This window comes from Francisella marina, from assembly GCF_008369785.1.
In the GTDB taxonomy this organism is placed as follows: domain Bacteria; phylum Pseudomonadota; class Gammaproteobacteria; order Francisellales; family Francisellaceae; genus Francisella; species Francisella salimarina.
The window spans coordinates 285,825-343,495 of record NZ_CP043552.1 but is presented as its reverse complement, the minus strand read 5'-3'; the positions used below and the strand labels follow the sequence as shown (position 1 = coordinate 343,495).

Here is a 57,671-nt window from a genome sequence, read left to right as displayed (position 1 = left end):
TAGGAGAGTACACTGCCCTTCTAGCAGCTGAATGTATCTCATATAAAGATGCCCTGCAGCTAGTATCAACTCGCGGAAAATTAATGCAAAATGCAGTAACTGATAAAGAATGTGCGATGAGTGCAGTCCTAGGGCTATCAAATGAAGATGTTATAAGTAGCTGTGAAGAAGCTGCTGATGCTGGAGTTGTTGAAGCAGCTAATTTCAACTCAACTGGTCAGGTCGTAATATCTGGTGAAAAAGCTGCTGTTGAAAAAGCGAATATAATTGCAAAAGAAAAAGGTGCTAAAAGAGCACAAATTCTTGCTGTAAGCGTACCATCACACTGCTCACTTATGAAAAATGCTGCTGATAAGTTTGAGTCAGAGCTTGACAATGTAGAATTTAAAGAACCCACTACTGCTATAGTACAAAACTATGATGCAAAATCACATGCAACTCCAACAGAGATAAAATCAGCCGTTGTTAAACAACTCTACAAGCCTGTACTTTGGACTCAATCAATAGAAGAGTTAGTTAAACTTGGCGTTACTGAAGTTATTGAATGCGGACCTAATAAAGTCTTGTCAGGACTAATAAAAAGAATCGATAAGTCATTAACTATCAAAGACACTAATAATGTTGATAGTTTAGAAAATATTTAAAAGGAGATTAACAATGTCTTTAAATGGTAAGATTGCTCTAGTTACAGGAGCTAGTAGAGGTATTGGTTTTGAAGTTGCTCAAGCACTAGCGACTAGAGGAGCTATGGTAATAGGCACAGCCACTAGCCAAGGCTCTGCAGAAAAGTTTGAAAATGAAATGAAAAACAAGGGTTTTCAAGCTAGAGGCCTAGTTTTAAATATCTCTGATATTGAGAGCATCAAAAACTTCTTTGCTGAAGTAAAAGCTGAAAAACTAGTTATAGATATACTAGTTAATAATGCAGGTATAACTAGAGATAATCTAATGATGAGAATGTCAGAGGATGAGTGGGAAGCAGTAATCAACACAAATTTAAGCTCAATTTTCCGCATGTCAAAAGAATGCGTCCGAGGCATGATGAAAAAAAGATGGGGTAGAATCATCTCAATTGGCTCTGTAGTAGGCTCAGCTGGTAACCCCGGACAAACAAACTATTGTGCTGCTAAAGCAGGTGTTATTGGTTTTTCAAAGTCATTAGCTTATGAAGTTGCTACACGCAATATCACAGTAAACGTTGTTGCACCTGGCTTTATCGCAACTGATATGACAGATAAGCTAACAGATGAACAAAAATCATTCATTTCAACTAAAATACCATCAGGTCAAATGGGTGAACCAAAAGATATCGCAACAACTGTTGCTTTCTTAGCTTCTGATGATGCAAAATACATAACAGGACAAACTATCCACGTAAATGGTGGAATGTATATGGCTTAAATTTTGCAAAGTTATTGCAAAACTGATTAAAAAATAATATCATTGGATTTGAATAGTAATTTTAATTTTTTCAAAACAAAAATAAGAAGGAAAAAAACATGAGCGCAAATGAAGTATATGCTAAAGTAAACTCTATTATCGTTGAGCAACTAGGTGTTAAAGAAGAAGATCTTAAACCAGAAGCTTCTTTCATCGATGACTTAGGTGCTGACTCTTTAGATACAGTTGAACTTGTAATGGCTCTAGAAGAAGAATTCGATACTGAAATTCCAGATGAAGATGCTGAGAAAATCAGAACTGTTAAAGATGTTTACGATTATATCGATTCTAAAGTAAACTAATCAAAATTAATCTCCAAGTCCGTACGATATATTCGTACTTTTTTCTAAATGAATATAAACAGGTTAATTTAAATTATGAAATCTAATCGTAGAGTAGTTGTTACTGGCCTTGGTATGGTAACACCTTTAGGAAATGATGTCCCTACAACTTGGGCTAATATTTTGGCTGGTAAGAGTGGTGTAGAAACATTAACTGGTTTCGATACACCTGCTCCAGATATTAGCGAATTTAAAGTTAGGTTTGCAGCAAGGATTAAGAACTTTGATGTAAATGCACTTGTAGGCAAGAAAGATGCCAAAAGAGTAGATCCTTTCTGCTACTATGGTATTGCTGCTGCTAATGAAGCTTTAAAAGATGCTGGTATTGATAAGGTATCTGAAGAAGATTCATATAAGTTTGGTGTTTGTGTCAGTTCTGGTATTGGTGGTATCGAAACATTAGAGACTACTAAATCTGTAATAGATACAAAAGGACCTTCTAAAATATCACCATTCTGTATTCCATCGTCTATTGTTAATATGCTATCTGGTATTATTTCAATAAACCATGGTTTACGTGGACCTAATGTTCCTATAGTTACAGCTTGTACAACTGGTACTCATAACATCGGTATGGCTGCAAGATTAATTGCTAGCGGTGATGCAGATGCTATGCTTGCTGGTGGTTCTGAGAAGGCTAGTAACGCTATAGGCATGGGTGGATTCGCTGCAGCTAGAGCATTATCAACTCGTAATGATGACCCTCAAGGTGCTTCTAGACCTTGGGATAGAGATAGAGATGGTTTTGTTCTAGGTGATGGTGCTGGTGTTGTTGTACTCGAAGAGTATGAAAAGGCTAAAGCACGTGGAGCTAAGATATATGCTGAAGTACTTGGCTTTGGTATGTCTGCTGATGGCTATCACATGACTATGCCATATGCTCCAGGACAAGAGAGATGTATACAAAACGCTTTGGCAGATGCTGGTCTTGAAAATGATCCTGATGCTATTGACTATGTAAATGCTCATGGCACCTCTACTCCTCTAGGAGACGTACAAGAATCTCAAGTTGCAGAAAAAATAATTGGTCAGTATAGAAAAGATCTTGTAATGAGCTCTACGAAGTCTATGACTGGGCACTTGTTAGGTGCTGCTGGTGCAATTGAATCGATATTCAGTGTACTATCGATAAAAGATCAAGTAGCTCCTCCTACAATTAACCTTCAGAACCTAGACGATGGTTGTAATTTAGATTATGCTGCTAATGCTGCTAAGAAAATGAAGATTGATTATGTACTTAATAACTCTTTTGGGTTCGGTGGTACAAATGGATCAGTCATTTTCAAAAAAGTTTAATTTAGAAGTCTCTGATTTCATATTATCATAAAGCCACATTTGTGGCTTTTTTTATTTATAAGGAAAATATCATGCAAATCCATATTATAGATTTGAAATATATCGTTAACGAAGATCAGGTAGCAAATATTAGGCCTCAACATAGAGAGTTTTTAGATATTGGATATGACAAAGGCATCTTTCTAGCTTCAGGACCCAAATCAGATAAGACTGGAGGTGTTATACTAGCTAAAGACAGTATTGAGGAAATTAAAAAATTTATCAGAAATGATCCTTTTTATGTTAATAAAATCGCCGAGTATAACTTTAGTACTTTTGATGCTGTCAAGCATATAAAAGAATTAGCTAAGCAATAAAAGTACCATACATCATTTCCCTCTTTTTACCGAACCCTGTATCTTTCTTAACTTCAAAACCATATTTCTGAAGTAATTTTCTAATTTTTGATGCTGATGTAAAAGTTGCAAAGCTAGTTTGTTTTTTAGAGACTTTTGCCATATCTACAAAAAATGATTCATCCCAAATACTACTATTTTTTGCAGGTGAAAATCCATCAAGAAACCAGGCATCTATTGTATCTAAATCATAAGTACCAATGTATTTTGCGTCATCAATAATCAATTTTAGAATTATATTATTAAATTTATGTATATTTAAGCCAGGTTTGGGGTCATAAGTATTCAAAAGTTTTTCATGCCCTGCTATACAATTTAGTGCTATAAATATCTCTTTTAAATCACCTCGTGAAATAGGATATTTCTCAAATGAGATATATTCTAATTTAGCATTATTGGGAGCTAAGTTTTCCCAGAGATTCATAGTTAGAATAAAATTTAATCCACTACCAAAACCTGTTTCACAGATTCTAAAGACTTGATGATTCGTTAAATTCTTAAATCTATTCTCTAAATGATTATGCTCTAAATAGTTATATGTACTTTCACCAATGCCTGATGTACTAGAGAAATAAAAATCATCAAACAATTCTGATTTTGGAGTGTCATCTTGCCATATTATTTTTGTATACATATTCTTAATTACTTTTAAATAAAGTCTGCTATCAATTAACAAGACTCCTATCTTGCTAAAAGCAACCACTTGTGCAAAAATAACCATTCTATATCTTCACAATATAAAATCAACATGGAAAGTGGAATAAATAATTCATCATCATTCAAGAATAAACTACTAATAACTTTTATATGTTACCTTTGTTACTTTTATACTGCCAATGTCGTTCTAGTAACAGGGGCTGTCATGAAACCCCTATCTGAATATTTTAATAATAGTAATATTGGCTTTGCATTCACATTTATCAACGTAGCAATGTGGTTTGCTATATTGATTATTGGTATTTTGATGAATAGATTCTCAATAAAACTATTATTAATAGCAGCTGTGGCTATTGGTGTAGTTTCATCACTAGTTACTGCTATTACTCCATCAATGTTTACTCTTAAGGTGTTGCTAACTTGTGTGGGTATAACAGGTGGACTATTTATGGCAATAGCAAGCTACATGATTGTACATATCTATAACGATCATAAAATTAGAGCAATGAATGTTATTTTTACAGATTTCTTCTTTAGTTTTGGTGGAGCTCTGATTCCAATTTTTGCAGCCTACCTGATCACACAAAACTTTCAATGGTATACCATTTATTCAATACTACAAATAACTGCTGTTATAATTTTGCTTCTAGTTATCTTTTCTGATTTCACAATACTAAACAGACATAAGACTGAAAGCGATGTTAAAACAAACCTAAGCTTTTCATCATGGAGTTTAAGTTTATACTGTATAGCTTTTGCTGCATTCTTGTTTCTACTAGCTCAATTAACTATGACTAGCTATGCTCAATCTTATTTCCAAGAAATATTAGGGTGGGGTACGATTGACGCAAACAAACCTCTTTCATATTTCTGGACAGCTCAATGTGTCGGATTGTTTATAAGCCCACTTATAACAAGATTTGTACCTTTAAGATATATTCTACCAACATTTATGCTAGTTGGATTGGTAGCATTATCATGCATATTATATATCCCTGATATGAGCACAGTAATAAAAGCGGCTATAATATTTGGTTTATTTAATTGTTATATATATGCTGGTTTACTTGCTTATGGAACTTTCCAAATGGAAAATGCTCCTCCAACACTTATTACAACAATTCTTTTATTTGGTACAACAGGTACAGCTCTATCTACAACTACAGGCGCCTTTATAAACAAATATTTTGGACTTACTAGTGTGATGCATGCTGTAGTGATCTTTTATATAATATCTTTCATACTTGTAATCCTTGCTGTTTTATTCTCAAAAGAACAAAAAAATGCCTAAATGCAACTGCATTAAATATAAGTTTTTCTAATAAAAGATATAAATACTTTTAGTTATAAAATGGTAATCTGATAGTGTATATTTATACAAAATTTATTTTTAAAGTAACGATAGAGAACCATGAAAAAACATTTTACTCAACCAATTATCCTAGGCGTGCTATTAGTAGCATTTCTTGCTAGCATAGCTTATTTTATAGCGAAAATTCCTGCAATTGAAGACCTTGGAATTAGCCCACTAATTATAGGGATTGTACTAGGTATGGCCCTAACTCACACACCTGCAAGTAAGATTATTCACAAATGGAAGGAAGGTATTGTATTTAGTGCAAAAAAAATCCTTAGATTTGCAATAGTCTTTTATGGTTTTAACCTAACTTTTCAATTAATTGCTTCTGTTGGTTTAGCGGGTCTTTCAGTATCAATAATTATGTTGGTTTCAACTTTGGTTATAGGTATTGTGTTAGGTACTAAGATATTTGGATTAGATAGAGATAGCTCTATTCTAGTAGCTGCCGGTAGTGCTGTATGTGGTGCTGCTGCTGTATTAGCTACTGAAGGGACTTTAAAATCAGAACCATATAAAGCAGCTATGGCTGTAGGTACAGTTGTATTATTCGGGACTACAGCAATGTTCTTATACCCTATCCTAATGAAAGCTGGTCTTTTAGGTCATATGACTGATGCTCAGTACGGTATTTTTGCAGGTGGTTCAATACATGAAGTAGCTCAAGTAGTAGCTGCCGGTAGTGCTGTAAGTGCTCATGCTGAAGAAGTTGCCGTAACGGTTAAAATGATTCGTGTGATGATGTTAGCTCCTATGCTAATCGTGATAGGTATATGGATAGCTAAGTCTGCAGCAACTGTGAGTGGGATTAGTGGTTCAAAACCTAAAAAAGGATCAATCAAGAAAATCATTCCTTGGTTTGCTATTGGTTTTATAATAATTGCAGGATTCAACTCTTTAGACTTACTACCAGTAACAGCAGTTAGTAGTATAAGAGTAGCTGACCAGTTTTTATTAGCTATGGCGATGACTGCTTTAGGACTTGAAACTCATGTATCTAAATTTATCCAAGCCGGAATGAAACCTTTAGTATTAGCGTTAATATTATTCGCATGGTTATTTTTTGGCGGCATAGCAATCACTTATGGTATTACTAGTATAATATAGCCTCTTATTTGACCAAAGCTATCCTATTTTGAAGCTAAATAATGTATCATATCTAAAAATAATAATCTGATAATTTTCACAAACAATGAAACCTATTCTTAATGCTGTAACAACTATTGCTAGAAAAGCAGGTAAAATTATTCTACAAGCTCAAAATGATCCTAGTACTATCCAAATTTCTCAAAAATCTGATAATACAACCGTCTCAAATATTGATGTAGCCGTAGAAAATTTTATCATCGATAATATCAAAAAATCTGGATTTAATGACTATTTCATAACTGAAGAAAGTGGTGAGTTTGGTAATAAAGACAGCCGCTTCACATGGATTATAGATCCTATTGATGGTACTAATAACTTTGTCCATGGTTTACCACACTGCTGTATCTCAATAGCTGCTAAAAAAGATGGAAATATTGTCTTAGGTGTTATTTATAATCCATTCTTAGATTTAATGTTTTGTGCTTATAAAGGACAAGGCGCTCTACTTAATGGCAAAAAAATTAGAGTTGCTCAAAGTCAAGACTTGGAGAAGGCTTTGATTTCAGCATCTCTAAAATATTCACGTAGAATATTCAAAGATACTTATGTTGCTGAACTTATCAAACTTCAACAAGTGATTTCTGGCTATAGATATTCTGGAAGTATAGCTATGGACATGGCTTACTTAGCGGCTGGTTATATCGATGGATTATGGGCTTGTGGTAGTGTCAAAATATGGGATTTAGCAGCTGGATATATAATCATGAAAGAAGCTGGTGCTATAGTTACTGATATTCATGGTACTAGCAATCTTGAATCTGGTCTAATCGTAGCAGGTAATAAAAAAGTCCAACCTAAGCTTATCAAAATTTTAGCAAAACATATCAAATAATGAATACCCGTGCTATTGCAGCTAAGTCAATTTTAGATATCATTGATAACAAATACTCTCTGTTAACTATAGAACATAAACTTATTGAATATAATTTATCAGATAAAGATAAATCGTTCGTAAAACTATTATGTTATGAATTCTTTAGAAATTATTATTCTTTAGAGAATGTAGCTAGTTTATATTTAGCTGAAAAAACTAAGCTAAAAGCTAAAATATTAGTAATGTTGGGTATCCTACAGATTTTTGAGATCAATCAACCTCATTATGCTAGCATTAATGAAACCGTAGCAGCTTGTAGAAATTTAAAGATACTATGGGCAAAAAAACTTGTTAATGGCGTACTAAGACAAGTAGTTCGTGATTTAGAGGATATTACGCCGAATTACACAGAGCATAAAAACCATGATCTTGCGCCATGGCTTAATGATATGCTTAAAAAACAATACCCTATTGATTATCAAAAGATTGCTAAAGCTGTAAACTCAAAAGCAGATATGTTTGTTCGCCTGAACGAAGCAAAAGATCCTCAATATGTTATTGATTATTTTGATAAAAACAATATTAGCTATTCAAAAACTGAGCTAAAGAACTGCATCAAATTAGATAAAGCGATTGATGTTAAAAATAATACTCTTTTTCAACAAGGTTATTTTAGTGTTCAAGATATATCCGCCCAGTATATGGGACATATTATTAATGTCCAAAATAATGATATTATTTTGGATGCTTGTGCTGCTCCCGGTGGCAAAACAACTCATATCCTAGAATTAGCTCCACAAGCTAAAATTACAGCTATAGATATTATTGATAAACGCCTAGAATTACTTAAAGAAAATATAACAAGAATAGCTAAAGATAATCATGTAAATGTAATCAAGCATGATCTGACACAACCTCTAGCCGGACAGTATAACAAAATCATCCTAGATGCCCCATGTTCTGCTCTTGGCACACTTAAGAGAAATCCTGATATCAAAATATTACGAAAGCCCCAAGATATAAAATCTATACAAACACTCCAAGCTCAAATACTTGATAATCTATGGTGTAATAATCTGCTGACTGATGGCTATCTGCTATATATTACATGCTCAATATTACAACAAGAAAATCAATTACAAATAAAGAATTTCCTATCAAAACATCAAGATGCTGAGATTGTAGAAATTAAAATTCTAGAAAATTATAAAACTGATTATGGTTATCAGATATTACCTACAGAAGATAAAGGTGACGGATTTTATTATTGTTTGATTAAGAAGATTTCTTCTTAGCTGCAATTCTCTCAGCTCCTTCCTTTGGAGATATAGATAATTTTAGTCTATTCAGTTTATATCTATTATCAAAGAAAATATCATCTATTCTATCATCAATAATAAATCCTAATGCTGTATAAAATGCTAGAGAGTGCATATCAGAACAATAGACATAAGCAGTATCTATATCATGATTCTCAAATAAGTACTTAACCATTGCTTCACCAAGACCTTTACCAAAAAAACTTGGTAGTACAGGAGAAAATAGTAACTCCTTATCTCTGATGCATGCAAAACCGACGTTTTCATCATCTACAACTTGAACAAAACACTTGGTTTCTGGTGTATTTAAATATTTTTCTTCTAAAATTTCTACTTCTTTATTTATCTCACTTGTTGTAAGAAATTGACAAGTTGTAGATATGCATTCTTTCCATATATATAGCATATCTTTGAAGTCTTTAGATGTCGCTTTTCTTATTTTCATAGTAATCCTTAGGCTATTTTATAAGTGATTCAATAAAAAGTATCTCACAACCTAACTTGTATATCAAAATATAAAGTTACGCTGTTATTAAATACTACCTAAAAAAAATCGATGAGTAAACTTTTTATCTAATGATAAATTATTAGGATGTGAACCAGGTTCTCCTTGAGGGACTTTTAAACCATGCTCACCATAAAAATCTATCCAATATTTCGATACTTCAATATCGTTAAGTGCTATATAGTTAAGGGTATGCTGAGCAAAATATTTATCCCCACACACACTGTTAAAAGCTAAATGAATTAACTCTGAACAATAGAGCTTGCCTTTTATATTCGGTAAAAATAAATCATTATAAGCAAAGCCCATAAATTCACTAGCATTATTAACTACTTCTTGTAAAAACTCCTCACTCTCAGATACGCGAGCTACTAGAGTTTTTTTATTTGAATATTTAGATAATTTAGCTTGTATAACTCCCGCGACAGGAATAGCTTCTATAATATCTCCATTGCCTATATATAAAGCACAATGATAGTAGCTATAGCCACTAAATCCAGTAGATAAACTAGAGATATTCTTCTCTGCATTATCTACTATAAAAATCACATCGCCTTTCTTGAACACTTCGCTATAACTCCATAAAGAGAATAGGAAAAGGATTTCCTTGATGATCAAGCTCTGAGCGCGCTTTTATCTGAAAACCATGCTTTTGATAAAATCTTAGAGCTCTTGGATTTTGTTCATTTACCTCAACTTTAGTACACTTTTTATTTTCTAAAGCATATTTAAGTAAAATTCGCCCGACTGTTTTACCAAAGTAATTTGGAGAAATAAATAACATTTGAATAGTAACATCAGAAGTTCCAACAAAACCAATAACCTTATCTAAATCTTTTAAAACATATATTTCTATACTATTTATATAGAAAACCTCATTTCTTATTAAGCCTCTTAACTTTACTATATCTTCTTCTGCTAAAAAACCATGAGTTGCCCTAACAGAACTCTCCCATACCTCTATCATTTGATCAAAATCAGCTTCAATAGCTTTTGAGATAATCATCTATATTAAACCTGCTAACCCTTCTTCTAAAATAACTTCAACACCTAATTGTTGTGCTTTGGTAAGCTTACTTCCAGCATTATCACCACAAATAACCATATCCGTTTTTTTAGAGACACTTGAGGTAACTTTTGCACCCATTGATTTAAGAAGTTGTGTCAATTCTGTACGGTTATAGTTTTCAAAAGTTCCTGTAATCACAATTGTTTTATTTGTAAAACTCTCATTATGTGCTTGCTCAATTTTTTCTGGATTTTGGATGTTAATAGAATTGCCTAGTAATTCATCAACAATTTGTATATTTAGGGAATCTTGCCAGAATGAAACAATATTTTTAGCAATAATTTCACCAATATCATTAATCTCTATTAATTGCTCAAATTTAGCTTCACGGAAACTATCTAAACTACCAAAATGATTGGCTAAAGCTTCTGATGATACCTCACCAACATCTTTAATCCCTATTGCAAAAATAAATCTTGCTAAACTTGGCTCTTTACTTTTTGTGATAGAATCTAAAACATTTTGCGATGATTTAGTACCCATTCTTTCTAAGCCTGTCAATTGCTCAAAATTGAGCTTATAAATATCCGCTGGGTACTTGATCAAATCTGCAGCAACAAGTTGCTCAATTAGTTTAGCTCCAAGCTTATCAATATCCATTGCTTTACGAGAGACAAAGTGCTTCAAGCGCTCAGTAGTTTGAGCCTGACAATGCCACCCTCCTGTACAACGATATATAGCCTGATCGTTGATATTCTCAATTGCTGAATCACAAACTGGACAATTTGTTGGCATCTCAACCATCTGTGCATCAGGCCTACGATATTGTGGTAAGCTTTTGACCACTTCTGGAATTACATCCCCAGCTCTACGTACGATGACTCTATCACCGACTCGGATATCTTTGCGTTTAATTTCATTGATATTATGCAAAGTTGCATTTGAAACTATTACACCACCAACTGCAACTGACTTAAGTCTTGCAACTGGGGTAATTGCTCCTGTTCTACCAACTTGGAATTCTACATTTAGAACTTCTGACTCTACCTCTTCAGCTGGAAACTTATATGCTATAGCCCACTTAGGTCCTCTAGCAGTGTAGCCGATAGTATCTTGTAATTTAATATTATTAACCTTAAAAACTAAACCATCAATATCATAAGCTAAATCTGCACGCTGATGACTCATCTTATGGTGATACACTTCAACTTCTGAGAAGTTTTTTGCCAAAAACATATTATCACTGATAGTAAAGCCAAAGCTTTGTAATAAGTTCATAAGCTCAAATTGAGTTTCAGGATGTACAAAGTCTTTAGAAAAGTAGCCAATACCATAGCTATAAAGCTTAAGTGGTCTCTTTGCTACAACTTTTGAGTCAAGCATACGAATACTTCCAGCTGCTGCATTACGCGGATTTGCAAAAGTTTTATTCTCATGTGTTTGCATATACTCATTAAGAGATAGAAAACTTTGCTTATCTAAGATAATCTCACCACGAACTTCTAGTTCCTCTGGAGGATTTGAAGTATTTAGTTTAAGTGGGACATTACGGATGGTTTTGACATTTTCGGATACTTTTTCACCCTGAATACCATCACCACGCGTAACAGCATAATCAAACTTACCATTTTTATAAAAGATACTAATAGCCAAGCCATCCATTTTAGGTTCACATTCAAGCTCAATGTCATACTCTATTTTGTCATAAAAATCACGCAACTCCTCTAGACTAAAAACATTTGCCAGAGATGTCATTTTCTTCTTATGCTTGATAGTCTCAAATCCTGCTAAAACATCACCTCCAACGCGATCTAATACTGAGTTTGATGGCTTAAGCTCCGGATTATCATCAACTAAATCTTGTAATAATCGGAATAACTTATCGTAGTCTGAGTCAGTAATAACTGGCTTATCTATAGTATGATACAAATAGCTTTGTTCGCCTAGATACTCTGCAAGATCATCAATATATGATTTTAATTGTGCTTTAGTTAAAGTTTTATAGTCTATAGAGATAAAATCACTCGGAGTCATTACAAGAAAAGTTTTTCATAATTTTTTATAGTGATTATTTTATACTAATTTAGTAGCTTTTGCATAAGAGAAAGAGCTATAGATTTGTGAGCTTTCTTATTTAATTAACTTAGGTAAATATAATAATAATGCTATTAAAAGATTGTATGATTTTTTGCAATATGTTATAAATCTGCATTACAAAAATAAGACTGTATACAATTTTGTAACGGTACTTATGATTTGTAAACAATATTGACCTTTTAAAAAGGCAATAATCACAGTTTTAGTTTAATTAAAAAATGGACTTGATTTATGCAACAGGTACCTAGATATGTCATTGTCGGCAACGGCAATGTAGCGGCACATATGTGCTATTATTTTGAATACTTAAACCTAGATTTCAGACAATGGTCTCGAAATGAATCGTTAGATCAGCTTGATAAATTATTAGATAATGCAACTCATGTTTTAGTCTTAATCAAAGACTCTGAGATACAAAGTTTTGTAGATAAATATCTCACAAATAAATCAAAAAGGCTAATAGTGATTCACTTCTCTGGTCTTTTAGATATCGAAAATGCTTATTCAGCACATCCTTTACAAAGCTTCCCCGATAAGAACTTATACTCTTTAGATGAGTACAAATCGATTGCATTTGTAACTTGTGATAGAGATATTGCATTTAGTGCGCTTTTACCTAAGCTACCTAACGCTAATTTTTGTATCGATAAAAGTCAAAAAGCGTATTATCACGCAATGTGTGTTTTAGCTAATAATGTAAGCACATTAATCTGGCAGAAATTCTATACAGAAATGCAAAATCGCTTTGGTATAAATCAAGAGTATCTAACACCATTTTTAGAAACCACTTTTAATAATATCAAACACAATCATCATGCCCTATCAGGACCTATAGCTAGAGGGGATAAACTTACGCTACAAAAGGATCTCAATGCTTTAATTGATGATGATTTCTATGATGTTTTTAGAGCCATTGTTAATCAATTTTCAAACAAGGAGAAAAGATAAAATGAAATCAGTTTTAGGCTTCAAAAAAGCTAAAGCGAATCGAGAAAAAATCTCGATGGTAACTTGCTATGACTATACTTTAGCTAAAATCATAAACTCAACAGATATAGATTGTATACTCGTTGGAGATAGTGGAGGTATGGTATTACTGGGTAAAAAAAATACTACCTATACAACTCTAGCTGATATACAGTTCATGACTCAAGCGGTAGCTAATGGTGCTACAGATAAATTCATCATCGCTGATTTGCCATTTATGAGTTATCGCCAATCATTAGAAACAACAATGCAGGCCGTAATGGCTTTGATTCAATCAGGAGCTCATGCGGTTAAGCTTGAAGGTAGTTCAGGAAATTTAGATATTATCAAACATATCGTAGATTCTGGTGTTCCAGTCATGGGACATATTGGTATGACTCCTCAATTTATAAATAGTTTTGGTGGTTTTAAAGTTCAAGGTAAAACTGAAGAAGCCGCTAAACATTTACTTGAAGAAGCTAAGCTTCTTGAGCAAGCAGGATGTTTTGGGATAGTTCTAGAATGTATACCGACAAATATTGCTAAAAATATTACACAAAATTTAGATATCCCAACAATAGGTATTGGAGCTGGTAGTGATACTGATGGTCAGATTTTGGTTCTCCAAGATATGCTAGGTATGAATACTGACTTTCAACCAAAATTTGTCAAGAAATATATAAGCGCATCTGAGATATTTTCCGAGGCTATAAATACGTATGTTAAAGAGACGAAAGCTAATATTTTTCCAACTAAGGAGTATAGCTATGATTATTGCTAAAAATATTGAGCAATTTAATTTGCTAAGAGAAAGTTTCACTAAAGAGCAAAAAATAGGCTTTGTCCCAACAATGGGTGCGTTACATAGTGGTCATATAAGCCTAATCAAAAAAGCTAAATCAGAAAATGAAATTACTATTGTCAGTATATTTGTAAATCCAACTCAATTTAATAATCCAAATGATTATCAAACATACCCAAACCAACTACAGCAAGATATACAAATATTAGAATCTCTTGATGTCGATATATTATTTAACCCTAGTGAGAAAGATATCTATCCCGATGGTAACCTATTGAGAATACAACCTGAGCTTGAAATTGCGAATATCCTAGAAGGTAAAACTAGACCTGGACATTTCAGTGGTATGCTAACTGTAGTACTAAAGCTACTACAAATTACTAAGCCTAATAATCTCTACTTAGGCGAAAAAGACTACCAACAAGTTATGCTAATCAAACAACTTGTTAAAGATTTTTTTATCAAAACAAAGGTTATAGTTTGCTCAACACAAAGAGAAGCAACTGGGCTTCCTCTTAGCTCTAGAAATAAAAATCTAACATCTGCTGACATAGAGATTGCTAATAAGGTATACGAAATACTTAGACAAGATAATTTCTCAGATTTAGAAGAACTAACTAATAAGATTAATTCTACTGGTGCAACAACAGAATACATTCAAAAAATTAATAACAGAATATTTTTGGCACTTTATATTGGTAAAGTACGTTTAATTGACAACTTCCTAAAGGAGACAGGACCATCATGTTAATTTCAGTTTTAAAATCAAAAATCTCATACGCTACTGTAACTGGCAAAGATCTATTTTATGTAGGTAGTATCACTATTGATAGTGAGATAATGAAACAGGCAAATATTATTGAAAATGAGAAAGTACAAGTAGTAAACTTAAACAACGGTGAGCGTCTTGAAACTTATGTAATCAAGGGCGAACCAAATAGTAAAACTATCGCACTAAACGGCCCTGCTGCTAGAAGATGTGAAATAGGTGATCAGCTGTTTATAATTAGTTATGCGCAAATTGATCCTACTAGAGAAAATATAAAACCTAAACTTGTTGACCTAAAAACCGGAGAATAATAAATGATAGTATGCATAGATATTGGTAACTCACATATTTTTGGTGGAGTATTTGTAGGAGATCAAATTAAGCACAACTTTCGCTACCCTTCTACTACTCCGTGTACCTCCGATACGCTAGGCATATTTCTGTTATCATTCTTTGAGAGGAAAAAGCTTGATATTGAAGATATTGAAGCAGTTGTACTTTCATCTGTTGTTCCTCATCTAGAGTATTCTGTCAATTCTGCTTGTAAAAAATACTTAGGGATAACACCTCTTGAGTTAAAACCTGGAATAAAAACAGGATTAAAACTTGATATAAAAAATCCTCTAGATTTAGGTGCAGATCGTGTTGCAAACTCAGTTGCAGCTATCTCTAACTTTCCATCTAAGAACATTATCATTGTTGATTTTGGAACTGCAACAACTATATGTGCTATCAAGCAGAATAAATCTTACATAGGTGGTGCTATTCTACCTGGAATTAATCTATCAATGGATAGCTTATCGCAAAAGACTGCAAAACTATCAAATGTGACTATATCAAAACCTAGCTCTGCCTTAGGTAAGACAACTATATCTCAAATTCAATCTGGTCTTATATATGGTCAATTAGGAGCCATAAAAGAGATAATTAGTAGAATCTCTCAAGAGAATTTCTCAGATAAACCACCCGTGCTAATCGCAACTGGAGGGTATGCTCACTTATTTGAGAAAGAACAATACTTTGATGTAATTATCTCTGATTTATTACTTTATGGACTCAGAATAATCTGGCAAATGAATAAGTAATCTCTGAGCGATAACCTACTATGTTTAAAAAGTTAGTACGTCATTGTGTTAGGCTTGACCACACAATCTAGCAAATAGCTTAAATCTAAGCTATTTGATCAAGTACTACTTTTATATAATTCTAGACGTATATTAATTGCTCAAGCTAACCAATTCACTAATATTTGAATTTCTCTTAATATCTTTCTGAGCAATATCTCTTAAGCTACTTTGTTCAGAAATAATCGTTAATAGATGTTTCGCTCTGGTAATAGCTGTATACAAAAGTTGCTTACTTAGCGCTTCATTATTTTCTGCTGGAAGAATAATCACAATTTCATCAAACTCTGAACCTTGCGTCTTATGAATTGTCATGGCATAAACACTTTCATATTTTGGTAGCATATTTAGACTAAAAGCCTTAGCATCTTTACCATCAAAATATGCTCGAAGCTTACCAGTATCATCTGGCCAGATAATCCCTACATCTCCATTGAATAATCCCAATGAATAGCTATTTTGAGTTATCATAATTGGTTTACCCTTATAGCTAGAATCTATAGGTTTAGACATAAATTTCTCAATTTTCTGATTTAACTTATCTGTACCAATTTCTAAATTTTTATTAGCTACAAGTATTCTAAATTTATTTAGCTCGGTAAGAGCCTCTTTGTAGTCACTGCACTTTTCAAGCTGTGAATATCTCTTTGCATAATCTCTTAAATAAGTATCTAAATTCCTTATGCTATGAGAATTAATATTCTCATTTTGATGACTATCAATATTAATATCACCTTTTAGAACTGAGGCTGCAAGATTATTTATATATTGTTGTGAACGATAGTTTTTGATAAGTAATGTTGTATATGGCGTAATATCGCCATCTCTGTGGTGTGTAAAGTTTGCCAAAAGACTACCAGCCTCAACTGATGGTAACTGATTAGTATCACCTATCAAAATTAGCTTAGTATTATCAGCTACTGCTCTAATCAACTTAATAAAAATATTCATATCAAGCATCGAAGCTTCATCAACAATAATCACATCGTATGGTGCTTTTGACTGCTCGTTATATTTCACATGAGTAGAGTTTGGCCTTAAGCCTAAAAATCTATGTATAGTTTGAGCTTCTAGATTAGATAATCCTAAATAACTATCATTGTCTACCCTTTTACTTAATACACTATTTAAGGATTCCGTCATTCTCTGAGCAGCCTTACCTGTTGGTGCTAAAAGAGCTATTCTTTGCTGATTTTGATTAAGCATTTGTATGGCAAGCAAAAGTTTTGCGACTGTAGTTGTCTTACCTGTACCAGGTCCACCTGAGATAATACTAAAATTATAATTTAGACTTTTGATAACTGCCTGTTTTTGCCAATCTATCTCATCAGCAGGTTCAAATAGCTTATCTACAATTTCTTCAATGTAGTTATCTTGTTGAGTATTTTGGATAGTTCTAGATTTTATAAAGTTAGCTATTTCAACCTCATAATTCCACAATCTTTTGATATATAAGGAATCATACTCTTTAGCAAAGTGTATAGGTAATTTATCATAATCTAAAGACTCTAAAATACTTACAATTTCATCAAAACTTGGTATTTTAAAGCCTACTTTAGCATCGCTTTGAGTGCTTTGCTCTGAAGCAAAAATAGTTTTATTTGATATATCTGCTATCTTCAAACAGCTATGACCATGACTATATACATGCATAAGCTTTATCAAAATATGAAATAAAACTTCATTACTTTTTTGTTCCAAATCGTTCCCCTTCGCTCCGTGAAGGGGTGGATATAAATCACTTGATAAAGTGATTATAGACGGGATAGTCTTTTTGACTAAATCAAACACTTCTTTAGCAAAGAAAAAATCTATAGCTCTAATATCTGCTAATTGCTCACAAGCTTGATGGAAAGTTTTATACATGATAGTCATCCCCATTAAATAGATTAGCAATTTTGTTAATAATCTCTAAAGTTGGTCTAGCTCGATAAACCCCATAACCATCTTTCATACCTCTAAGATAGAAATAATATACTCCGCCAAAATGCTTCTCATAATTATAACTTTCAATGTTTTGTCGCAGGTACTTATCCAAGGCAACGCTATATATTAGATACTGTAAATCATAAAAGCTACTTTGATTTTTCTCACTCATAGCAGCTTGATTATAATCTTCTAGAGTACTCCCAAGATAATTTGACTTATAATCTGCCACATAAAATTTACCATCATATTCAAAAATCAAATCAATAAAACCATGAAGCATACCAAAAATCTTTTGACTAGAAAACTCATCATAATCAATAATCTGATTACGATATTCTGCTAAAATCTCTATAATATTTTTCTTGTATAGTTTTTCATTTGATATAGGAAAATAAAACTCCGCTTCTTTTAAGGTTTTTGTATTTGGAATATCTTTTAAACAAAAGCCTTTATCCTTGATATCAAACAAACCATATTGAATATCATTAGAACTAAAATCTGCAGTTTCTATAGAAGGTATAGACGCGACTAAACACTCTTCTAACCATACTTTAAGCTTATCAAAATCTTCTGCAGCAACTACCTTGTATCTATCCATTTGCTCTTTTAAAAGATTTTCATCTATCTTGCCTAGGCTAAAATCCGTATGCTCTAAAACATTATGCAAAATATTACCAATATCTGCTCCTTTGGGAGCTGTAAATCTAAACTCTAATTCCTGCTGAGATTTTTGGGCACTATCATCTTCAGACTCATCATTTTCTTTTTCTAATGCAGTATTTTGAACTTTTGACTTGGATATTTTTGAGAAAGACAGCATCTCCCAATTGTCATTTGCTAACTTGTTAATATCATTTGCTTTGAGGTTTTGTAAAGTATCATGGTCAAATTGGTCATTTGTAATTAAATTCTCACTTTCATAACAATGACTTGTAGCCACATCTATAAGCGAACTTTGATTAACGGGATTATTCGTGATTATTTGAATTTTCTCTAACCAGTCATCATCTTTTTGATAATCTAAGAATCTTGCTAATGGTGATTTTTCGCTATTACTATATTTTGCAATCCCAATATAACATCTATGCTCTGCACGTGTAACAGCCACATAAAACAGGCGCATTAATTCCTCTATAACTTCATTTTCTATTTGTGGTTTTATACTATCATCCTTACCAATTTTATAGACTGTCTGTTTAAGGTGTTTATCATAGTATTTAGAGAAATCACTCGCCTCAAATTTCTTTTTGCTTACATAACTTGCAAATGGTATAAATACAACTGAGTACTCAAGCCCTTTAGAGCCATGAATTGTAATTATCTTAATCAGATTATCATCACTCTCTAATCGAAGTTCGCCCTCACTTGTAGCTGTACTATTTAGCTGTTGGCGATACCATTTAATAAGCTGATTTGGGTGTTTATATTTATTCTCAGCCACTTTTATAAGCTCGGCTAAATGGAGAATATTTGTGATAACACGTTCTTTTGAATCCGATCTTTGAGTGAAGTTCTGATGTATAACTTGCATAATAAATGCCATAAAACCATATTTATGCCATTGTTGTCTTAGAGATTTTGCTTTTTCTATCTCTTCATCCCATGCTGAGACATCATTTTCATCAATATAACTAATAAATTTATCAGCTCTACCACCAAGTAAACTAGTTGATAACGCTCTTTTTAGCATAGATTTATTTTCAAGATCGTTTACACCCTCCATAAGAGCTAATATCTCCGTAGCCTCTTGGCTATGATAGACATTATCGCGCTGACTTAGATATACTGAGCTTAGTTTCTTAGCTTGTAGAGCTTTTTGAATAACCTTTGCTTGCTTACCATTCTCTACCAAAATTGCGATATCACTTTCTACAACTTTTTTAGAATTTAATAGCCTGACAATCTCATTAGCAGTCCATACTGATAAATTACTATCGATATCACTTTTATTATCATCTTCAGCCACTTGATAATAGAAATAATTTATTGGTTTAAGGTTATCATCAAAGTCTTTTGCTTTCTCATTTGCCTTTGGTGATGCTTTAACAAGTTGATAGCCAATACCATCACTAAAGATATTAGCTCCAAGCTCACCCTCATCTTTTGGTTCATAATCCTTTTTATAAAAAAGTCTATTGTAAGCCTTTATCATCTCACTAGTTGAACGCCAGTTAGTATCCATGCTCCACTGATTGTCACTAGAGCAACTATCTTTAGCCTTTAGATATGTGAAGATATCTCCGCCTCTAAAACCATAGATTGCCTGCTTTGGATCTCCTATCATTAGGAGCAGAAGATTGCTATCGTTCTGATCAGAGCTACTGTCATACTCGCGTAGGAGGGTATCTTTTAAATTTAATCCATTCGTAAGAAGATTCCCACCTTCGTGGGAATGACTACTATTCTTCAAAGGGTAAATAGTATCCAAAATCTCATACTGCTCAGCATCTGTATCTTGAAACTCATCAATAAGAGCAACTGGATATTGATGTTGCAAAGTCTTGACTAAATCTGGAGATTTCTTAACACTTTGACAAAGCTTGGTAATTAAATCATCGAAGTCTAAAACACCTTTTTGCTCTTTTGCTTTTATAAAATCTTGGCGGATTTTTAGGTAGGCTTGTTTGATGAATTGGGCTGCATCAAATTGCTTCTTGTACTCATCTATATCTTTAATTTTTGAATACTTATCTTTTAATGCTTTAATTTCTTCAAAAACTTCAGCGATATCATCTCTACCACGATAACGATTACCATTTATAAAAGCTGATACTTCTTTAGGCATTAAACTAAGCTGGCTATCGTTAGTCCAATTCTCAATAATTTGCCATTCCTCAATTCTTTTGTTTTTATCTTTATGTTTGATTATAAGACTTTCAAATATAAAAGATTTATTCGCTTCTAAATTTACAAAAACCTGTTGTTTCTCTTTTGCTAATTTTTCTGTCTCTCGCTCAAAAGTATCTGCTAATATCTCATAACTAGACCTAACAATATTCCTTAGCTTATCCAAAAACTTGTCTGGAGTATGTAGCTTATAAGCCTGCAAATATTCAAATTTGGTTTTGTTTTTATTGATATATTTTCTAAAAAAATCCTCTACTACTTTTTGCAAAATATCTGAAGTATCGACCTCCATAGAGACATCCATCTCGATACCACTAGCAAAAGCTTGCTCACTTAAGACTTTTTTACAAAAACCATGGATAGTAAATATAGCTGCCTCATCTATCTCAAGTAATGATCTTTTTAGATGCTTATAATTCTCATCACCTTTTTGAATCAGAGTATCTCGTCCTTTTATAGAAACTTTGACCTCTTTGCTTTCAGAAATATCCTCTAATACATCTCTAATCTTAGCTTCCACTCTACCGATAACCTCTTGAGTAGCATCTTTGGTAAATGTCATTACAAGGATATCTTTAGGTAATAATCTACTTCCTAACCTCTGCTCAAGAAGTAAACGAATGTATAACTCTGTAATATTAAAAGTCTTACCAGTACCTGCACTAGCCTCGATAATATGTCGACCTTGTAAAGTTATTGTGTTTGCATCTAGATTAGTCATATTAACCAATTATAATTTTCAAAAAAGTCTTTGAGATATTTTAGCAAATTACTCCTTTAAAAATTTAAGAATATGAAATTAAAAAATATGAGTATAATACTAAACCAAATAACCTGTTATATCGGACTTTGGATAAGGTAACTGCTTAATATTTTTAACAAAAGCTTTGGCATGATCTTTATCTAAAGTATCTAGATCTATAGAAACAGAGTTAAGCGGATTATTATAAATATTTATATAAACAGTATCGTTTGTTAGATCTTTGATACTAGTAAATACTGTATGATCATAATATGTTTTACCATCTATGTTTTCAGCTACTACACCTTTAGGTATATCAGCATTATGCAAGATATGAGCCACTCTGTTTAGAGTACTTTCATCTTTGATATTATCATTATTAGAATAGTAGCCTAATACTGCTGTTCTAATAAACCTAGATGGTGGAGAGTAATCACCAGGCATACCTAATAACCCATTGCCTTGACCTAGTGCATCCACAATTTTATAAGTATGATTTGGCACTACATCATTCTCATTATAAAGTTTCATACGAGATACAGTCTTATTTGACAAGTTCAGATAGTTTCTAATATTTACTAAATGCCAATCATAAGTAGGAGCATTTGTCATAACTTTGAGGTCTAACTCTAACTGATAGAAATGAACTTCACCTTTTACATACTCTACAACTATCGCATTACCACTTTTATCTGATATCAAAAAGTGAAGTTCTGGAACCACTCCATTTACATCTGTAGACCTATCATTCCAAACTTTGATGTTTTCTAAACCTTTCTTAGCTTCATCAATACTATTATATTGACTTAAAATATAAGTTACTATTTCTAAAATTGAAGCGTAATTTTCATCACCTTTGTCAACTTGTTGATACTGAGTAAAACCAGGTAGATAATTAGCACTGAGACTAAGCCCTTGATTATTTTGTCCATCAAGTATTACAAAATTATTTTTATCTATTGTCAAACCTATTCCTAATACAGAATATTTAGATAAATATTTTTTTGCTGGTAAATTTAGATCTACAGGTGCGGTCAGTGTATGTGAAGTACCCGCTGGAATATATGTTAGACTCCAATCCCAAGTGAAACCCCACTCCATCGTTCTACCTGCAACAACATCTCCATCATTACCTTTAAGTGTTATCGCTGTACATGCCATTGCAGAACTTGCTAACACAGTTGAGAGCAACAGCACTGATTTTAAAAGTTTTTTCATTGTAAATTTCCTATATAAAAACTAATACTTACCCAAACAATTTAATCATAATTTTGCAAAAATTAAAATAAAATACAGTATAGATAACGGAAGTATTAATAACTAGTCGGATCTTACCTTAAGAAGTCTACTAATAAATATAAAAAATAATGCTATAGCTGTACCACTGAATGTTTCTATCAAACGTAAACCAGTATTTAGAAAAGGTGAATAACTTGGCTGATACAATCCTAATGCAACAATTACTCCGGCATTAGCACTACTCATTTTGATAGCATTTTCAAGATGTAGAGTCGCTGTGATAAGAACACTAATTGCCACAGCCAAAATCATGACATAATAGTGATAACCCAAAATATATGTAAAAATAAATGCTGTGATACCACCTATTACAGAGCCCACAAGAATTTGAAAAGCTGCTGAGTAAGAATCTCTAATACTCAACTGTAAAATTGTAGAAACTGTAATCAAACACCAAAAACCACCAATTATCGACTGTCCCCCATGCAAGAGGTTTGACATATAAAAACCAAACAAAAAACATATACAAGCAGCAATTGCAATTTCAAAACTGATATAAATATCTTTATATAACTGAGATAAGAATAGATTTTTATTTATTTTCATTTATAACCTCAAAGAAATCTTGATATATTCGCAGCCCCTCAAAGTCTTTTATCTTTGGATGCTCACTATAAAAAAGTTTGAAATAACTATTATTCTCTAATGCTTTGTGATTGTATTCAGAAGGTATTATCACACCATCCCAAGCTTTTTGCTTCTTTTTATCAGTATCATTTTTAGAATCACAAATAGCTTCAGCTAAAGATAGATGCACCAACATAGGCTCAAATACTACCTTCTCAGCTTGCATTAAACAAAGTTCTAGAGTTTGCTTAGCTGCTAGATAACTAATGTTATTAATCTTAAAAGTATCAACATTATCTTTATCCAATCCATAATAGATAGCACAAATATCTTTCTGTTCACAATATGCTACAAGTATAGCTGTCAGATATAGCTCAAACTTTTTTATTATACCTAACTTTGATGGTGTTGATAACATAACGCAATCATTATTAATATAACAACTAGCTTCCAACTCATATCCTAATATCTCTTGATGAAAATATTTAGACTCATAATTTGCTAAATTTGCCTTATCTAATAGCTTTTGAATACTCTCAACTTCTTTATTAATCTCATTTTCAGTAAGTACAGATTCTGGAAGCTTGCCACTTAGCTTAGCTGTTTTTATGGTTAATTCTTTGTCTTTCTCATTTTCAAGAGTGTTTAGTAAGTCTTGTTTAAATTTATGCTTATCTAAACTATTTATATCAAATGGCTCACTGTCTTCTAGCTCTGCAAAGTCATCCTCTAAATATAGTTCTAAGCCATAATTTGTATAAGCCTTGATAGGATCATCAAAGATTTTGACCAATTTAGAGATAGATAGTTGTTGTGGGAGCTTAGAAGCTACACACAAACTATCAAGATACCCACTTTCGCGGGTATGACTACTTATACAATTCCCCTTCGCTTCGTGAAGGGGTGGATTCCGTAAGCAAGACGGAGTAGTTTTAGTATAGTCATAAAATACTTTAAGCTCTGACTGTAACAACTTCAACCAAGCCTCATCATAACTTCTGTATTCATCAGCATAACATTTGGAACTAAAAGGATGTAATGGATATTCTTTGATATCAGCCTTTCCCCAGCCATAATTCAAACCCAAATAGCTAGTCAACTCTTTGAGTATTAGACTTGGTTGTTGCTCAACATTAGTCTTAACACTTCTACCAATATAACTAAGATACAAATAATCACGTGCAGATGTAATAGCCTCTAGAAATAAATATCTATCATCATCTCGCTTAGTCCTATCGCCTTTAACTCTTCCAAGTCTTGCCATAAAATCAAAACTAATCGCAGATTCTTGGCGTGGGAACTTACCATTATTTAAACCCAACATCGCTATCACTCGAAAAGGAACATTACGCATAGGTGTCATTGAGCAGAATGTTACTTTACCATTTAAGAAATGGTTATTAATAATTGGTTCAGATAACTGCGAAATCAAACAATATCTAATTGTATACAAATCAATCTCTTCTACTAGCAATACATCTTTAGCTGTAGTGACAGTCTTTACGATTATATCTTTGATTTTCTTAGCAATATATTGCTCATCATTAGTTACATCAAAGACATCATCAAACATCTCCAAAAGATAGTCCTGCCATGCTTCTAAGCTTCTTGGTTTAAGCAACTCTTGAGAATATCTCTCAAGTAGCTCTAATAACTCATACAAGCCACCAAGTTCGGCAATCTCACTACCTTCAATCACAGGTATAGTCATTAGCTTATCATCAATAATATGATTACTATCACTATAACTAAATCCAAACATCAATCTCTTAAGCCCCCAACTCCATGAGAAGGTTTGACCATTATTACTATGATGAATACATGACTCTTTTAACCAATAGCGAATAGTTTCTAATTGCTCATCGCTAATTTTGAACTTTTGCTGAATTGCTGGAACCGATAAATAGTCTAGTATCTTATTAACTTCAAAGTTACTCTCTGGTAGTTGCAAAAGCTCAATAAAGCTAGCAGCTAAAGGCTCTGAATCTAATAATGTCCTATCTGCGATCGAGCATGGTAACTTTTTATCTGTTGAAAACCTTGAGAACACACTATCAATATACGGTGAATAGTCTTCAATATTTGGACACATTACCAAAATATCTCGAGGCTTAATGCTAGGATCTGCTTTGATCATATCCAAAAGTTTATCATGTAGAATCTGCACTTCTCGAAGTGGACTATGACATGAATTAATACTGATGCTTAAATCTTTTTGCTTAGCGTGGTTTTGACAATCTAGTTCCAATAAATTTCGCTGTAGACTTACTAGCTGTGTTTGATTATTATCAGCAAGTTTCTCAAAATCTAACGAATTTTTATCAAACTTTTCAAAAACTTCTAATTCTTGCTTTTCTTGATTCTCTAAAAGCTGATTAAAAAACTCTTTCCCTTGTTGACCTAGATTTGCCAAAAGAGGTTGAAGCTCATAGTCATCACTATCTAACCAAGCTGAGATTTTACTCTTGTGTAAATCATACCAATACTCGCTACATGGATTAATATACAAAATATTAACTTCAATATATTTAGCCAACTCAAATACAAAGCCAAGATTTTTTGGAGATATAGTATTAACCCCAAATATATAGATATCACTTGGTATATTTAGCTTTTCTAAGTTTTGTCGATTAAGCTTTTGGAGTGCTTCTGCTTGGACTTTGTATGGTGTTTCGGCGACATCTTCAACAAGCTTCTGCCAAAGTAGCATTTGCCAATCTTCATCATTCTCTGATTTAGCAGGATTTATATACTCGCCCTGCTCCCATTTTTGCAACCACTCACTTCGATATGATATATATTTTGAAAAAGTCTCGGCTATTTTAACGGATAGTTGATATTTTTTAAGATCACTATTTTGATAATATTCTTGGAGCTTAGGATTATTGATACTATCTAAACCCCTAAAGATTCTCCAAGCTAAAATATCTTTTGTGTATGCTTTCTTATATTCTTGTTTTGCTGTGAGCTCATAGCAGATATCAAGTATATAACCATTTATCATGTCATATTTAAGATTCATGGCAATATTACGATATTGTGCTAATTGCATACTTAACCAATGTTGCATACCACGACTACCAACTATTAGCTGTGTTGGTGTGAACAAATCTTTTTTTTCAACATCGAGAAGTTTAGATAAAACTTGAACCAGATACTCAAGCTTATTTGATGGATAGGTGTATAACGCCATATTTAACTAACAAGAACATTTATATTAGTTATTTTAGCAAATTGAGTAGACAAAAAATTATTATTTCGGTTTGAAAAACTAAAAAGAATCTGCTCGAGCTTTTTCCCAAGATCTTGCAAAACTAGCTGGCATATTACCATCTATCAAACTATTCTCTGGTATAAAATCATACAAATCAATATATGATTTAATCTCATTTACAGATACACGCTTTTTGAGATTTTCTGGACCAATATCATTTGTAGATGTTAAGCCCATTGCTCCTACGATTTCTAAGCATGAGTTAATTGTAGCTTTATGGAAGTTATATACACGATACATCTTATCCTCTACTACTAGTGCTTTTGCAAGACGCTCATTTTGGGTTGCTACGCCAACTGGACAAGTATTGTTATTACATTGGCGTGATTGAATACAGCCTACTGCCATCATCATCGCCCTAGCAGAATTACAAGTATCTGCTCCCATAGCAAATAATCTAACCATATCAAAACCAGTAGCTACTTTACTACTAGCAACAATACGAATCTCATCGCGTAAGCCACAACCAACCAAAGCATTATGCACAAATACTAAACTATCTTCTAATGGCATACCTATGTGATTAGAAAACTCTAAAGGTGCTGCACCAGTACCACCAGCGGCTCCATCCACAGTTATAAAATCAGGCTTGATACCAGTCTCAAGCATTGCCTTACATATAGCTAAGAACTCTACATGACTACCAATACAAAGCTTAAATCCTATTGGCTTACCATTTGATAAATCTCTTAATTGCTTTATAAAATGACAAAACTCAATTGGTGTTGAAAAAGCGCTATGTGCTGGTGGCGACAAGACATCTTTACCCATAGACACTCCTCTGATTTCAGCGATTTCTGGAGTTATCTTAGCAGCAGGTAACACACCTCCATGAGCAGGCTTAGCACCCTGAGATAGCTTAATCTCGATCATCTTAACACTATCTAAATTTGCTTTCTCAGTGAACTTCTCAGCACAAAAACCACCATCATCAGTACGGCAACCAAAGTACCCCGTACCAATTTGAAAGACTATATCACCACCTTGTAAATGATACTTTGTCAAACCTCCCTCACCTGTACAGTGACAAAACTCACCTAACTTAGCACCTTTGTTCAAAGCCATAATTGCATTTGCCGACAGTGCTCCAAAACTCATCGCTGATATATTTAGATGTGATGCCATATATGGTTGTTTACAATCAGAGCCACCAAATTTAACACGCGTTTCAACTTCATCCAAATGCTTCGGCACAAGCGAATGTGTTACCCACTCATAGCCAACTCTATCAATATCTTTTTCAGTACCAAATGCTACTGTATCATTAATACCCTTAGCACGACGATATATAGTTGACCTAGTTTCTCTACCAAATGGCTTTTCACTTTCATTATCCGCGATAAAATACTGCTGAATTTCAGGACGAATAAACTCAAGTATAAAACGCATGTGCCCAACTATCGGGAAGTTTCTCAAGATAGCGTGTTTTGTTTGCGTAGCATCATATACTGCGACAACTACCAAAACAACTACAAACCCTATACTGATCCATACTGATGCGTGGAGTAATGAAAGAGATAATAAAACTATTATCACAAAAACAGCAAAGCCTACATACCACTTACGGCGCTCACTTATATGCATTATTTTAACCTTAAAACTTAGTCAGAAAATTTAATTCTAAAGCTAATTTAGCATGTATCTCTTAAAGTTAAAATCTCTAAGTTTAGATAACACTAGTATTTACCTTTAATTATCACAAGTATTTAGCTAATTTCATGATATCATCTGCTTAATAAGCATTTAGCCAGGACACCATCATGAATAGAGATTTTTTCATAATATTGTTTGCACTTTCCAACCTTGTTATAGCATCAGTATTAATTAGATATTCAGAAGTTGGGCCGATTGCAAGTTTTGGCTATAGACTGTTATTACCCTGTATATTCTTATACTCGTTCTTAGCTATTACCAAAGATGAAGATAAGCTATCAAAGAAATCTATATACATTGCCGCATTAACTGGTCTATTCCTAGCTTTAGATTTAGCTTTTTATGGTATATCTTTGATTTATACATCAATAGCTGAGGCTAGCCTTTTAACAAATCTTTGTCCTTTTATTACTACTTTTATAGCCATTATATTTCTCAAAGAAAAAGTATCACTTAAATATTATTTAGTTCTTCTAGTAGCATTTATTGGTTTATTACTTCTTATGAGTCAATCAGGTTTAAGCTCTCAGCACCTTTTAGGAAACTGGTTAGCTATCATATCTGCGGTGTTTTATGCACTCTTTATTATCTTTTCTAAAAAGCTACGAGATTCTTGCTCAACTTTTAGAATGATGTTTATAGCATCATTAAGTGGCTCAGCAACACTATTTATATTAGCTTTTATTTTCAATGAACAGATAATTCCGACAACTTTAAGTGGCGTTCTAATTTTATTAGCTATAGCAATATTCGGACATCTGCTCGGAAATATTTTATACATAAGTCGTGTCAAATATATATCATTAGCTATGAGCTCTTTAGTTTTACTAGTTGGTCCAGTATTTGCCTTACTATATGGCTATGTTTTATTTAGAGAGACATTCTCAATACAGCAACTGATTGGAATGTTTATAATCATACTATCAGTTTATTTAGGTAAAAAAGTGCTAGAAAAACAAGTAACTAAGTAGACTCTAAGAGAAAGAAAACTCTCTTATAACTATATCTATATTAGACACTTTTTTGATTGAATCATGTAAATCTCTTGATGAGTCATCTGGTCTAGTCTTTATTACAAAATTTAGATCACGAGATTTTTTATATAACTTATTGATAATACTCTTATTATAGTTGTTTTCTAAAAGTGTTACTTGATGTCCAACTTTTGTTTCTAGAGCATGCCAACGCTCAACTATATATTTTCTTACATTTTCTTTATATACTCTGTTTACTACATGGTTTAAGCTTACATCTTGAATAGTATTCCTATTATCAGATGTGTAATGATGTTTGATGACAGATAGTAAATCTTTAATTTCCTGATTTTCTACTAGAATGCTTTTTCTTATCATTTTATTTAACTCCCTCAATTTATAAAAGTGCAGTTTTATTACACTTTCAATATTAATCACTTTTTGCTGTAAAGGGAAGTAATATTGCACTATTTTTCAAAAAATTATTGAATTGCTGATTTTATATAAATATACTTAGAATTAGATTGTTGTACTTAGGATTAGAGATGTTTGATTACAAAACCGATCTAAAACCAGCCTTAAAGAGAATAGGCATGACACAAATAGAATTGGCAAAAAAGCTTGGCAAAAGTGATAGATCTATTAAGGGTTGGGTTGCCGGTACTAACTGTCCCTCATATGATGGACATATAGAGGTTATGAAGATACTTGGTCTCGAAGATAATTATTACCCTAATGATATATCTATAATGAGTGTAACTAACGTACCAGTACTAAGTTATGTACAAGCAGGTGAATTTACCGAATCTTATGAGAATATTGACCCGATTGACTATTTGCAAATACCAGATAGTCTTGTACCAAAAAACGGTTTTTCACTTAGAGTACAAGGCGAGAGCATGCTCTATGATTCATCAGAATCTCAACTGCTTAGTCCTAAATATGCTAGATATACTCTTTACGAAGACGAGAATATTTTAGTTGACCCTAGCGAAATTAGTCCTCAAAATTTAGTTGATAAAATTGTAGTTGCTAGAAACTCCGATGGAGCCACAGTTAAATTACTATACAAAGATAATAACCGCTTATACTTGATGCCACTAAACTCAAAGTTTCAAAATAATGACGAAATCAAATCACCAGCTGATGCGGTAATAATTGGCAGAGTTGTTAACTCTTTTAATGTTAGAAGTTTTTGATAAGGAATATAGCTAACTAAAACTGTGTTTCAAAACTCACTGAAAATAAAAGGCAATAAAACATAACTCATCTACCCTTAAAAAAATAATTCTATTTTATATTTGATATAAAAATTTCTAGTTTTAAATAAACTATTGATTTTTGCTTTAATTTTCAACATACTTATAAGCCTTTTTCTAGAATAGTGATCTTTTAGAAAAAAAGGAATATTAAAGTATCATACTTTAGCTGTAATTAGTAACAAATTTTTAATTTTTTGATTTCTTCATTTTTAAATCAATTTATCATTTATCATTTTCTTTGGATAATTAACCAAGGAAATAAAAATATGATTAGAAAAATACTATTTGTAGGGTCATTAACAGCTATAATAAGTTCAGCTTTTGCAGCCGATAGACTCAACATAGATATCCCAGACATAAAACAAATCATACCACCCCCTCCAACTCCTGGAACATTACTATATCAAAATGACATGAATATTTCTCACGCTAGTTTTTTTATCAAAAACACCAATAGATATAAACTAGCTCAATCAGATGCAAACTATTCTCCAGAAGGATTTGCTCAAGCTTTTGAAAAAGCTTTTGGTCATCAGATAAGTAAAAAAGAAACACCCGCAATATGGAAAATTCTAAATCAATTAGAAATAGCTGAAGGAGAGTTCACAAAACCAGCTAAATTATTCTATCATCGCACAAGACCTTTTGCGTATTTTCATGAAAAAGCATGTGTGAAAACAGATAATATTCATAGATCATATCCTTCTGGGCATACAACCATAGGGTGGGCAATTGCTCTTACTTTAAGTGAGATAAACCCCTCAAGAACAAATCAAATTATGAAGAGAGGTTATGAATTTGGTCAAAGTCGAATTGTTTGTGGAGTTCATTATCCAAGCGATGTTAATGCAGGGTATTTAGTAGGAAGCATCATGTTCTCTCAACTACAAACAAGCCCAGAATTCCAACAAGAAATTAAACTTGCTAAAAAAGAAATTTCAAAAAATTAATGTAACTTAATTCAATAATACACCATAAAACAACACTAGGAGCATTTAAATATTATTTACGCATAGATGTTACAAGTAAAATACATGACTAATAATGGTGCCCGGGGCCGGACTCGAACCGGCACGGAGGTTAAGCTCCGAGGGATTTTAAGTCCCTTGTGTCTACCAATTTCACCACCCGGGCAGTTAGTGGAGGCTGAGGCCGGAATCGAACCGGCGTCCAAGGCTTTGCAGGCCTCTGCATAACCATTTTGCTACTCAGCCACACAAACCTAAGAGTATGGAGCGGGAAACGAGGCTCGAACTCGCGACCCCAACCTTGGCAAGGTTGTGCTCTACCACTGAGCTATTCCCGCTTTATAGGGTGATATATTACCTTATTTTCAAAAGTTGTCAATAGAGATATAGCTTTAATTTTCAAGAAATATTAATTTTTAGTTCTGATTAACATCAAAACTAATCTTGAAGAGATTTTGAATATTATTTATAAGTTTGACATTAGGGCTCTTACTCAAATCAACGTTACCATTATTCTTGATAGGATTATTTCTTTTTAGTGTTTTTGCATCACTAACCAGCATATTTAATAAAGCCATTTCATTAACTGGTTTATTCGCTTTCGCATGTATACTTATATTTTTAGGATTTTGTAAAAACATTGCAAATGATGATAGTACCTGCTGTAAAAACCTATCTTGTTGTTGTACAGCAAAAAGCTGTAACAATGCTCCATATGAGCCTAATATCTGCTGTGGCGTTGTATTAGGATCTTGATTTGCAAGTCTAGCAATTTTTTCAAGTAACCCATAGTTAGCAAATGTAACATCTACACTTTTCAAACATAATTCATTATCACAATCATATAAATCTTTTTGATCTTGAGCTCCGGCACCTAAATATGGTAATAAGCTTAATTTGTCATTTACCATAGCTTCAGCACTACCCTTTAGACTTGCTAATCCCTCTGCTTGTATATCAAAATTAGTATTATATTTATTATTCTTAAATTGACGATCTGAATTAATTTTTATATTGATATTATTAGTATCAAGTATTGAAAACACTTCTCTTATTGGTGACTTCTCTGGGAAAAAATCCTTCTGAAAATTAAGCTGAATTTTTGAATCCGCACTATTAGACTGTACATAAGCATTATCCAAAGCCTTGCCAGTTCCATCAACAATTTCATTGATAGAAGCACTATCTAGATCTATACCCTCAATTACAATATTATATTTACCATAATTATTAGTCCCTAGCTTACCGTCAAGGTTTAATACAAGCTCTCCTGGCTTATTACCTAACTTACCATTTATATCAAGGACTGGATCTTGTTTATACTTTTTACCAAGATATTTACTTGTTACCTCTTTTAGAACTTCTGAGAAGTTTGCATCAAAACTAAGATTTTGTATCTTCGAATTCATACACTCTGTAACTAACGATGCTAAGAAGTCCATGTCAACTTCAGTACCAGATAAATCTATATCTTTTAATTTTGCATCTGCTTTTATAAATGTTTTTTTGCCAATGGTTGAGTTCAATACAAAATTAATAGTACTCTCATCGTAATCATAGTTAATGTCAAGATTATATATTCCTTGACCGACATCATTCATTATAATAGCAAATGGACCTTGATTATTTGCAAGATCTTTAGGGTCTGTCTTTGAGCTAACCACATTACTATTAGCAACCGCTGTTGCCAAATTTGCTACACTCAAGCCTTCTATTTTTATATGAAAACTATTCTTAACAGTCTCTCCTGCCTTCAGTCCCTCAAATATAGCTTTATTAATACTAATATTTGGATTTTTTGAATCACTACTTATAATCCAAATATCTGTTGCTACTAAATTACCATTTTTATCCTGCGAAACATTACCAACTGTTATTTTTGTTTGATATGCAAATAAAGAATCTAAGTTACTTATAAGCATCTCTTTATTATCAAACTTTTCTTGGCTAGTTAGCTTAGAAACCTGAGCATCTGTTGCAGCATATAAATTTGTTGCTATAAAAGTAGCCATACACAAAGATGTTAATAATATTTTTTTCTGCAAACGCATTATATGTCCTCTTTTTTTAAAAAATTTAGTTTAATCTACTTTCCTAAAAGTAAGCTGGAATTTATCTCATAGACCAGCAATTCTCTAAGGCTAATTATATTATTTATATATTAGTCTTCAACAATCACAATATATTTTAGAAAACATTTTCAACAAATATACTATTTTTAGTACAACTAATAACAAAACTCTATATATTTACTTAAGTATTATTTATAATCTTTCTTTAGTATAACATTATGATATTAAACGCCTACCAAGTTTAATGGATTTATTAAAAAAATTACACTTATGAAAGATCTATCAAGATTAGATATCCCTAAAAAGCCTACAAAAGAAAATAACAAAGAGCCACAAAGACCTAGTGGCTCCAAGAGAAAGAAAATAGTAATCATAGCTGTAGTATGCTTATTGGTAATAGCTGTAGCATCTAAACTTATAAACAAACACCTAAAAAAAGTAAAGGCTGAAGAAGAAAAAGCAAAAGTAGAACTTCAAGCGGATCAAAACAGCGATTCAATAAAAGAGCAAGATAGCACAGAAGATAATACCAAAACCAATTCAACAAACAGTGATCAAAAGCCAGACTTTACTGAAAGTGGTAGTGGCGGAAAAATGGTGTTTACATTCTACAATAGCCTTAAACATGACAGTGTTGAAGTCGATGTTCAACCTGATGCACAAAGAGCTCAGTATAAATATAAATATATTTACCAAATTGCTTCATTCAGAAATATGGATGAAACATCTTGGTATGTTAAAAAAATGAAAGAGGATGGTCTTAACCCACAATTCCAGCGAGTAGGCAGTTGGATTAGAATGTATATAGGACCTTATGATAGCAAACGCGCGATGGCTCCGGATATAATCAAGCTTCAGAGAATTGGTTTAAATGGAGGTTTCCCACGCGAAATAAGTCGAACAAAAATTGAACCCAAAGATGCTCAGAAAGATTCTAAAAACAAATCTTCAGACAATTCGGAGGAATCCTCAAGCAATAAGACTTCTAAAGACTAGGTTTAGAATTGATTCTTTAACTCTCTAAGCTTAACAAACATCTCCTTTCCTAATGAACACTCAGGCAAAGCTCGTAGTAAAGATTCATCATCAATTGATCTAATAAAAATATTAAGCTTACTCTCCTCTGCTAAATTCACAACCGGCTTATGTTCAGCCGCAAGCTCTGCAACTTGATTTCTATAATAATTAAAAGATTCATCATTAGGCAGTATACTAAGTGCAAAATCCAGATTATTTTGCCAATAATCATGAGCAGGATATGGTTTTATATCTTTATCTAAGTCAGAAATCTTGGCTAATGAGTCATATAACTGTCCCACATCTGCAGATGCTGCATGTACACCGCCAACTCCGGCATTAAATAAAGTATCTCCACAGAAAAGAGCCTTCTCTTTTTCAAACAAGAAGCATACATGATCATCAATATGCCCAGGAGTATACATTACCTTACAATTTGTAAATCCAAAATCTATAAAATCTCCCTCATCGACATAAACATCTGGCTTAAAGAGATCATTATCAGCATAAGCATATACTCTAGTACCTGGATAAATCTCAAGCAATTTCTTGACACCTGCAATATGATCACCATGCCTATGTGTAATAAGTATTGCCTCGAGCTTTAAATTATTTTGTTTGATAAAATCATCAAATATATCTGCTTTGAGAGGATCTATGACAATAGCGTGACTATCATCATATAATAAATACTGATAATTTCTCAAACTATTATTCAAAAACCATCTTTTAACTTGCATTTAAACATACCTTTTAGTTATTTCGATAAATTAATTGTGTAGCTGAGATATCTATGCCTGCCACATCGCCATTTTTTATAAAAAACTTACATAATATATGATGGTATCTTTCTAGTTGTGTAGTACTTAGCAAGTCCTTAATATGTCTTTCGATATAATCATAAGCTATTTTAAAACTATAATTATCTGACTTAATCGTCGCAAGCTCTAGCAACATAAGAATACTATCATAGTCGTGATTAGCTCTATCAAGAACTTTCTCAGATAATTTAGCTATCGGAATGCTAAATGCGTTAGCATAAATTTTTAGCATCTCTGGCAAAATGTTGCCCCCTGCTAACTGCTTTTTAGCAAATTTCTCAGCCAAAACAACTTCTTCAAAGTCAACAAGTTGTTCTAGGTACACCCTACTTATTGTATTAGTTGTTTCTGCCTTATTATAAATATCTGATAATTCATCAACATCTTTAGCTTTTCTTAGAGCTAAAACAATTAACTTCTCGCCAAGATCTTGCTTGAGATAAACATCATATTTCTCCAAGACTTTGAGCGCAAACACCGCATCCTCATCAGCTAAAGCAATATCTCCAGCCAGATTTGCAATATTAGGTAAGAATCTACAATTATTTCTCTCCAAAAGTAAGCTTACTTTCGTGCGTGCTTCTGAAAGTTTCTGAACCAGATAAAGCTTATAAACCTCAAAGAACTTATATACGATTGTGTCACCATTAATCTGCTTCAGAGCTTTATCTAATTCTTTGATATCTTTACTGTTAGCAATCATACAAATTTTTCTAAAAAGCACATAATCCTTGAAAGATCTCGGAGAAATTTTAGCAATACTTGAAACGCTCAACTTATTAGTTATTCTATTATTTTCTAGAACCATATCAGCAAATAAATCTGCAAATCTTTCTTGCTTATTTACTGTAAACAAACCAATAAGCCAATTAAACAACAAATAAGGAAACTGAAAACTTAGTTTAATTATCCTAAAGCCAAAAACTAAGGCAAACAATAGTGCAAAAACGATAAATACAAAGGCAACTAAGTTTACTTTGATAGCTTTATCGGCCATCACTAACATAATATATCCATGATTTTTAGTCGCCCATATACCAATCAAGGTAGCTAGAGCAACAACTATTATAAGTTTTAAGACTCTTATCATTTATCACTTCCTTGTGCACTTACATTAGTTTTAGTTAGACTTGATTCTTTTATCAAAAGCTTATTTTGTTGTTCAGATAGCTGATTAATAACTTTATCTAAACTACTATCTACATTATCTAAATTCTGAGAGTTAATGCTTTTGATATCTTTTTTAAGCTCTTTTGCATTGTTATCTTGTACAAAATATTGATTGATAATAGCAATAAGATTGTCTTTGGCCTTATCAATACTACCTTGATCGTTGCTATACATAGCACTCTGTAACTGTATCAATGAGTTATACAGATTACTTGAAACAACTTGCTTAGCTTGATTTGTAGCAACAAGAGTCTGATTCTCAGGAATATTCTGTATCTCAACTACTGAGTGCAAAAGCTTCATATAGTTACTTTGTGAAGAAGTATTAACATCAGCAGAAATATCTTCTGGAGTAATATATTTAAGCTTACTAAACTGCTGCTGGATAGAAATAAAATGTTTAATAACGTCACTTTTTGACAAAGTTTCCCCTAATGTATCTTTTATCTTTTGACGCTCACTAACACTTACAGTTGCAACTCCACTAGCCTCTATTTTATCAAATGCACTATCAACCAGCTCATTAGCCTTTTGAGCATCACCATCAAAGACTGCAACATCTTTAGCTAATACTAAGTAGTTAATAGCCGACTGAATATTTACTATACTCATCTGCAAATACAAGTCCTTAGTCGGAACTGCCACTTGATTACCTAAAGTAGTAACCTGCGACTGTGTCGCTTTAATATTTTGTGTTAAAAAATCATTTTGTTCGCCAAGGTCATTGATAGCTTCTTTTTGCTCAGTTTGTAAAGACTTAAGCGACTCAAGTTGATTTTGCAAACTAGCTAAAGCTTGATCATTAACACCAAGCTTGTTATCACTTCTTTCAAAATCAATAACAGAGTAGCTAGCCAAACCAAGGGCCACTAAAGATACAACTATGCTAATTTTAGACAAGATGTTAAACGAAGATTTATTTTTAATTGGTTCTAATTTTTGAGCAACATTATCAGCAGCGTCATTCGCTTGCTCTTGCTGAATATTTTTTTCTTGTGACATTTTTTGCCTCTATATGTTCTCGTACTTTTTGACAGATATAATCATTGTCTAATCTTTCAAGACTTAAAGTATTTTCAAAGCCTTGTTCATTAACAAATTCTAGCATTTTTGGACTTGTTATGGTAACAATTGCAGCTCTAGGAGCTACTATTTCGCCAAAAATCCTATTCAAAGACTTAAAAATATCGATACTTGTGGTGACAATAACATTAGGATTTATACCATCATCAATGAATTTTAAATACGCTTGACTAAGCGTAGCAACACTCTCAAAAACTCTCTGATAAGTCTCAAATTTATCGCACTTTGTTAGTTGCGATATTTCTTTGACAAGCAATTCATTTCCAGAAACCCCAGAGATAACCGCAAAACTATCATCATAAACATCTTCTTTCAAGATTAGCTTCAAAAGCTCTTGTGAACCATGATCATGTGGATATGTAGCATCTAAACCATATTTTTTTAGAGTTTTTGCGGTGCTTTGACCTACACTATAAATTTTTTTACCGTCGAACAATTCAGGATTATATTGAGCAAATAAGCTTTCTACAGCATATTTGCTAGTAAATATATAACTTGTATAGCTCAACACTGAACTTTCAACATTTATATAATCAATATTAATACATGGTAAGCATACAGTATCATAGCCTTTAGATATTAATAGCTTTGAGAGAATATCAGCATCATCTTTAGGTCTACAAACAAGTATTTTCATTTACTGGTTTTTTTGTGCAGTTGCATAGATATAATCAAGCATTGACTTTAGACCATTAGCTCTTGTAGAGCTCAAATTATTGCCAAAACCAATTTCCTTAATAAAATTAGTATCTGAATTAAGTATATCTGCTGGAGTTGCTTCACTATATACTCTTAGTAGCATTCCAATCAACCCTGAAACAATCAATGCATCACTGGTAGCTATAAAATGTAACTTACCATCTTTTATACTGCTGTCGAACCAGACTTGGGATTGACAGCCTTTAACCAAATTCTCCTCAATTTTTTTATTTTGAGGAAACTCTGGTAATTGCTTACCCAATGATATGACATAATCATACTTATCTTCCCAATCTTCAAAAAAAGATAACTCTTCAACTAATTCTTGCTGTCTTTGTATAACTTGATTTTCCATACTAACTATTACTATTTTAAATATATGATGTTTTGAAACTTATGATATGTTATCACACACCAAAATTCATATAAACTTGATAAAACATCATATTTTCTCAAAAAAACTAAAAATACTGTTGACAGTATAACAAAACAGCCATATAATACCTCACAAGTTCCCCGATAGCTCAGTCGGTAGAGCAGTTGACTGTTAATCAATTGGTCGGCGGTTCAAGTCCGTCTCGGGGAGCCAAACAATTTCAAGAAAAATTTTCCATCGTACTAAAAGTTTTTTACTTAGGGCTGTTTAGTAGTTTATATTTTTCTCCTCCTTTCTTATCTCTAAATTTATGAATTCTAGATGGCCCTAAGTGTGCTCAGAATTAAAACATCAGTTTTACTTATAACACAATTAATTTTTTTCAATTTCACTTATACTTAAAGTAAGACTATAATCCCAGCATTAAAGTTTTAAAAAGTTTAATAGCATGATATTTTTAATATTTTTGACAACATTTCTTAGCTTAATATTTGCTATAACAAATAAGCATAAGCTAGCTACCTCTCTTTTCCTTGTGTCTTTGGGATTATTACTAGTAGTATTTATTCCTCATACAATTCGATATATAAATATTCAACTTTAAGGGGCTAGCTATGAAAGATAATATTTTAGATTTATTCGACTCTATAGCTATTATTGGTATAAGTGTTGTATTAGCAATGGCTTTTTATTATCAACTTTATTTCCAAGAACTGCCTTGTGCCTTATGTGTATTCCAAAGAATGTCACTGAGCTTATTAACTTTTGGGTTACTACTAAATTTGACTCATGGTAATAAATACAAGAACTATCTGTTCATAACATTAGTAGCGATCCTAAATGCTGCAATGGCAATGACACAAATACTTTTACATATTGTTCCTGGCACTGGAAATTATGGAGATGCTGTATTCTCACTACATATGTATACTTGGAATTTTATTATAAGTATTATTTTTATAATATATGCGACTATTTGTGGATTCTTTACTCCAAATGAAGATAAAAAGAAAAGTTTAAGTCTATTCGCTAAAGTAGCAATATTCTTGATACTAGCTTTAACTCTTGCCAATACAATAAGTGTATTTATTGAATGTGGTCCACATCTTTGCCCATCTGATCCAGATAGTTATTGGTTGTTAAGTCTATAAAAAATAATTGACATAAAATTTATTAAGTATAGAATATAAAATCCTAAGCAAAATCATATCCAAAAATTTACAGACTTTGGTTTGATTGAGTCTTAATATATAAAGATTACTCTAGGTGATACTCCTTAGTTTTTTCATATCTCCTTAACTTCCTTCATCTAGAGTCAATTTTTATATTTTATAATTATTTTTTTGCTATAATTTAGCTCATATTTTTATTTTGAAACTTAGATAGTCATGAAAGCTACACATACCCTTATTGCTACTACAAAAGAGCTTCCTAAAGAAGCCGTACTTACTAGCCATCAATACATGCTAAAAGCTGGCCTGATAAAAAAACTTGCTTCAGGAATCTATACATGGATGCCTGTAGGACTAAAAGTTCTACAGAAAATCCAGAATATAGTCCGTGAAGAGATGAATAAAGCTGGAGCAAGTGAGTTATTACTGCCAAGTGTACTACCTTCTGAGTTATTACAAGAAACTCACCGCTGGGATAAATTTGGCCCTGAGCTTCTGAAGCTAAAAGACAGACATGAAAGAGATTTTTGCTATGGCCCAACCCATGAAGAGCCAATTGTAGACATGGCTCGTGATACTATCAAGAGTTACAAACAATTACCTCTAAATCTTTATCAAATTCAAACAAAATTTAGGGATGAAATCCGCCCTCGTTTTGGTGTGATGCGTGCCCGTGAATTTATCATGAAAGATGCTTACTCATTTCATGAAAATAGTAAGTGTTTACATAACACTTATAACAAGATGTATGAAACTTATTGTAAAATTCTTGATAAAATTGGCTTAGCCTATCGTCCCGTCTGTGCAGATACTGGAGCAATTGGAGGTGATAACAGTCACGAATTCCGTGTATTAGCTAATGCTGGTGAAGATATTATATGTTATAGCAATGGCTCTGACTATGCCGCAAATATTGAGTTAGCAACCTATGCAAAACCAGATTTAAGCACAAGAGCAGTTTCTGAGAATACTATAACAAAAATTCATACTCCAAATATTAAGACTATCGAAAAACTTTGTAGTGAACTTGATTTTGATATCAAAAAAACTATCAAAACTATGGTTATAAAAGATGCTAAAGGTAACTTCTTCGCTTTAGTTATCCGAGGAGATCATGAACTTAACGAGACAAAAATCAATAAGCTCGAACAAATTGTAGCACCATACACTCTTGCAACCAAAGATGAAATTTTCTCTATTTTTAATGCTAATCCGGGTTCATTAGGGATAGTTAACTGTCCTGTACAAATTATAGCTGATTATAGTGCAATGATGATTGAAGATATCTGTTGTGGCGCAAATGAAGATGACTATCATTTTACAAATGTGAATTGGGATAGAGATATCACTAGTTATCAAATTGCCGATATTAGAAACGTAGTTACAGGAGATATATCTCCAGATAGTAATGGAACTCTAGAGCTCACAAACGGTATCGAAGTTGGACATATTTTTGAGCTTGAAGATGTTTATTCAAAACCAATGAATGCCAATATAATTGGTCAAGATGGCAAGCCTAAGTCTATGCTCATGGGTTGCTATGGTTTTGGAGTATCGCGTGTAATGGCTGCTGCAATTGAACAGTCTCATGATGAAAATGGAATCATTTGGCCAGAGGCTATCGCTCCATATCAAGTAGCAATATTACCAATCAACTATAACAAATCTGAAAATGTCAAACAAACAGCTGACAAACTCTATCAAGAGTTACTCGCAAAAGGAATAGATGTTATTTTAGATGATAGAGGCGCAAGACCTGGTGTGATGTTTGCAGATGCTGATCTTATAGGCTACTCTCATCATGTAGTGATCGGCGACAGACTGCTTGAACAAGGTTTAGTTGAATATAAAAATCGTAAAACTCAAGAAAAACAAGAAATCACATTAGAGAAATTGTTCGACATTCTAGCCTAATTCTTTTCCATAAACCTTATCAAAACCATAAAACTTAGCATAAGCATCGTTATTATAAGCTTTTTCATCAGATGTGATATCATCTATAAAAGTTATTTGACTAAATTCAGGAATCATCGGTAAGGTAGGATCAGGGATCTCATTTTGCTGATAATATGTAACCAAAGTATCTCTATATCTTTCAAACTTATATATTTCAAAATAAATACTTACCATTAATACGAGTTGCATTACTAGTAATACTAAAAACATCCCACTTAAAGAATTTAATCGTAGCCTTAACTTTAGAATAAAACTAGTACTATGATTATAAAATTGCTGCATCATTATTATAAAAAATACTGCATCATAAATTAATAAAACTCTTTGATTCAAATCATAAGACTTAGTTACTGGCGTCAATACAAATATTGAAGACGCAATTGCTACCCCGTATATAAAAGAAGCTTTCCTAGTGATATTTTTGTTTGTAAAAATAAGAACTAAGAATATCAATAACATCAACATAGGAATAAGTGTATCGCCAGGTTTTGTTACAATTTGTGTAACAAAATTTATGAGCTGATTTAAAATAGAAAAATGCTCTCCTGTCGACATTGTGTTTAGTCTTACATAGTTACCAGGGGCTGCTATCAAAATTATACCCCCCACCACACAAGCTATAAAAAAATATAATATATTTTTGTTTATTTGATTTTGAGAAAGCTTTTGATTTAAAAAGTATGCCAAACACAAGATAATTGCGACACCAACGAATATCTCATTATATAAACCAATAAAAAAACCTGTGAATAAACTAAACCATATGTTCTGCTTATTTTTCACTACTGATATGTAATAAAAGATAGCTAAAAGTGTTATACCCCAAAAATACTGTACCGCCGCTGTTTTCCAGACAACATTAGCAATAAATCCTGTTTGATAAAAAAGAAAGATAAAAAAGAAAATATATATTAAAAAGTCTTTCGAAAATAGTTCAACTTTTGTTTTAAACCTTACTATTTTATATGAATATAGCACAAACAGATAAAAACATATCGAGTTAATTATATTGATCATAAATACTGATAAATGGATATATTTCTTACTCAAAAACAGATAAATTAATGCCTGTGCTGATATCCGCCCCGTCCAATGAATATAGTTTGATGCAATACCACGAAGATATATGATAAAACCCTTATCAAGAGCATCGGTATAAGCTCTACCAAAATCATCAGCTCTTAAGGGCTGTAAATAGTTTATAACAAAGAAAAAAGCTATTATCAAAATAGCTATTATTACATTTGTACGTGAAATTTTCATCAATACTATAAATAATAAACCTTTTTAAGAAGTCTATATTATCTCTATACTTAAATAAAGACTGATAAAAGTGATTCTTAGCACCCAAATTAAATTATATTTTATAAAAACCAATAAAAATGTATCATAATATATAGAAACTCTTATAAAAAGTACTAATGAGCAATATAAAGTATAGAAAAGATATAGATGGATTAAGGGCTTTTGCGGTGTTATCCGTAGTTCTATTCCATCTAAATATAAGTTGGATTAAATCTGGCTTTCTTGGTGTAGATATATTTTTTGTAATTTCTGGATATTTAATTACAGCTATAATTCTTAGAGATCTACAAAACAATTGTTTTTCTATCAAAAACTTTTACCTAAGAAGAATTAGAAGAATTCTACCTGCATTAATAGTTGTCTTAATTTTCTCTACTTTTTTTGCATGGCTTATATTACTACCACAAGATTTAATAGACTACGCCGAATCACTTGTTAGTGCAATAGCATCCTTTTCTAATATCTATTTCTTTGTAAAACTTGATTTTGGTTACTTCGGTCAAAACTCGCAAATAATACCATTACTTCATACATGGTCTTTAGGTGTAGAAGAACAGTTTTATATGATCTGGCCATTAATCTTAATACTATTATTTAAACTAAGATTTTCAGCAAAAGTAAAACTTCTAGCCACTTCAATAATATTGCTAGTTATATCTTGCTTGATTTTCCTTTCTGGCGAATTTAATTTATATATTCTGAGCTCTGACAGATGGTATTACTTTCCAACTCATAGAGCATTCGAACTTTTATTTGGTTGCTGCTTAGCCATATACCTTAATAATTCAGCTACTTTAAACAATAACAAACTGACTCTTAATATACTCTCTGTAATAGGTGCTTTAATGATGATAGCACCTATATTTTTTATTAATGTGAGTTTCCCAAGTATTTGGACTATTACTGCATGTATTGGGGCGACTATTTATATATATTCTGGCGCAAATACTAATCATATACCTATTATAAATAGAATACTTTCTCTAAAACCTATTGTGGCTATAGGTCTTATCTCATATTCTTTATATTTATGGCATTGGCCTATTATTGCTTATGTTAACTATTTAAGTATCAATAAAACTGTCACTATATGTATCATAATTTTTACTATTAGTTTAGCCCTTGCTACATTAACGTATTTATTTGTAGAAAAACCCTTTAGACACAAATATAAGCTTAGCTTTACTAAAAGCTTTATACTACTATGGATAATGCCTCTAATTTTGGCTTGCTGCTTTTATATAGCCTCAACTAATGATAAATTTGGTTTTAACTCCTCAAATCTTATTGATCAAAATAAACTAACATATAACTATGGATTTAATAAAATCGATCAAAACAATTGTTTCCTTATGATTCAATCCTCTAGCTTCCAATCAAAACAACTCCCTAATAAGAATATCTGTTCAATAGGAAGTCCTAAAGCTAAAAATACTAATTTTCTGTTGGTAGGTGACTCTCATGCAAGATCTGAAATACCTATGATAACTACTTGGCTTGATAACATAAGCCAGAAAGCTTACGTTGTAACCCAAAAATCTACTCCATTCTTACCGACTTTCAAAAATGTTGTTGAATATGTTTCTGTTACTGATAGAAATAAGGCCATTGCTAATTTGATAAAATCAAAAAAATATAAATATGTTATTCTTGGTGGTGAATGGTCAAATGCACTATACTCTAGTTCGATTAACTCAATACAAGAATCCATTAAGTTAGTAATAGATAATGGTAGTATACCTATACTTATTTTAGATACTCCAACACTCAACACAGATGTCACTAATCTTTGTCCATTAGAAAAAAATAAACTACCATTTATTTTCGGAGATAATTCATGCAAATTAAATATCGAATTTGTCAAACAACAACAATTAGTATTTTTTAATCTTATTGAAAAACTTAAAAAAGAATTTCCTAAATTAGTAATTATAGATCCGAAAAAAGTACTCTGTAGTGACAAATACTGTGATATTGAAATAAATAATATCCCCATTTATGCTGATTCAAATCATCTTAACTATATAGGTTCAAAACTATTAGGAAAACAATATTTAAAAATGCATGGTAACCCGCTTGAATTTACCCAAAAACACTAATATACGGCATCATTTAATATATTTTTCGCACAAAACTCTTCTTGATAAATACATTTCTATTATATACTGTAAATATGCTAATAATTTATAACGAATAATATGATTAAAGCTAAGTCTTATATTGATACTTCCCCTTCTGTCTATGGCAGATTCGCAACATTAGCGGCAGAACATAAAGCCCTTAACTTTACTCAGGGAGCTCCTGCATTTGATACTCCTGAATGGTTAATTGATAGGGCTAACTTTCATATGCAACATGCAAAAAATCAATACTCCCCAATACCAGGTACTATTGCATTGCGTAATGCCATAATAACGAAAACTAAAAAATGCTATGATGCAGAGATAGGTATTGAAAATGTGGCTATTACAGCAGGAGCCCAAGAAGGCTTATTTACTTTAATATCTGCTTATATCGGACAAGGTGATGAAGTTATCATGTTTGATCCAGTTTTTGATACGTATGTTGGAGCTACAAAACTTAATCAAGGTAAATGCGTAAGGCTGAAACTACTAGCAGATGGTAGAATTGATATCCCAGCTATTGCAAATGCAATTACAGATAGAACAAAACTTATTATCTTAAACTCGCCTCATAATCCTATGGGTACTGTGATATCAGAAGATGAATTTAAGGAAATTGCTAAAATAGTTAAAAATAAAAATCTTTTAGTAATTTCTGATGAGGTTTATGAACATATTTACGCAGGTGAAAGCTTCACTAGTGCCATACAAATAGCTGAACTTAGAGATAAACTCATAGTTCTTCAATCCTTAGGCAAAACTTATAATGTTACTGGATGGCGTCAAGGTGTAGCTATTGCTCCAGCTGAAGTTATAAAAAATATCTTAGCAGTAAAGCAATTTGCAACCTTCTCAGCAGTGCATCCATTACAGTTAGCATTAGCAGAAGGTATAATTGAACACCCTGAGTATTATGAAGATCTCAATAAACTGTATAAAAAACAGAATCAGCTTTTAAGAGAAAATCTGGAAGGAACTAGGTTTAAAGTTCTTGAATGGCATGGCTCTCCATTCCAGATGTTAGACTATAGTGATATTAGTAATGAGTTTGATGAAGATTTTGCCTCTAATTTGATCAAAGAATATGGCATTGGCCTAGTTCCAATATCGTCATTATTTGAAAAACCACAAAATGGACTACTAAGACTTTGCTTCGCAAAAAAAGATGATGAGATAATTAAAGGCGCAAAAATTCTTGCAAAGATATAAAAGTTTTTACTTCTTTAATGACAAATACTAGTCGTACTTGATATTTCCTTCAATAATTTGTACTTCTGCCGAAGACCTCATAGAATTTCCATCTTTACCATATTTGATAGCCAAGCTGGTACTTGTGTCAGATATTTTCTTTATATTTATTTTAATGGTATCTCTCGGATCATTTGGGTTTATACCCTCTAAAGTTGCTGTTTCATTAGTCTTCTTGTTAACAACAAGATTATAAGGAGCACCGCTAGTAGAAGTATAAGTTTCCCCTGCTTTTATTGATTGATATGCAGAACTATAAACTTTGTCAAAACTATATGGCATATTTACAATGTAATAACCCTCTACATATTTTATACCATTATTATTTTCAACGGTTGAACAGCCGGTAACAAAAGCAAATACAAGTATAGATAATAGAGCATAATTTCTTAGTTTTATAATTTTCATAATTTCCTCATATAGGTATCAAAATAAATTAGGATTATTATGTTATTGTGCTATTTATTTGTCAACAAATTATATTTTGTATATAGCATTTTATTCTTAACGATTATGAAAAATATTGTTAAACTCTCAGAAGATACTCTAACTCCGAATAAGGAACATATATGTCAAGACTAAAAGTTAGCATAATTCAATCAGATATTATTTGGGATGATAAGCAAGCAAATTATAGAGCTATCGAGAATAAGATTGCAGATATTCATAAAGAAACTGATCTTGTTGTACTTTGTGAAATGTTTAACACTGGTTTTATAATGAATCCTACTAATGAGGCTAGCTCTGAAGAAGATATTATCAAATGGATGTATAATCAAGTAAAAGGTAAAAACTATGCAATTGTAGGTAGTGCTGCAACTTTTACAGAAAATAAAATTGCCAATAGACTTTACTTTGTAACTCCTGACAAGCAAGTTTTTACTTATGACAAGAATCATCTTTTCATACACGCTGGAGAAGATAAAAAATATACTAGCGGCAATAATCGTCAAATTATTAACTACAAAGGTTTCAACATATTGCTAACAGTGTGTTTTGATTTAAGATTCCCTGTATTTAATTGTAATAATAATGAATATGATGTACTACTAAATGTTGCTTGTTGGCCAGAATCTCGTCGTGAGCATTGGAAATCATTACTAAAAGCAAGAGCCATAGAAAATCAAGCCTATGTTATTGCATGCAATAGAGTCGGAAATGATCCTAGCTTTAGCTATTCTGGGGATAGTATGATTATTGACTATAATGGAGATGTTTTAGCTCATGACGAATATAAAGAAACTATACTAACAGCAACTTTAGATAAGAACAAACAACAAGAACATCGTGATAAGTTTAATTTTCTTGCATCACAAGATAAGTTTACTCTTCACCTCTAATCGACTTAGCAAGGTTTTGTAAAACAGCGTTGACGAATTTATATCCCTCTTCTGTCCCCATACTATAACAAATTTCAACATATTCTTTTATAATAACTTGATATGGATTTTCTAGACACTCTATCAATTCTGCTATAGCGACTTGAAGTACTGCATAATCAACATAATTTATAGACTCAACACCATTTTTTGAATTATCTTGTATATAGTTATTTATAGTATCTTGATTTTCTCTAACTGCATCCATTAATCTATAAAAAAGATCCCAGTCAGTATAGTGTCTCTCTGCATTATCTGCATAATATTGAGTTTTTAGTTCAGAAAATGTATGATCTGCAACCTTTTTTTGGTACAAAGCCTGCACAGTATATAAACGAGCGTTATTTCTAGCTCTAGCAGTAGTTTTCATAATTGTTATATAGATATAATTTATTAGGGAATTTTATGGTTCTAGATTATACATTATTAACAATAATATATATAGTTCTTATGAGTGATTAGTACTTTAAATTATAAGTTTTAGATATCATTATTATCCGATCTATTATAAAATGATTTTTGATTAAAACTACTTCTTGTAACTAGTGAAACTATTATAGAATTTAAGATTATATCTTTAATAGGAATAGTATTTATCCTTAACTCTTGCGTAAATAATACCAACCCTCAAGATGTTGGATTTGTAAAAACCCCCTACACTTCTGGTAATGTATCATTAACTCTAAAAAAAGGTGTAACTACAAAAGATGAAGTTATAAATGCTTTTGGCTCTCCTAATATAGTTACTCAAAATGCAAGTGGAGAATCTGTCTGGACATATCAAACAAATGCGACTGTTGAGAACGATGCTTCTAGAGATGGTTTTTTGACTCTACTGATAACCGATGAAAATACACAAGAATCAGGATTTATGCAATCACAAAAAACTATGACTATAATTATCATATTCAAGGGTAATATTGTCTCTAACTATAAATCATTATCAACTAACTTCTAGATGAGGCTTTTATAATATGCGTAAGAAATTTAGTCTTTTAGTTTACTTAGTTGTTTTAGCTTTATCAGGATGTATATCATCAGGACCACAACGACCAAATCTAACACCTCTACAAATCCAACTTATGCAAACAAAAGTTTTTAATGTTGATTTACGAACAGCTTTTGATGCTACAGTTACTGTTATGCAAAATCTAGGTTATATCATTCAAGATGCTAACTTCAACACTGGCATTATTACAGCTAAAAGTACTGAAAATGCTAATGGTTGGGGGCAATCTGAATATACTGAAGCTACAGCATTTATTCAACCTTATAGACAATCAACCAAAGACTCTAGCATTAGAATTAACTTTGTAGTTTATCAATCAACCCCTGATCCTAATCAAGGAGCTGCTCCAATAAACACTTCTTATGCTATCTTGGACCCTCAAGCATACGAAAATGCTTTTGCAAAAATCCAGCAACAAATCTTTGTACAAACAGGTATTTCTCCAGTATTAAGTCAACCTATTCAAAAAGTCTCTTAAATAGTTTTCTCTTTGAACTGTATTTTTGTCAAAAAATTTAGTTTAATACCTTACAAATTATCAATAAATGACTGAATCATGAATAAGTGGTGGCAAGAAATTGATCTAAAAGATATGAGTAAAGAGCAATGGGAATCGATTTGCGATAGATGTGGCCTTTGCTGTTTAAATAAGCTTCAAGATGATGAAACTGATGATGTCTACTATACAAAAGTTAGCTGTAAGCTTTTAGATATCGGAAAATGCCAATGCAGCATGTATGAAAAAAGAAAGCAGATTGTGCCTGACTGTATAAACCTAACATATAAACAACTTAAAAATCATGCCCATAAATGGCTACCTAATAGTTGTAGCTATAAGCTTTTACTACAAAATAAAGACCTACCTGACTGGCATCATTTAAACACGGGCTCAACTGATGAGATGCACAAACAAAAAAAATCTGCTAAGCATTTTGCTATTTCTGAATATGAGTTAGATGTTGATGAATATTTAGAAGACTTTATCATAAAAATAGATAACTGATTTTTAGTTTCTGATATATAATTCCTTACTCTTTACTAATTGGGCATTGTATGTCTGATTTATTCGAAATTAATCTTTTTTATGAAAAGATAATTAGTGATTATCTTAACAATGGGTTCTGCGTTATCGATAACTGGCTAACTAATGATGAAACTATTCAACTACGCAAAGAGCTTAATCATTTTTATGATGCTGATTGCTTTAAAAAATCCGCAATAGGTAATCGCTTGAATGAAAACTTAGAAAGATCAATACGTAATGACTTTATTTTTTGGTTAGATGAAACAAAACATGCCGCAACATTCTTTAAAAAGATAAATAGTTTTATTGACTACCTTAATAAAACGTGTTTTGCCGGAATTGTAACAAAGGAGTTTCACTACGCAGCTTATCCTAAAGGATCATTCTATAAAAAACATATCGATACCTTTCAAAATGATGATCGAAGAACGATATCTATAGTCTGCTATCTTAATGAAATTTGGAATGAATCTTTCGGTGGAGAGTTAAAACTATATCTTAATAATCAAACATTACAAATATTTCCAACTAATGGAAAAATAGTTCTCTTTGATAGCAAAACCATTGAACATGAAGTGTTGCCTGTACTTACGAAAAATAAAAGACTTAGCATTACTGGATGGTTAAAAACCAATTAAATCTTATACTTAACACACAAACTTCTTGACTAGTTTGTACTACCACGTAATACTATTTTTGCAAAAATAGTCTCATATACGTTATAATAATTTAATTTTTAAATTATAAATCTTAAATAATGAATAATCTTTTAAAGTCTAAATTACTTATAATTTTAGCTATTTTCTCTTATTTTCTATTTTTGAATTTTTGTCAACCATTGGCTATGGATGATTTTTGGCGTGCTATTAATGATACTCTAGTAAATGGTACTTTTTTTCATTTTCTAATCCAAGATTATACAGGCTGGACGGGTAGAATATCTGCTCAAGCTTTAGTATATGCACTATTTTCAAAAAAATACTTAACATTATCATTGCTAACTATAAATACTATAAGCTCAATATCCATGAGCTTATTTATAATATTTATCTTTAAAATTGTGACTAGAAACAAGTATAGTCTAGCATCAAAAGATTTTATTATATATTCATTCTTCTTTGCTTTAATGTTCACATGGACAGGTTTCATAGGTCAAGTAATATGGAAAACTGCTGCTATACAATACTTATGGGGATATACAATCCTTATTGTTTTGTATTATTATTTAATAATCGAAAATAAAAGCTTCTACTTAATTAGCTTGTTAGGAGGCCTATTTATAGGCCTATATAATGAGCAGTTTGTTGCAGTACTACTCTTATTTTGTTTAGCATACTTTATTGAAAGAAAAATAAATAACAAAATTATAAACAAAGGAGTTCTGTTTTTCTTGACAGGTCTTTTGATTGGAGGGGTTATCTTAATAGCCGCTCCAGGTAATTACGTTAGAATGGATCAAATGTCAAATGATCAAAGTATTTCTCTTCTAAGTCAACTTATTTATTTTATTCATATATTTAAATACAACTTATGGCCTCATACTCTAATTATAGCTTGGATATTCATACTATATTTTGCTCTCGCCATTAGCAACAAGAATAATAAAAAAATCAGTATAGTCATATACTCTTTAGCTCTAATCACAGTCATTTTTGTTATGGCTCCTTTAGCATATAGTTACGGCATACAGATTAGATTAATGCTAATTTATTACATAATATTTTTTATTGCAATGATGCAACAATTTTATGACAATCAGAGCATAGCAGTTACAACTATCTATAAAGCCTTCAAGAAAATTCATATCCTTTTTCTGATAGGTTTATTAATTATCATGGGAGTTATGGGAAGTGCATATTACTCAATTTACAAGTTTAATCAAAATAGACAAAAGCTTATTACAGAATTGCACAACAAAAATATAGAGAATATTACTATACCAACATTCGAGCTTCATGGAGAAGCTCAACCATATGGTATAACTTTTGAAGCGATAACATGTGATAGCAATAACACAAATAACCAAGCTTTCGCAGCATTCTATGGCTTTAAAACAGTTAAAGCTGAAGATTGTTAATTAATAAAATAAATCACTGCTCCGAGCACTACCAGCATAATAGCAAATAATGTTTGTAAGATTTTATCATTAAGTCTTTTTTTAAGTTTAGTAGCTATTAACATCGCAATTACACTGCCAATTATAAACATACCAGCCACATACCAACTCATATGCTCTTCTTCGTAATGCGATATAAACCCAGATATAGATACAACAAATATTACCAATAAAGAAGTATTTATAGCTCTTTTAATTGGCATAGCTGTTATAAATACCAACGCAGGCACTATCAAAAATCCACCACCAACTCCAAAGAATCCAGTCAAAGTACCAACGATTGCACCACTTACTAATAATGCGATAATACATTTTGGAGCGATACTCTCACATATTGATTTCTCAGCACCTGACATCACCTTAGCCTTTATCAAGCTCCAAATACCTATTGTAATCATAAGTATAGCGAAGCTAATCATTAACACCTTGTCTGATAAGCCTTGAGATACATAACTACCAATTGGAGCAAAAATAACTCCTGTAGTAATCATTATTGCAGCAGCTAAATAACTAATATCATGTTGCTTATAGTTAACTACAAGACCAAAAATAGCTGTAAAGCCTACTACAAGAAGAGAAATAGGAACCGCAGTATGAAAGTCTAAGCCTACACCATAAGTGAGTAATGGAACAGCTAATATAGATCCGCCACCACCAGTTAAGCCTAAAGCAATTCCACAAATAAATCCAAATATAATCAAAAACATATTACTCTTCTTCTATACCACATTTTAGGTTAGCTGGAACTGCGATATCTATATAATTTGGTGGAGGTAGTTTTAAATCATCCATTATCTTCGCGTACTCTTCTGGCGAGTTTACTTGTAGTCTTGGATTATTTCTTTTTTCCTCCGCAACACTACTACTAGTAACACCATTATAATCATGACCTGGATAAATAATTGTACTACCTGGTAAAGTCATAAGTTTAGTCATAATACTCTCATATGCAGCATAAGAATCACCATTTTGAAAATCAGTTCTACCCGAACCTCTAATTAGCAAAGTATCTCCAGTGAAAAGCATATTCTCTGTTATAAAACAGTAAGAGTCATCTGTATGGCCTGGTGTATATATTGCCTTAATCTGATAATTACCAAATGTTAGTATATCTCCATCAAATACTTTTTTAGTAGCACATTGAGCTGCACTCTCACCACCAAGTACTATATCACAGCCTGTTTCTTTTCTTAAAATACCCGCTGCTGTTACATGATCTGCATGAACATGCGTATCTACAGCATAAATCAATTTAAGATCAAGTTCTCTCAATAGTTTTAAATACTGTTGAACATTAAATCTTACAGGATCTATTATTATAGTTTCCCTAGTTTGCTCACAACCTAAAATATAAGTATAGGTATAAGTATCTCTATCAATTAGTTGTCTAAAAATCATAGTTCCTCCTAGATATATTATCTGTTCTAGTTTGTTTGAGTTATTGAAATACGACGTTCGCCTGTAATACGCTCAATAGTGCCATAATAATTGGAAATCATAGCATAACCACCTGCAATATTATAAACATCATAGCCATGATGTTGTAACATTAGAGTTACATTATATGATCTTTGACCTGACTGACAATGTACATATACCGGCTTAGTTTTATCAAGCTCTGACAATCTATTTCTAATCTCAGACATTGGTATATTTTTAGCACCTGCTAACATACCCTTAGATATCTCACCAAATTCTCTAACATCAATAATTTGAGCATTCTCAGCTAAAAGCTTTTCAACATCAGTAAATAGAACCTGTTTAAAATCTCCATTTAAAAGATTATTAGCAACATAACCAGTATGGTTAACTACATCTTTACCTGTTGAATATGGAGGAGCATAACATAACTCAAGATCTTGAAGATCTTCTACTGTCATACCCGCTTTGATAGCTGTTGCAAACACATCCGCCCTCTTATCAACTATACCTTTACCAATTGTCTGAGCACCTAGAAGTTTACCTGTGTTACTCTCAAACAATATTTTTGTAAATACATTTTGAGCATTAGGCATGATACTTACTCTATCAAATGGTGCTGTATATGCTACCTGATAATCGATATCTAAATTATGAAACTTAATCCAAGCTTCGTTTAAACCTGTTGCTGCGCCAGTATAGTCAAATATCTGAATGATTGATGAAGCAATATAGCCTTTGTTTACAATTTTTCTATCATTTATATGATCTGCAATTAAGCGACCTTGCTTATTAGCCGGTCCTGCTAACGGCAAATTAAAATCTTGACCTGTAAGAGCATTTTTAACCAATATAGCATCACCTGCTGCATAAATATCTTTATCTGATGTTTGATAATTCTCATTAACAAGTATATGGCCACTTTTAGCTAGCTCAATGCCTACATTTTTTAGAAATGCAGTATCTGGTGCCACACCAATAGCTAAAACCACCAAATCTGACTTAACTTCTTTACCTGATTCAAGCAGAACCTTATCAGATTCAAAACCAACTACTTTCTCAGATAGCATCAAGTTTATATCATGATCTAATAACTCTTTTTCTAGATACTTAACCATTTCATAATCAAACGGACGCATAATTTGGTTAGCCATCTCAACTATAGTTACATTAAAGCCTCTTTCTTTAAGATTTTCTGCAACCTCAATACCAATAAAGCCTGCTCCTATAACTGTCACGTCTTTGACAGATTTTTCACTATCAAAAACAGCTTTATGGATTTTTTTGACATCGACAACATTTCTTAATATGAAGTGATTGATTGTCTCAAGACCCTTAAAAGGAGGAACTATCGGCTTAGCACCTACAGCTAACACTAGCTTATCATAGCTTTCAGTATACTCTTCTCCAGTTGTGTGGTTTATAACAGTTAAAGTTTTATTTGATTTATCAACACTAACGACTTCCGAATTTGTACGAGCCTCAATATTATATCTTGTATCAAACTTTTCAGGCGTCATTAAGATTAATTTTTCAGCTGGTTCGATATGCCCACCTAAATGATAAGGTAGGCCACAGTTAGAAAATGATACGTGTGGTCCTTTTTCAAACATTACTATCTCTGCTTTATCATCAAGCCTTCTTAGTCTTGCAGCTGCTGATGCACCTGCAGCAACACCACCAACTATGAGATATTTTTTAGCCATTACTGAGCTCCTCTAGAAATATTATATAAAGTGTTATTTTCTTTTATTATATGGTAAAAATTCTAACATAACTGCTAAACCACATGTGCCTGTTAACCCAGCAAATAAAAGTCCTGCACCAAAGAATCCACTCAAAATCGCAAAATATTGTGATACTGTAAACGAAAGCACTACACCCAACAATACCATAAAACCAACTATTATCTGTACTTGACGCATTATTGGTAAAGGTTCCTTAACATTTTTTTTTGTAGGTTGCTTGTGTTGTTTCCAAGCATTCAAGCCACCTTCTAACAAATATACTGCTTTTGCATTTAGATCTTTTACTTTAGTTGCTGCCTGATTAGTTCTGTTACCAGACTGACAGTGAAGTACTACAATCTCATCAGGTTTAATATCTGCATCATATATTTCATCAACTGTTATATTTTCAGCACAATCAATACACTCTCTGTTATGTTCACCTGTTGTTCTGATATCTATTAATTTTACTTTTTCTTTTTTTTGTAATTCCAAAAAGTCCTTAACTGAAATATTTTTTACTTTACTCATATTTGCTCTCCTTTATATTATTAAGCTACTTCTAATTTAGTTATTACTAATATTTTATTCAAATTTTTTAATTGTTATCATCACCACAATATATGCCATATAACGCTTCTAATATTTTAGTTACTGCAGGGTCATTTAAACTATAAAAAACTGTTTGTGATTCTTTCCTAGTCTTAACAAGTCCCTCTTTCCTCAAAACAGACAAATGCTGAGAAAATGCTGACTGACTAAGATCAGAAAACTCCGCTAACTGCCCAACACTCATTTCATGTCTTAGTAATAAACAAAGTATCAAAAGTCTAGATTCATGAGATATTGCTCTTAATAAAGACGAAGCTTTACTTGCATTATCTTTCATTTGTATCAAATCCATAGTTATGATCAATGTTTGTTAATTTCTAACTACAAATATTAGCAAATCCTAATTTAGTAATCAATAATATAATTCAGTATATAGAAAATAATTAGCTTGATTTTTTCTTGGTAAAGAAAATACTACTTACGAAACTAATTACTATTATCAATACGATAATAAGTAAACCACTATTAAACTTATGCCATTCATTATGAATACTAGTATCATATAGCCATCTTGAATAAGGCGAAGATTGGTTAAAATAGTGCACAACTCTTGTTTCACCAATGATATATCCCGTCAATGGTTGTATAATCATTCCATTAAATAGATAAGCAAATGTTAGCACTAATGAATTAGCTAATGGTCTTATTGAAAACTCTTTGAACAGTAGCTGAATTTCTTGGAATGCTAGCATAGCTCCTCCACACCCAACACCATACAGAAAATTAAACAAGAAAGCCATTTCAAATCCAAAACTTCTATTTGGCCATCTTATATACATAATTAAACAAAGAAAAATGAGTGTAATCAAACTAAAACATATAGCTGTAAGTCTATTATTTTGGTATCTTGATACCAAAAATCCAGCAATAATTCCTCCTGTTGCAACTCCTATTGGTACCAAACCATTCATCATGATAGCTGTATCATGAGGTACACCAAACACCTTCATTTCATAGGTGACATTATATAGATCTGCAAATGTCAAAATTGATCCAAACAAACCTGTAAAGTAAAATGATGCTAACCAAAAATTTCGTTTTGAAAGAATACTCCATATTCTAGATATTACTGGTTGTTGTAGATCACTGTCACTCGTAGTTCTTGTCTTATGAGGTAACAAGATACTAAGACCAATAGTACAGATAATAAACATCACTGCAAGAATATCAAAAACATAAGTATATGAATATTGACTCAAAGCCTTACCTGCAAATAGTGCTAACATACCTGCAAAAATATTAGCAATACTCTGACTCAAGGATGAAAAAAATGCAAATTGATGATCTGAAAAATTAGTCTGCACAACATAAAGCACTCCTACAAATGTACACCCCAAACCCAAACCAAGCATTATCCTTGCAACTACCAGTAACTCAAATACAGTAGTGTGTGCAAACAAAAGTGCGCCCAAAGCAGATACAAATGCTGAACTACTAAGCAATAATTTAGGTGATATCTTATTTATTAATACCCCAGCACACACTTGAGAAATAGCAAATACTACAAAAAAAACTCCTGATAATATTGACAGATTAGTATCTGTCAAATGATTATCTAACCTTATTGATAATGCATATGTTCCGAACAAAACTGCTGAGAAAACACTCATTGTAAAAAACAACTCTGTAATAGCCCAACGCGTATAATTTATAGCTCTCATAGATATTCTCCTTAGGTACAAACCTACAAACCAATAATTAAAAATATGCCATCTACAAATAAGATACTACACTATTTATAATTATTGATTTAACGTTTTGTAATGTGAATTAGTTAATAATCGTAAT

Annotated in this window: 56 protein-coding genes and 4 tRNA genes (2 of these 60 cut by a window edge); 29 read left to right on the top strand and 31 right to left on the bottom strand. The window is 32.1% G+C overall.

Annotated elements, in window-relative coordinates; all coding sequences use genetic code 11:
• From fabD to F0R75_RS01730, 5 genes are all read left to right on the top strand, one after another.
• Positions 1–644, top strand: partial view of an ACP S-malonyltransferase gene (gene fabD / locus F0R75_RS01750; protein WP_149368561.1) — the 3' portion only. It extends 277 nt beyond the left edge of the window; only the last 644 of its 921 coding nucleotides appear in the window; the start codon falls outside the window, past its left edge; it ends in the stop codon at positions 642–644.
• Positions 645–657: 13 nt separating this feature from the next.
• A complete protein-coding gene (gene fabG / locus F0R75_RS01745; RefSeq protein ID WP_149368562.1) occupies positions 658–1,401 on the top strand; it encodes a 3-oxoacyl-ACP reductase FabG in 744 nt (247 codons plus the stop codon).
• A gap of 98 nt (positions 1,402–1,499) precedes the next feature.
• Positions 1,500–1,742 (top strand): acyl carrier protein, encoded by a 243-nt coding sequence (gene acpP / locus F0R75_RS01740; RefSeq protein ID WP_004287370.1) that lies wholly within the window; start codon positions 1,500–1,502, stop codon positions 1,740–1,742.
• Between the two features lie 75 nt (positions 1,743–1,817).
• Entirely contained in the window at positions 1,818–3,077 is a 1,260-nt protein-coding gene (fabF, locus tag F0R75_RS01735; RefSeq protein ID WP_149368563.1) for a beta-ketoacyl-ACP synthase II, read from the top strand.
• Positions 3,078–3,148: 71 nt separating this feature from the next.
• On the top strand, positions 3,149–3,433 hold the full coding sequence (locus tag F0R75_RS01730; RefSeq protein ID WP_149368564.1) for a YciI family protein: 285 nt from the start codon (positions 3,149–3,151) through the stop codon (positions 3,431–3,433).
• Here F0R75_RS01730 and mnmC2 read toward each other — a convergent pair.
• On the bottom strand, positions 3,423–4,106 hold the full coding sequence (gene mnmC2, locus F0R75_RS01725; RefSeq protein WP_149368565.1) for a tRNA (5-methylaminomethyl-2-thiouridine)(34)-methyltransferase MnmC2: 684 nt from the start codon (positions 4,104–4,106) through the stop codon (positions 3,423–3,425). The genes F0R75_RS01730 and mnmC2 overlap by 11 nt on opposite strands.
• A gap of 114 nt (positions 4,107–4,220) precedes the next feature.
• On the opposite strand from mnmC2, the gene tsgA reads away from it, so the two are divergent.
• From tsgA to rsmB, 4 genes are all read left to right on the top strand, one after another.
• Complete coding sequence (gene tsgA / locus F0R75_RS01720; protein ID WP_146420617.1) at positions 4,221–5,420, top strand: MFS transporter TsgA; 1,200 nt, start codon at positions 4,221–4,223, stop codon at positions 5,418–5,420.
• A gap of 120 nt (positions 5,421–5,540) precedes the next feature.
• Positions 5,541–6,593: a YeiH family protein gene (locus tag F0R75_RS01715; RefSeq protein ID WP_149368566.1), complete on the top strand. Its 1,053-nt coding sequence runs from the start codon at positions 5,541–5,543 to the stop codon at positions 6,591–6,593.
• A gap of 85 nt (positions 6,594–6,678) precedes the next feature.
• Complete coding sequence (locus F0R75_RS01710; RefSeq protein WP_149368567.1) at positions 6,679–7,467, top strand: inositol monophosphatase family protein; 789 nt, start codon at positions 6,679–6,681, stop codon at positions 7,465–7,467.
• Positions 7,467–8,744 (top strand): 16S rRNA (cytosine(967)-C(5))-methyltransferase RsmB, encoded by a 1,278-nt coding sequence (rsmB, locus tag F0R75_RS01705; RefSeq protein WP_149368568.1) that lies wholly within the window; start codon positions 7,467–7,469, stop codon positions 8,742–8,744. Before F0R75_RS01710 ends, rsmB begins: the two co-directional genes overlap by 1 nt.
• Here rsmB and F0R75_RS01700 read toward each other — a convergent pair.
• From F0R75_RS01700 to ligA, 4 genes are all read right to left on the bottom strand, one after another.
• Entirely contained in the window at positions 8,725–9,213 is a 489-nt protein-coding gene (locus F0R75_RS01700; RefSeq protein WP_149368569.1) for a GNAT family N-acetyltransferase, read from the bottom strand. The two genes, rsmB and F0R75_RS01700, sit on opposite strands and share 20 nt — an antisense overlap.
• Before the next feature lie 87 nt (positions 9,214–9,300).
• On the bottom strand, positions 9,301–9,840 hold the full coding sequence (locus F0R75_RS01695) for a YiiX/YebB-like N1pC/P60 family cysteine hydrolase (RefSeq protein WP_149368570.1): 540 nt from the start codon (positions 9,838–9,840) through the stop codon (positions 9,301–9,303).
• Between the two features lie 4 nt (positions 9,841–9,844).
• Positions 9,845–10,279 (bottom strand): GNAT family N-acetyltransferase, encoded by a 435-nt coding sequence (locus F0R75_RS01690; RefSeq protein WP_044526600.1) that lies wholly within the window; start codon positions 10,277–10,279, stop codon positions 9,845–9,847.
• The gene (gene ligA / locus F0R75_RS01685; protein ID WP_149368571.1) at positions 10,280–12,316 is read right to left on the bottom strand and encodes an NAD-dependent DNA ligase LigA; all 2,037 of its coding nucleotides are present in this window, start codon (positions 12,314–12,316) and stop codon (positions 10,280–10,282) included.
• Positions 12,317–12,610: 294 nt separating this feature from the next.
• Here ligA and panG point away from each other — a divergent pair, with 294 nt between their 5' ends.
• Genes panG through F0R75_RS01660 form a run of 5 tightly spaced genes read left to right on the top strand, consistent with a single transcriptional unit; the run spans position 12,611 to position 16,001 of the window.
• Positions 12,611–13,327, top strand: a complete 717-nt coding sequence (panG, locus tag F0R75_RS01680; RefSeq protein WP_149368572.1) for a 2-dehydropantoate 2-reductase PanG — start codon at positions 12,611–12,613, stop codon at positions 13,325–13,327.
• A 1-nt stretch (position 13,328) separates the two neighbouring features.
• Entirely contained in the window at positions 13,329–14,126 is a 798-nt protein-coding gene (panB, locus tag F0R75_RS01675; protein WP_149368573.1) for a 3-methyl-2-oxobutanoate hydroxymethyltransferase, read from the top strand.
• Entirely contained in the window at positions 14,113–14,898 is a 786-nt protein-coding gene (gene panC, locus F0R75_RS01670; protein WP_149368574.1) for a pantoate--beta-alanine ligase, read from the top strand. Before panB ends, panC begins: the two co-directional genes overlap by 14 nt.
• Positions 14,892–15,227 (top strand): aspartate 1-decarboxylase, encoded by a 336-nt coding sequence (gene panD / locus F0R75_RS01665; protein WP_012280696.1) that lies wholly within the window; start codon positions 14,892–14,894, stop codon positions 15,225–15,227. Before panC ends, panD begins: the two co-directional genes overlap by 7 nt.
• 3 nt (positions 15,228–15,230) lie before the next feature.
• Positions 15,231–16,001 carry a type III pantothenate kinase gene (locus F0R75_RS01660; protein ID WP_149368575.1) on the top strand — a complete coding sequence of 257 codons (771 nt, stop codon included), beginning with the start codon at positions 15,231–15,233 and terminating at the stop codon, positions 15,999–16,001.
• A 132-nt stretch (positions 16,002–16,133) separates the two neighbouring features.
• Here F0R75_RS01660 and recD read toward each other — a convergent pair whose 3' ends face one another.
• The 6 genes from recD to F0R75_RS01630 all read right to left on the bottom strand — a co-directional run bounded on the left by recD (position 16,134) and on the right by F0R75_RS01630 (position 28,282).
• Complete coding sequence (recD, locus tag F0R75_RS01655) at positions 16,134–17,906, bottom strand: exodeoxyribonuclease V subunit alpha (protein WP_187985967.1); 1,773 nt, start codon at positions 17,904–17,906, stop codon at positions 16,134–16,136.
• Positions 17,899–21,537, bottom strand: coding sequence for an exodeoxyribonuclease V subunit beta (gene recB / locus F0R75_RS01650; protein WP_149368577.1), 3,639 nt, complete (start codon positions 21,535–21,537; stop codon positions 17,899–17,901). The genes recD and recB overlap by 8 nt, the downstream gene beginning before the upstream one ends.
• A 99-nt stretch (positions 21,538–21,636) precedes the next feature.
• On the bottom strand, positions 21,637–22,776 hold the full coding sequence (locus tag F0R75_RS01645) for a choloylglycine hydrolase family protein (protein WP_149368578.1): 1,140 nt from the start codon (positions 22,774–22,776) through the stop codon (positions 21,637–21,639).
• A gap of 102 nt (positions 22,777–22,878) precedes the next feature.
• The gene (locus tag F0R75_RS01640; RefSeq protein WP_149368579.1) at positions 22,879–23,403 is read right to left on the bottom strand and encodes an FUSC family protein; all 525 of its coding nucleotides are present in this window, start codon (positions 23,401–23,403) and stop codon (positions 22,879–22,881) included.
• Positions 23,390–26,617, bottom strand: a complete 3,228-nt coding sequence (gene recC / locus F0R75_RS01635) for an exodeoxyribonuclease V subunit gamma (RefSeq protein WP_149368580.1) — start codon at positions 26,615–26,617, stop codon at positions 23,390–23,392. The genes F0R75_RS01640 and recC overlap by 14 nt, the downstream gene beginning before the upstream one ends.
• A gap of 78 nt (positions 26,618–26,695) precedes the next feature.
• Entirely contained in the window at positions 26,696–28,282 is a 1,587-nt protein-coding gene (locus tag F0R75_RS01630; protein WP_149368581.1) for an FMN-binding glutamate synthase family protein, read from the bottom strand.
• A 176-nt stretch (positions 28,283–28,458) separates the two neighbouring features.
• On the opposite strand from F0R75_RS01630, the gene F0R75_RS01625 reads away from it, so the two are divergent.
• Positions 28,459–29,322 (top strand): DMT family transporter, encoded by an 864-nt coding sequence (locus F0R75_RS01625; RefSeq protein WP_149368582.1) that lies wholly within the window; start codon positions 28,459–28,461, stop codon positions 29,320–29,322.
• 3 nt (positions 29,323–29,325) lie between these two features.
• Here F0R75_RS01625 and F0R75_RS01620 read toward each other — a convergent pair whose 3' ends face one another.
• Positions 29,326–29,703, bottom strand: a complete 378-nt coding sequence (locus tag F0R75_RS01620; RefSeq protein ID WP_149368583.1) for a normocyte binding protein 2b — start codon at positions 29,701–29,703, stop codon at positions 29,326–29,328.
• A gap of 167 nt (positions 29,704–29,870) precedes the next feature.
• Here F0R75_RS01620 and F0R75_RS01615 point away from each other — a divergent pair, with 167 nt between their 5' ends.
• On the top strand, positions 29,871–30,524 hold the full coding sequence (locus tag F0R75_RS01615) for a LexA family protein (RefSeq protein WP_149368584.1): 654 nt from the start codon (positions 29,871–29,873) through the stop codon (positions 30,522–30,524).
• 329 nt (positions 30,525–30,853) lie between these two features.
• On the top strand, positions 30,854–31,537 hold the full coding sequence (locus F0R75_RS01610) for an acid phosphatase (protein ID WP_013922719.1): 684 nt from the start codon (positions 30,854–30,856) through the stop codon (positions 31,535–31,537).
• 95 nt (positions 31,538–31,632) lie between these two features.
• Here F0R75_RS01610 and F0R75_RS01605 read toward each other — a convergent pair.
• From F0R75_RS01605 to F0R75_RS01590, 4 genes are all read right to left on the bottom strand, one after another.
• Positions 31,633–31,721, bottom strand: a tRNA-Leu gene (locus tag F0R75_RS01605).
• Between the two features lie 6 nt (positions 31,722–31,727).
• Positions 31,728–31,801: transfer RNA gene (locus F0R75_RS01600), tRNA-Cys, on the bottom strand.
• Between the two features lie 17 nt (positions 31,802–31,818).
• Positions 31,819–31,893: transfer RNA gene (locus tag F0R75_RS01595), tRNA-Gly, on the bottom strand.
• Between the two features lie 78 nt (positions 31,894–31,971).
• Positions 31,972–33,606 (bottom strand): hypothetical protein, encoded by a 1,635-nt coding sequence (locus tag F0R75_RS01590; protein ID WP_149368585.1) that lies wholly within the window; start codon positions 33,604–33,606, stop codon positions 31,972–31,974.
• A 291-nt stretch (positions 33,607–33,897) separates the two neighbouring features.
• On the opposite strand from F0R75_RS01590, the gene F0R75_RS01585 reads away from it, so the two are divergent.
• Positions 33,898–34,623 carry an SPOR domain-containing protein gene (locus F0R75_RS01585; protein ID WP_149368586.1) on the top strand — a complete coding sequence of 242 codons (726 nt, stop codon included), beginning with the start codon at positions 33,898–33,900 and terminating at the stop codon, positions 34,621–34,623.
• 2 nt (positions 34,624–34,625) lie between these two features.
• Here F0R75_RS01585 and F0R75_RS01580 read toward each other — a convergent pair whose 3' ends face one another.
• From F0R75_RS01580 to F0R75_RS01560, 5 genes are read right to left on the bottom strand one after another with little or no spacing between them, the layout of a single operon-like run.
• Positions 34,626–35,384, bottom strand: a complete 759-nt coding sequence (locus F0R75_RS01580; RefSeq protein ID WP_149368587.1) for an MBL fold metallo-hydrolase — start codon at positions 35,382–35,384, stop codon at positions 34,626–34,628.
• Positions 35,385–35,397: 13 nt separating this feature from the next.
• Positions 35,398–36,555, bottom strand: coding sequence for a heme biosynthesis protein HemY (locus F0R75_RS01575; protein ID WP_149368588.1), 1,158 nt, complete (start codon positions 36,553–36,555; stop codon positions 35,398–35,400).
• Positions 36,552–37,637 (bottom strand): hypothetical protein, encoded by a 1,086-nt coding sequence (locus tag F0R75_RS01570; RefSeq protein ID WP_149368589.1) that lies wholly within the window; start codon positions 37,635–37,637, stop codon positions 36,552–36,554. The genes F0R75_RS01575 and F0R75_RS01570 overlap by 4 nt, the downstream gene beginning before the upstream one ends.
• Positions 37,597–38,355: a uroporphyrinogen-III synthase gene (locus tag F0R75_RS01565; protein WP_149368590.1), complete on the bottom strand. Its 759-nt coding sequence runs from the start codon at positions 38,353–38,355 to the stop codon at positions 37,597–37,599. Before F0R75_RS01565 ends, F0R75_RS01570 begins: the two co-directional genes overlap by 41 nt.
• Entirely contained in the window at positions 38,356–38,772 is a 417-nt protein-coding gene (locus F0R75_RS01560; RefSeq protein WP_149368591.1) for a SufE family protein, read from the bottom strand.
• A 158-nt stretch (positions 38,773–38,930) separates the two neighbouring features.
• Here F0R75_RS01560 and F0R75_RS01555 point away from each other — a divergent pair.
• The 3 genes from F0R75_RS01555 (at position 38,931) to F0R75_RS01540 (ending at position 41,879) form a co-directional block, all read left to right on the top strand.
• A tRNA-Asn gene (locus F0R75_RS01555) sits at positions 38,931–39,006 on the top strand.
• A 401-nt stretch (positions 39,007–39,407) separates the two neighbouring features.
• Complete coding sequence (locus F0R75_RS01545) at positions 39,408–39,944, top strand: disulfide bond formation protein B (protein WP_149368592.1); 537 nt, start codon at positions 39,408–39,410, stop codon at positions 39,942–39,944.
• Between the two features lie 237 nt (positions 39,945–40,181).
• Positions 40,182–41,879 carry a proline--tRNA ligase gene (locus tag F0R75_RS01540; protein WP_149368593.1) on the top strand — a complete coding sequence of 566 codons (1,698 nt, stop codon included), beginning with the start codon at positions 40,182–40,184 and terminating at the stop codon, positions 41,877–41,879.
• Here the strand turns inward: F0R75_RS01540 and F0R75_RS01535 are convergent.
• On the bottom strand, positions 41,871–43,184 hold the full coding sequence (locus tag F0R75_RS01535) for a DUF6056 family protein (RefSeq protein ID WP_149368594.1): 1,314 nt from the start codon (positions 43,182–43,184) through the stop codon (positions 41,871–41,873). The genes F0R75_RS01540 and F0R75_RS01535 overlap by 9 nt on opposite strands.
• A gap of 158 nt (positions 43,185–43,342) precedes the next feature.
• Between F0R75_RS01535 and F0R75_RS01530 the strand changes: the two genes are divergently transcribed.
• Complete coding sequence (locus F0R75_RS01530; RefSeq protein WP_149368595.1) at positions 43,343–45,325, top strand: acyltransferase family protein; 1,983 nt, start codon at positions 43,343–43,345, stop codon at positions 45,323–45,325.
• A gap of 99 nt (positions 45,326–45,424) precedes the next feature.
• Positions 45,425–46,558 carry an aminotransferase class I/II-fold pyridoxal phosphate-dependent enzyme gene (locus F0R75_RS01525; protein WP_149368596.1) on the top strand — a complete coding sequence of 378 codons (1,134 nt, stop codon included), beginning with the start codon at positions 45,425–45,427 and terminating at the stop codon, positions 46,556–46,558.
• Positions 46,559–46,585: 27 nt separating this feature from the next.
• Here the strand turns inward: F0R75_RS01525 and F0R75_RS01520 are convergent, their stop codons facing one another.
• Positions 46,586–47,005, bottom strand: a complete 420-nt coding sequence (locus F0R75_RS01520; protein WP_013922705.1) for a DUF3568 family protein — start codon at positions 47,003–47,005, stop codon at positions 46,586–46,588.
• A gap of 161 nt (positions 47,006–47,166) precedes the next feature.
• On the opposite strand from F0R75_RS01520, the gene F0R75_RS01515 reads away from it, so the two are divergent.
• Positions 47,167–47,937: an amidohydrolase gene (locus tag F0R75_RS01515; protein ID WP_149368597.1), complete on the top strand. Its 771-nt coding sequence runs from the start codon at positions 47,167–47,169 to the stop codon at positions 47,935–47,937.
• On the opposite strand, the gene nusB is transcribed toward F0R75_RS01515, so the two are convergent.
• Positions 47,921–48,346, bottom strand: coding sequence for a transcription antitermination factor NusB (gene nusB, locus F0R75_RS01510; RefSeq protein WP_146420664.1), 426 nt, complete (start codon positions 48,344–48,346; stop codon positions 47,921–47,923). The genes F0R75_RS01515 and nusB overlap by 17 nt on opposite strands.
• Before the next feature lie 186 nt (positions 48,347–48,532).
• On the opposite strand from nusB, the gene F0R75_RS10315 reads away from it, so the two are divergent.
• The 5 genes from F0R75_RS10315 to F0R75_RS01485 all read left to right on the top strand — a co-directional run bounded on the left by F0R75_RS10315 (position 48,533) and on the right by F0R75_RS01485 (position 52,086).
• The gene (locus tag F0R75_RS10315) at positions 48,533–48,934 is read left to right on the top strand and encodes a hypothetical protein (RefSeq protein WP_149369208.1); all 402 of its coding nucleotides are present in this window, start codon (positions 48,533–48,535) and stop codon (positions 48,932–48,934) included.
• A gap of 16 nt (positions 48,935–48,950) precedes the next feature.
• Positions 48,951–49,463, top strand: a complete 513-nt coding sequence (locus F0R75_RS01500; RefSeq protein ID WP_146420666.1) for a hypothetical protein — start codon at positions 48,951–48,953, stop codon at positions 49,461–49,463.
• A 78-nt stretch (positions 49,464–49,541) separates the two neighbouring features.
• The gene (locus F0R75_RS01495; protein WP_146420667.1) at positions 49,542–49,988 is read left to right on the top strand and encodes a YcgN family cysteine cluster protein; all 447 of its coding nucleotides are present in this window, start codon (positions 49,542–49,544) and stop codon (positions 49,986–49,988) included.
• Positions 49,989–50,038: 50 nt separating this feature from the next.
• Positions 50,039–50,647 (top strand): 2OG-Fe(II) oxygenase, encoded by a 609-nt coding sequence (locus F0R75_RS01490; RefSeq protein WP_149368598.1) that lies wholly within the window; start codon positions 50,039–50,041, stop codon positions 50,645–50,647.
• A 119-nt stretch (positions 50,648–50,766) separates the two neighbouring features.
• Positions 50,767–52,086 carry a DUF6056 family protein gene (locus F0R75_RS01485; RefSeq protein ID WP_223144626.1) on the top strand — a complete coding sequence of 440 codons (1,320 nt, stop codon included), beginning with the start codon at positions 50,767–50,769 and terminating at the stop codon, positions 52,084–52,086.
• Here F0R75_RS01485 and F0R75_RS01480 read toward each other — a convergent pair.
• From F0R75_RS01480 to guaD, 7 genes are all read right to left on the bottom strand, one after another.
• A complete protein-coding gene (locus F0R75_RS01480; protein WP_149368599.1) occupies positions 52,083–52,832 on the bottom strand; it encodes a sulfite exporter TauE/SafE family protein in 750 nt (249 codons plus the stop codon). The two genes, F0R75_RS01485 and F0R75_RS01480, sit on opposite strands and share 4 nt — an antisense overlap.
• Position 52,833: 1 nt before the next feature.
• Positions 52,834–53,523 carry an MBL fold metallo-hydrolase gene (locus F0R75_RS01475; protein ID WP_012280662.1) on the bottom strand — a complete coding sequence of 230 codons (690 nt, stop codon included), beginning with the start codon at positions 53,521–53,523 and terminating at the stop codon, positions 52,834–52,836.
• Positions 53,524–53,549: 26 nt separating this feature from the next.
• Entirely contained in the window at positions 53,550–55,250 is a 1,701-nt protein-coding gene (locus F0R75_RS01470) for an FAD-dependent oxidoreductase (RefSeq protein ID WP_149368600.1), read from the bottom strand.
• Positions 55,251–55,283: 33 nt separating this feature from the next.
• Positions 55,284–55,802, bottom strand: coding sequence for a rhodanese-like domain-containing protein (locus tag F0R75_RS01465; protein ID WP_013922693.1), 519 nt, complete (start codon positions 55,800–55,802; stop codon positions 55,284–55,286).
• A 67-nt stretch (positions 55,803–55,869) separates the two neighbouring features.
• Positions 55,870–56,175 carry an ArsR/SmtB family transcription factor gene (locus F0R75_RS01460; protein WP_041263685.1) on the bottom strand — a complete coding sequence of 102 codons (306 nt, stop codon included), beginning with the start codon at positions 56,173–56,175 and terminating at the stop codon, positions 55,870–55,872.
• Between the two features lie 91 nt (positions 56,176–56,266).
• Positions 56,267–57,544 carry an MFS transporter gene (locus F0R75_RS01455; protein ID WP_146420671.1) on the bottom strand — a complete coding sequence of 426 codons (1,278 nt, stop codon included), beginning with the start codon at positions 57,542–57,544 and terminating at the stop codon, positions 56,267–56,269.
• A 126-nt stretch (positions 57,545–57,670) separates the two neighbouring features.
• A protein-coding gene (guaD, locus tag F0R75_RS01450; protein WP_149368601.1) for a guanine deaminase crosses the window boundary here: on the bottom strand, position 57,671 shows a 1-nt sliver of it. It continues 1,313 nt past the right edge of the window; just 1 of its 1,314 coding nucleotides falls inside the window; its start codon lies off the right edge, out of view; the stop codon is cut by the window's right edge — 1 of its three bases falls inside, at position 57,671.

Excerpts from the sequence above, each read along its gene's own strand:
- fabG (WP_149368562.1), top strand. The coding sequence starts at position 658 with ATGTCTTTAAATGGTAAGATTGCTCTAGTTACAGGAGCTAGTAGAGGT.
- acpP (WP_004287370.1), top strand. The coding sequence starts at position 1,500 with ATGAGCGCAAATGAAGTATATGCTAAAGTAAACTCTATTATCGTTGAG.
- fabF (WP_149368563.1), top strand. The coding sequence starts at position 1,818 with ATGAAATCTAATCGTAGAGTAGTTGTTACTGGCCTTGGTATGGTAACA.
- F0R75_RS01730 (WP_149368564.1), top strand. The coding sequence starts at position 3,149 with ATGCAAATCCATATTATAGATTTGAAATATATCGTTAACGAAGATCAG.
- mnmC2 (WP_149368565.1), bottom strand. The coding sequence starts at position 4,106 with ATGTATACAAAAATAATATGGCAAGATGACACTCCAAAATCAGAATTG.
- tsgA (WP_146420617.1), top strand. The coding sequence starts at position 4,221 with ATGGAAAGTGGAATAAATAATTCATCATCATTCAAGAATAAACTACTA.
- F0R75_RS01715 (WP_149368566.1), top strand. The coding sequence starts at position 5,541 with ATGAAAAAACATTTTACTCAACCAATTATCCTAGGCGTGCTATTAGTA.
- F0R75_RS01710 (WP_149368567.1), top strand. The coding sequence starts at position 6,679 with ATGAAACCTATTCTTAATGCTGTAACAACTATTGCTAGAAAAGCAGGT.
- rsmB (WP_149368568.1), top strand. The coding sequence starts at position 7,467 with ATGAATACCCGTGCTATTGCAGCTAAGTCAATTTTAGATATCATTGAT.
- F0R75_RS01700 (WP_149368569.1), bottom strand. The coding sequence starts at position 9,213 with ATGAAAATAAGAAAAGCGACATCTAAAGACTTCAAAGATATGCTATAT.
- F0R75_RS01690 (WP_044526600.1), bottom strand. The coding sequence starts at position 10,279 with ATGATTATCTCAAAAGCTATTGAAGCTGATTTTGATCAAATGATAGAG.
- ligA (WP_149368571.1), bottom strand. The coding sequence starts at position 12,316 with ATGACTCCGAGTGATTTTATCTCTATAGACTATAAAACTTTAACTAAA.
- panG (WP_149368572.1), top strand. The coding sequence starts at position 12,611 with ATGCAACAGGTACCTAGATATGTCATTGTCGGCAACGGCAATGTAGCG.
- panB (WP_149368573.1), top strand. The coding sequence starts at position 13,329 with ATGAAATCAGTTTTAGGCTTCAAAAAAGCTAAAGCGAATCGAGAAAAA.
- panC (WP_149368574.1), top strand. The coding sequence starts at position 14,113 with ATGATTATTGCTAAAAATATTGAGCAATTTAATTTGCTAAGAGAAAGT.
- panD (WP_012280696.1), top strand. The coding sequence starts at position 14,892 with ATGTTAATTTCAGTTTTAAAATCAAAAATCTCATACGCTACTGTAACT.
- F0R75_RS01660 (WP_149368575.1), top strand. The coding sequence starts at position 15,231 with ATGATAGTATGCATAGATATTGGTAACTCACATATTTTTGGTGGAGTA.
- recD (WP_187985967.1), bottom strand. The coding sequence starts at position 17,906 with ATGTATAAAACTTTCCATCAAGCTTGTGAGCAATTAGCAGATATTAGA.
- recB (WP_149368577.1), bottom strand. The coding sequence starts at position 21,537 with ATGACTAATCTAGATGCAAACACAATAACTTTACAAGGTCGACATATT.
- F0R75_RS01645 (WP_149368578.1), bottom strand. The coding sequence starts at position 22,776 with ATGAAAAAACTTTTAAAATCAGTGCTGTTGCTCTCAACTGTGTTAGCA.
- F0R75_RS01640 (WP_149368579.1), bottom strand. The coding sequence starts at position 23,403 with ATGAAAATAAATAAAAATCTATTCTTATCTCAGTTATATAAAGATATT.
- recC (WP_149368580.1), bottom strand. The coding sequence starts at position 26,617 with ATGGCGTTATACACCTATCCATCAAATAAGCTTGAGTATCTGGTTCAA.
- F0R75_RS01630 (WP_149368581.1), bottom strand. The coding sequence starts at position 28,282 with ATGCATATAAGTGAGCGCCGTAAGTGGTATGTAGGCTTTGCTGTTTTT.
- F0R75_RS01625 (WP_149368582.1), top strand. The coding sequence starts at position 28,459 with ATGAATAGAGATTTTTTCATAATATTGTTTGCACTTTCCAACCTTGTT.
- F0R75_RS01620 (WP_149368583.1), bottom strand. The coding sequence starts at position 29,703 with ATGATAAGAAAAAGCATTCTAGTAGAAAATCAGGAAATTAAAGATTTA.
- F0R75_RS01615 (WP_149368584.1), top strand. The coding sequence starts at position 29,871 with ATGTTTGATTACAAAACCGATCTAAAACCAGCCTTAAAGAGAATAGGC.
- F0R75_RS01610 (WP_013922719.1), top strand. The coding sequence starts at position 30,854 with ATGATTAGAAAAATACTATTTGTAGGGTCATTAACAGCTATAATAAGT.
- F0R75_RS01590 (WP_149368585.1), bottom strand. The coding sequence starts at position 33,606 with ATGCGTTTGCAGAAAAAAATATTATTAACATCTTTGTGTATGGCTACT.
- F0R75_RS01585 (WP_149368586.1), top strand. The coding sequence starts at position 33,898 with ATGAAAGATCTATCAAGATTAGATATCCCTAAAAAGCCTACAAAAGAA.
- F0R75_RS01580 (WP_149368587.1), bottom strand. The coding sequence starts at position 35,384 with ATGCAAGTTAAAAGATGGTTTTTGAATAATAGTTTGAGAAATTATCAG.
- F0R75_RS01575 (WP_149368588.1), bottom strand. The coding sequence starts at position 36,555 with ATGATAAGAGTCTTAAAACTTATAATAGTTGTTGCTCTAGCTACCTTG.
- F0R75_RS01570 (WP_149368589.1), bottom strand. The coding sequence starts at position 37,637 with ATGTCACAAGAAAAAAATATTCAGCAAGAGCAAGCGAATGACGCTGCT.
- F0R75_RS01565 (WP_149368590.1), bottom strand. The coding sequence starts at position 38,355 with ATGAAAATACTTGTTTGTAGACCTAAAGATGATGCTGATATTCTCTCA.
- F0R75_RS01560 (WP_149368591.1), bottom strand. The coding sequence starts at position 38,772 with ATGGAAAATCAAGTTATACAAAGACAGCAAGAATTAGTTGAAGAGTTA.
- F0R75_RS01545 (WP_149368592.1), top strand. The coding sequence starts at position 39,408 with ATGAAAGATAATATTTTAGATTTATTCGACTCTATAGCTATTATTGGT.
- F0R75_RS01540 (WP_149368593.1), top strand. The coding sequence starts at position 40,182 with ATGAAAGCTACACATACCCTTATTGCTACTACAAAAGAGCTTCCTAAA.
- F0R75_RS01535 (WP_149368594.1), bottom strand. The coding sequence starts at position 43,184 with ATGAAAATTTCACGTACAAATGTAATAATAGCTATTTTGATAATAGCT.
- F0R75_RS01530 (WP_149368595.1), top strand. The coding sequence starts at position 43,343 with ATGAGCAATATAAAGTATAGAAAAGATATAGATGGATTAAGGGCTTTT.
- F0R75_RS01525 (WP_149368596.1), top strand. The coding sequence starts at position 45,425 with ATGATTAAAGCTAAGTCTTATATTGATACTTCCCCTTCTGTCTATGGC.
- F0R75_RS01520 (WP_013922705.1), bottom strand. The coding sequence starts at position 47,005 with ATGAAAATTATAAAACTAAGAAATTATGCTCTATTATCTATACTTGTA.
- F0R75_RS01515 (WP_149368597.1), top strand. The coding sequence starts at position 47,167 with ATGTCAAGACTAAAAGTTAGCATAATTCAATCAGATATTATTTGGGAT.
- nusB (WP_146420664.1), bottom strand. The coding sequence starts at position 48,346 with ATGAAAACTACTGCTAGAGCTAGAAATAACGCTCGTTTATATACTGTG.
- F0R75_RS01500 (WP_146420666.1), top strand. The coding sequence starts at position 48,951 with ATGCGTAAGAAATTTAGTCTTTTAGTTTACTTAGTTGTTTTAGCTTTA.
- F0R75_RS01495 (WP_146420667.1), top strand. The coding sequence starts at position 49,542 with ATGAATAAGTGGTGGCAAGAAATTGATCTAAAAGATATGAGTAAAGAG.
- F0R75_RS01490 (WP_149368598.1), top strand. The coding sequence starts at position 50,039 with ATGTCTGATTTATTCGAAATTAATCTTTTTTATGAAAAGATAATTAGT.
- F0R75_RS01485 (WP_223144626.1), top strand. The coding sequence starts at position 50,767 with ATGAATAATCTTTTAAAGTCTAAATTACTTATAATTTTAGCTATTTTC.
- F0R75_RS01480 (WP_149368599.1), bottom strand. The coding sequence starts at position 52,832 with ATGTTTTTGATTATATTTGGATTTATTTGTGGAATTGCTTTAGGCTTA.
- F0R75_RS01475 (WP_012280662.1), bottom strand. The coding sequence starts at position 53,523 with ATGATTTTTAGACAACTAATTGATAGAGATACTTATACCTATACTTAT.
- F0R75_RS01470 (WP_149368600.1), bottom strand. The coding sequence starts at position 55,250 with ATGGCTAAAAAATATCTCATAGTTGGTGGTGTTGCTGCAGGTGCATCA.
- F0R75_RS01465 (WP_013922693.1), bottom strand. The coding sequence starts at position 55,802 with ATGAGTAAAGTAAAAAATATTTCAGTTAAGGACTTTTTGGAATTACAA.
- F0R75_RS01460 (WP_041263685.1), bottom strand. The coding sequence starts at position 56,175 with ATGGATTTGATACAAATGAAAGATAATGCAAGTAAAGCTTCGTCTTTA.
- F0R75_RS01455 (WP_146420671.1), bottom strand. The coding sequence starts at position 57,544 with ATGAGAGCTATAAATTATACGCGTTGGGCTATTACAGAGTTGTTTTTT.